This window comes from Kitasatospora purpeofusca, assembly GCF_036010405.1.
GTDB classification, from domain to species: Bacteria; Actinomycetota; Actinomycetes; order Streptomycetales; family Streptomycetaceae; genus Kitasatospora; species Kitasatospora purpeofusca.
This window is the reverse complement of the sequence record NZ_CP108561.1, coordinates 5428060-5485730: the sequence shown is the minus strand read 5'-3', so window position 1 is coordinate 5485730 and position 57671 is coordinate 5428060. Positions and strand designations below refer to the sequence as shown.

The 57671-nt window shown below is 74.1% G+C and carries 28 protein-coding genes (2 of these 28 only partly in view); 17 read left to right on the top strand and 11 right to left on the bottom strand.

What is annotated here, in order from left to right:
* Window positions 1-456 carry the 5' portion of a hypothetical protein gene (locus tag OG715_RS24175; protein ID WP_266270970.1) on the bottom strand. The gene continues 339 nt to the left of window position 1, outside the view, so the window shows 456 of its 795 coding nt (coding positions 1-456); its start codon is at window positions 454-456; the stop codon falls past the left edge of the window.
* Window positions 457-878: 422 nt separating this feature from the next.
* On the opposite strand from OG715_RS24175, the gene OG715_RS24170 reads away from it, so the two are divergent.
* From OG715_RS24170 to OG715_RS24115, 12 genes are all read left to right on the top strand, one after another.
* The gene (locus tag OG715_RS24170) at window positions 879-1670 is read left to right on the top strand and encodes a thioesterase II family protein (RefSeq protein WP_266270968.1); all 792 of its coding nucleotides are present in this window, start codon (window positions 879-881) and stop codon (window positions 1668-1670) included.
* A 66-nt stretch (window positions 1671-1736) separates the two neighbouring features.
* Window positions 1737-3500 carry a fatty acyl-AMP ligase gene (locus tag OG715_RS24165; RefSeq protein WP_266270967.1) on the top strand — a complete coding sequence of 588 codons (1764 nt, stop codon included), beginning with the start codon at window positions 1737-1739 and terminating at the stop codon, window positions 3498-3500.
* Window positions 3497-5266: an acyl-CoA dehydrogenase family protein gene (locus OG715_RS24160; protein ID WP_266270966.1), complete on the top strand. Its 1770-nt coding sequence runs from the start codon at window positions 3497-3499 to the stop codon at window positions 5264-5266. Before OG715_RS24165 ends, OG715_RS24160 begins: the two co-directional genes overlap by 4 nt.
* Window positions 5263-6984, top strand: a complete 1722-nt coding sequence (locus OG715_RS24155) for an acyl-CoA dehydrogenase (protein ID WP_266270964.1) — start codon at window positions 5263-5265, stop codon at window positions 6982-6984. The genes OG715_RS24160 and OG715_RS24155 overlap by 4 nt, the downstream gene beginning before the upstream one ends.
* Window positions 6985-7030: 46 nt before the next feature.
* Window positions 7031-7816, top strand: coding sequence for an enoyl-CoA hydratase/isomerase family protein (locus OG715_RS24150; protein WP_323182158.1), 786 nt, complete (start codon window positions 7031-7033; stop codon window positions 7814-7816).
* 88 nt (window positions 7817-7904) lie between these two features.
* Window positions 7905-9350 carry a condensation domain-containing protein gene (locus tag OG715_RS24145; protein ID WP_266270963.1) on the top strand — a complete coding sequence of 482 codons (1446 nt, stop codon included), beginning with the start codon at window positions 7905-7907 and terminating at the stop codon, window positions 9348-9350.
* Between the two features lie 73 nt (window positions 9351-9423).
* On the top strand, window positions 9424-10335 hold the full coding sequence (locus OG715_RS24140; RefSeq protein WP_266271807.1) for an alpha/beta fold hydrolase: 912 nt from the start codon (window positions 9424-9426) through the stop codon (window positions 10333-10335).
* Window positions 10336-10387: 52 nt separating this feature from the next.
* Complete coding sequence (locus tag OG715_RS24135) at window positions 10388-10657, top strand: acyl carrier protein (RefSeq protein WP_266270962.1); 270 nt, start codon at window positions 10388-10390, stop codon at window positions 10655-10657.
* Between the two features lie 32 nt (window positions 10658-10689).
* The gene (locus OG715_RS24130) at window positions 10690-11781 is read left to right on the top strand and encodes a zinc-binding dehydrogenase (protein WP_266270961.1); all 1092 of its coding nucleotides are present in this window, start codon (window positions 10690-10692) and stop codon (window positions 11779-11781) included.
* Window positions 11782-11808: 27 nt separating this feature from the next.
* On the top strand, window positions 11809-12297 hold the full coding sequence (locus OG715_RS24125) for a YbaK/EbsC family protein (RefSeq protein WP_266270960.1): 489 nt from the start codon (window positions 11809-11811) through the stop codon (window positions 12295-12297).
* A gap of 337 nt (window positions 12298-12634) precedes the next feature.
* Window positions 12635-13609, top strand: a complete 975-nt coding sequence (locus tag OG715_RS24120; RefSeq protein WP_266270959.1) for a LuxR C-terminal-related transcriptional regulator — start codon at window positions 12635-12637, stop codon at window positions 13607-13609.
* 163 nt (window positions 13610-13772) lie between these two features.
* Window positions 13773-15677, top strand: coding sequence for an AfsR/SARP family transcriptional regulator (locus OG715_RS24115; protein ID WP_266270958.1), 1905 nt, complete (start codon window positions 13773-13775; stop codon window positions 15675-15677).
* 98 nt (window positions 15678-15775) lie between these two features.
* Here the strand turns inward: OG715_RS24115 and OG715_RS24110 are convergent, their stop codons facing one another.
* Complete coding sequence (locus tag OG715_RS24110; protein ID WP_266270957.1) at window positions 15776-17035, bottom strand: MFS transporter; 1260 nt, start codon at window positions 17033-17035, stop codon at window positions 15776-15778.
* A gap of 203 nt (window positions 17036-17238) precedes the next feature.
* Between OG715_RS24110 and OG715_RS24105 the strand changes: the two genes are divergently transcribed.
* From OG715_RS24105 to OG715_RS24085, 5 genes are all read left to right on the top strand, one after another.
* Window positions 17239-18174 carry a TauD/TfdA family dioxygenase gene (locus tag OG715_RS24105; protein ID WP_266270956.1) on the top strand — a complete coding sequence of 312 codons (936 nt, stop codon included), beginning with the start codon at window positions 17239-17241 and terminating at the stop codon, window positions 18172-18174.
* A gap of 193 nt (window positions 18175-18367) precedes the next feature.
* Complete coding sequence (locus tag OG715_RS24100) at window positions 18368-18574, top strand: hypothetical protein (RefSeq protein WP_266270955.1); 207 nt, start codon at window positions 18368-18370, stop codon at window positions 18572-18574.
* Window positions 18575-18735: 161 nt separating this feature from the next.
* Window positions 18736-20046 (top strand): sensor histidine kinase, encoded by a 1311-nt coding sequence (locus OG715_RS24095; protein ID WP_266270954.1) that lies wholly within the window; start codon window positions 18736-18738, stop codon window positions 20044-20046.
* Window positions 20037-20681 carry a response regulator transcription factor gene (locus OG715_RS24090; protein ID WP_266270953.1) on the top strand — a complete coding sequence of 215 codons (645 nt, stop codon included), beginning with the start codon at window positions 20037-20039 and terminating at the stop codon, window positions 20679-20681. The genes OG715_RS24095 and OG715_RS24090 overlap by 10 nt, the downstream gene beginning before the upstream one ends.
* Before the next feature lie 238 nt (window positions 20682-20919).
* Window positions 20920-21465: a DUF4097 family beta strand repeat-containing protein gene (locus OG715_RS24085; RefSeq protein WP_327064157.1), complete on the top strand. Its 546-nt coding sequence runs from the start codon at window positions 20920-20922 to the stop codon at window positions 21463-21465.
* On the opposite strand, the gene OG715_RS24080 is transcribed toward OG715_RS24085, so the two are convergent.
* The 9 genes from OG715_RS24080 to OG715_RS24040 form a co-directional block, all read right to left on the bottom strand.
* Window positions 21466-21861, bottom strand: coding sequence for a carboxymuconolactone decarboxylase family protein (locus tag OG715_RS24080; protein ID WP_266270951.1), 396 nt, complete (start codon window positions 21859-21861; stop codon window positions 21466-21468). It lies immediately after the preceding gene.
* Window positions 21839-22486: a serine O-acetyltransferase EpsC gene (epsC, locus tag OG715_RS24075; RefSeq protein WP_266270950.1), complete on the bottom strand. Its 648-nt coding sequence runs from the start codon at window positions 22484-22486 to the stop codon at window positions 21839-21841. The genes OG715_RS24080 and epsC overlap by 23 nt, the downstream gene beginning before the upstream one ends.
* Window positions 22467-23519, bottom strand: a complete 1053-nt coding sequence (locus OG715_RS24070) for a pyridoxal-phosphate dependent enzyme (RefSeq protein WP_266270949.1) — start codon at window positions 23517-23519, stop codon at window positions 22467-22469. The genes epsC and OG715_RS24070 overlap by 20 nt, the downstream gene beginning before the upstream one ends.
* The gene (locus OG715_RS24065; protein ID WP_266270948.1) at window positions 23516-23977 is read right to left on the bottom strand and encodes a MaoC family dehydratase; all 462 of its coding nucleotides are present in this window, start codon (window positions 23975-23977) and stop codon (window positions 23516-23518) included. Before OG715_RS24065 ends, OG715_RS24070 begins: the two co-directional genes overlap by 4 nt.
* Window positions 23978-23988: 11 nt before the next feature.
* Window positions 23989-24717, bottom strand: coding sequence for a holo-ACP synthase (locus tag OG715_RS24060; protein ID WP_266270947.1), 729 nt, complete (start codon window positions 24715-24717; stop codon window positions 23989-23991).
* Window positions 24718-24736: 19 nt separating this feature from the next.
* The gene (locus OG715_RS24055; RefSeq protein WP_266270946.1) at window positions 24737-25600 is read right to left on the bottom strand and encodes a class-II aminoacyl-tRNA synthetase family protein; all 864 of its coding nucleotides are present in this window, start codon (window positions 25598-25600) and stop codon (window positions 24737-24739) included.
* 4 nt (window positions 25601-25604) lie between these two features.
* Window positions 25605-26501: a diiron oxygenase gene (locus tag OG715_RS24050; protein WP_266270945.1), complete on the bottom strand. Its 897-nt coding sequence runs from the start codon at window positions 26499-26501 to the stop codon at window positions 25605-25607.
* Between the two features lie 72 nt (window positions 26502-26573).
* On the bottom strand, window positions 26574-54266 hold the full coding sequence (locus OG715_RS24045; RefSeq protein WP_266270944.1) for a non-ribosomal peptide synthase/polyketide synthase: 27693 nt from the start codon (window positions 54264-54266) through the stop codon (window positions 26574-26576).
* Window positions 54267-54357: 91 nt separating this feature from the next.
* A protein-coding gene (locus OG715_RS24040) for a non-ribosomal peptide synthetase (RefSeq protein WP_266270943.1) crosses the window boundary here: on the bottom strand, window positions 54358-57671 show its 3' portion. 1342 nt of this gene lie beyond the right edge of the window; 3314 of the gene's 4656 nt are visible here — the last part of the coding sequence; the start codon falls outside the window, past its right edge; its stop codon occupies window positions 54358-54360.

Sequence of the window (57671 nt, the reverse complement as noted above, 5' to 3'; positions counted from 1 at the left end):
CTCCGGGAAGCCGACCGGCACCGTGCCGCAGAGCTCCCGCCCATCCCTGGCGGAGACCCGCACGCCGCCGGTACGGACCGACAGGAACCCTGCGTCCCGCCCGATCTGCTGGACCCTCAGCACCGCCGGGGGCCCGGAGCGGCGCAGGACCTCGTAGCCCCGCCCGTCGACCCGACCCACCAGTTCCCGCGCCGCCTCGAGCGGCAGCAGCGTCTGCCGCCACTCCGTGTGGCAGTCCTCGGTCCGCACCGTGACCGAGCCGAGCGAGGCATCCTGGCGTCCGCCCCAGAGCAGAACCCGCTGCCGACCATTGATCAGCCAGATCGTGTGGTCGCCGAATTCCTGGCCGTCGTGGTCGGCCAGACCGAGACGGAAACTCCCGGTCCTCGACCACTGGGCCGTGTTCCGCTTGGTCCGGCACACGGAGGACGGCGGCCGGGAGGTGCTGGCGACCAATGAGCGGAGCTTCGGCCTCGCCAGCAGGACCGACCACACGGTCCTGCTGGAAGGGCGTCAGCTTCTCCTGGTCGAGCAGGGTGGTGCGTGGTCCGTCCTCATGCGCCCGGCCGCGTCGCCACCGTCGACGACGAAGGTGAGGTACGGCCTCGGGGACAGTCGGGAAGGGTCAGCACCACCGTCCGGGCCGGGCCCGGGTAGTCGACCTGCACCGTCTTCCCGCCCCGGGCGGCCCACTCCGTCCGTTCCCCCATCGCGGCCTCCCCCTTCGACGGCAGTGTCGCCACCAGGTGGCGACGGGCACCACCCCGCGGACGTCACAACCCCGCGACACCGCCGCGGCCCGGACCGATATGGCGGGGATATAGGCGCGGGCGGAACCGTGGTCAGGACGCCCGCTCCCTCGGTCCCGAAGGACGCCCATGACCGACTCCCCAGCCCGGTGGTTCCGCTCCTACCGCGCGACCGCCGCACCGAGCTGCCGCCTGGTGTGCTTCCCGCACGCCGGTGGCGCCCCGACCGCCTACCGGGACTGGGCCCGCTCGCTGCCCGCCGACATCGAGGTGCTGGCGGCCTGCTACCCGGGCCGGCAGGACCGGATCGGCGAGCCCTTCGCGGACTCCGTGCACACGATGGCCGACGGGATCGCCGGCGCCCTGCGGCAGCTGGCGGACGTGCCGCTGGCGCTGTTCGGGCACAGCATGGGCTCGGTCGTCGCGCACGAGGTGGCGCTGCGGCTGGACGCCGAGTACGGGATCCAGCCGCTGCGGATCTTCGTCTCCGGCTCGGAGCCGCCGCACCTGCGGGTCCGGGAGACCCAGGCCGAGAGCGACGCCGACTTCCTCGACGAGCTGCGGCAGCTCGGCCACTCCTCGCTCACCGCGATCGAGGACCCGATGCTGCTGGAGCTGGTGCTGCCGAGCATCCGGGCCGACTACCGGCTCTCCGCCGACTACCGGGCGGTGCCGGACGCGCCCCGGCACCGCGCGCCGATGGTGGCGTACGCGGGCGCCGAGGACGAGGGCTGCCCCTCCGAGGTGCTGTCCGCGTGGGCGGAGTACACCGGCGGCGCCTTCGAGATGCGGATCCTGCCCGGCGACCACTTCTACCTCCAGGCCCAGGAGCAGCAGCTGCTCGCCCATGTGAACGGCCACCTCCAGTCGGACCTGCGGCTCCACCGCGTCCTGGGCGCGGCCCGCCGCCGCACCGCCTGACCCGCCCCAGCCCCTGCTCCGCACCCGCACCCGCACCCGCACCCGTTCGAGAGGACGCCCACCCCGATGCCCGATGACCTGGTGAGCCGGCTGGTCCGGCACGGCCGCGAGATCCCCGACCGGGAAGCGGTGGTCTTCGTCCGGACCGCCGCCGGCGGGCTCGTCGAGGAGCCGCTGACCTACGGCGAACTGGACCGCCGGGCCCGGGCCGTGGCCCGCTGGCTGCGCGAGCGCTGCGCCGTCGGGGACCGGGTGCTGCTGCTGTACGGCACCGGCCCGGAGTTCGTCACCGTGCTGGCCGGCTGCCTGTACGCGGGCGTGGTCGCCGTGCCCGCCCCGCAGCCCAGCACCCAGCGCGGCCACAGCTCGCGCTCGGACGGCATCGTCCGGGACGCGGACGTCCGGCTGGTGCTGACCGACGAGGCCAACCGGGAGACCGCCGCCGGGTTCCTGACCCGCGCGGGCGCCGAGGACGTCCCGTGCGTGGCGACCGACGGGCTGGACCTGCCGGACGCCCCGCACTGGCGGGCCGAGGATGTCCCCGCCGACGCCCTGGTGATCATCCAGTACACCTCCGGCTCGACCAGCGCGCCCAAGGGCGTGATGGTCACCCGCGGCGCGCTCGACCACAACCTCGGGCTGATGACCCGGGCCTTCGGCGTCGACCCGGACAGCCGCTCCTGCACCTGGCTGCCCCAGCACCACGACATGGGCCTGATCGGCATGCTGCTCACCCCGCTGTTCCACGGCGCGGTGTCCTACCAGCTCGCCCCGATGGACTTCCTGCGCCGCCCGCACCTGTGGCTGGAGCTGATCGGCGCCAAGCGGATCCGCACCGTCGTCGCCCCGAACTTCGCCTACGACCTCTGCGTCCGCCGGGTCACCGACGCCCAGCTGGCCGGGCTGGACTTCTCCACCCTGGTCAGCGCGGGCAGCGGCGCCGAACCCGTGCACGCCGACACCCTGCGCCGCTTCGCCGAGCGCTTCGCCCCGGCCGGCTTCCGCCAGGAGCACTTCAGCCCCTGCTACGGCATGGCCGAGACCACCCTGATCGTCTCCGGCACCCTGCCCGGCGAGCCGCCGGTGCTGACCGCCGTCGACGCCGACGCCCTGGCCGCCGGGGAGCTGCGCCCCGGCGCGGGCCCGGCCCTGGTGAGCAGCGGCCGGGTGCACGACCTGGACGTGCGGATCGTCGACCCGCGGACCCGGGCCACCCTGCCCGAGGGCGGCGTCGGCGAGATCTGGGTGCGCGGCGGCAGCGTCGCGGCCGGCTACTGGCGCAACGAGGAGGCCACCGAGGAGACCTTCCGCGCCGTCACCGCCGAGGGCGAGCGCGGCTTCCTGCGCACCGGCGACACCGGCGCCCTGCACGACGGGCACCTCTACGTCACCGGGCGGATCAAGGAGGTGCTGATCGTCAACGGCCGCAACCTGTACCCGCACGACATCGAGCGCGAGGTGCTCGGCCTGCACGAGGGCTTCCAGGGTCTGAGCGGCAGCGTCTGCTCGGTGCCGGCGCCCCGCGAGGAGATCGTCGTCCTCCAGGAGGTCCGGCGGCCCAGGGCGACGCCCGAGGAGCTGGCCGAGCTGGCCCGGCAGGTGCGCGGCGAGCTGTCGGCGCGGCTCGGGGTGCGGGTGCCCAACCTGGTGCTGCTGCGCCCCGGCCAGGTCCGCAAGACCACCAGCGGGAAGGTGCGGCGCACGCTGATGCGCGAACTGTTCGTCGCCGGGGAGCTGGAGCCGCTGTTCGAGGACCTCGACCCGGCCACCGTCGCCCGCTACCGCACCGCCGCCCCCGCGGCCGCCCCGGCCGGGGTGAGCGCGGAATGACCCACGCCGGAGCGGCCCACGCCGCCCACCACACCGCCGCCGCGATGGACCGCCGCCTGGGCGACCCGGAGGACGACGGCCGGCTGTTCTCCTACGCCCGCTGCGCGGCGCTGGACGAGCGCGAGGAGTTCCCGCTGGAGATCTGCCGCGAACTGGACGTGCTCGGCCTGCCCTCGCAGTACGTGCCCGCCGCGTACGGCGGCACCCTGGACAGCTACGAACAGGTGCTGCAGCTGATGCGCGCCGTCGCCCGGCGCGACCTGACGGTGGCGATCGCGCACGGAAAGACCTTCCTCGGCGCGGTCTCGGTCTGGGTCGGCGGCAGCCGCGAGCAGGCCGAGGAGCTGGCCGCGGCGGTGCTGGACGGCGCGGTCGTCTCCTGGGGGCTGACCGAGCGCGACCACGGCAGCGACCTGCTCGCGGGCGAGGTCCGGGCCGACCGCACCGGCGGCGGCTACCTGGTCAACGGCGAGAAGTGGCTGATCAACAACGCCAACCGGGGCCAACGGGTCTGCCTGCTGGCCCGCACCGCCGACGAGGGCGGGGCGCGCGACTTCAGCCTGCTGATGATCGACAAGCACCGGCTCGGGCGGCCCGGCTACCGGCCGCTGCCCGCGGTGCGGCTGCACGGCATCCGGGGCGCCGACATCAGCGGGGTGGCCTTCACCGACGCCGAGGTACCGGCCGACGCCCTGGTCGGCGCGGAGGGCTCGGGCACCGAGACCGTCCTCAAGAGCCTCCAGCTGACCCGGATCCTGTGCGCCTCGCTGTCGCTGGGCGCCGCCGACAACGCGCTCGACCTGGCCGCGGGCTTCGCCCTGGAGCGCGAGTCCTACGGCCGCCGACTGGCCGAACTGCCGCAGACCCGGCGGATGCTGGGCGAGTCCTACGCCGACGTCCTGCTCGCCGAGGCCGTCACCCTGGTCTCCGGCCGCAGCATCCACGCCCTCACCGGCGAGCTCGCGGTGGTCTCCGCCGTCACCAAGTACTTCGTCCCCACCCTGGTGGACGAGGCGATCACCAGGCTCGGCACAGTGCTCGGCGCCCGCTCGCTGCTCGCCGACGGCACCCACCGGCACGGCCGCTTCCAGAAGGTCCAGCGCGACCACCGGATCGTCGGCATCTTCGACGGCAACACGCTGGTCAACCTGCACGCGCTGATCAACCAGTTCCCGCTGCTGGCAAGCCGGTTGAAGCGACGCACGGTGGACGCGGCGGGCCTCGCCGGGGCCACCGACCTCGCCGCCCCGCTGCCCGGCTTCGACCGGGACCGGCTGTCCCTGCTGCCCCGGACCGGCTCCAGCCTGCTCCAGGCGCTGGCCGACGGCGTCGAGGAGCTCACCGCGCTCGCGGCCGACGGCACCGTCCCCGCCTCGCTGGCCCGCCGGGCGCAGGCCGTCCGGGCCGCCGTCGACGGCCTCGCCGTGGAACTCGCCGCCCACCGCCCGACCCCGGTCGAGGTGCCCGCCGCGGCCTTCGTCCTGGCCGAGCGGTACACCGCCTGCTACGCCGCCTCGGCCGCGATCCACCTGTGGCTGCGCAACCGCGCCGCCGCCGCGGCGGCCGCCGGACCGGCGGCCGGGCTGTGGGCCGACGGCCTGTGGCTGGAGGCCGCGCTGGCCCGGGTGCTGGGGCGGCTCGCCCCGGGCCGCCCCGACCCGCAGGACGACGTCCTGGACCGCCTGGTGCCCCTGCTGGCCGAGCAGTCGGGCGCCGGCACCCTCCCGTCCCTGCTCCACTACCCCCTGGTGAAGGGCGCCGCATGAGCACCGCCACGACCACCCCCGCGCTCTACGCCGCCCTGGACACCCCGGCCCCGCTGGAGGCCCTGCTCGGCGACCCGGACTACCGGGACAACCCGCTCGGCTTCGACGCCTTCCTCGCCGCCGACGAGCGCGGCGACCTGCTGCAGGCCGGCGAACGTGCCCTGGACGCCTACGGGCTGGGCGCCGAGTTCGTGCCGCGCCGGCTCGGCGGGCGGCTCGACCGGGCCGACCGGCTGGCCCGGGTGCTGCGCCCGCTGTTCCGCCGGGACGGCGCGCTCGCCCTCGGCCACGGCGCCAGCAACCTGGTCGGCTCGGTCAACGTCTGGTCCGAGGGCAGCGCCCAGCAGCAGGACTGGCTGGCCGGAGTGCTGCTCGGCAACGGCCGGATCGCCGCCGCCTACACCGACCTGAGCACCGGCAACGACGTGACCCGCACCGCCTTCCGGGCCGAGGTGCGCCGCGACGAACTCGTGCTGAACGGCCGCAAGGAGATCATCAACAACCTGGCCCGCGCCGAGGCGGTCACCGTGCTCGCCCGCACCAGCGAGGAGCCGGGCAGCCGCAGCCACTCGATGGTGCTGGTCGACATGGCCGCCGCGCCCCGCGACCGGCTGCGCTTCCTCCCCCGCTACCGCACCTCCGGCGTGCGCTCGATGTACCTGGGCGGCCTGGAGTTCCGGGACTGCCCGCTGCCGGTCACCTCGATCGCCGGCGGCACCGGCGAGGCGATGGAGACCATCCTGCGCGCCTTCCAGATCACCCGGGCCGTCCTGCCCGCCGCCGCCCTCGGCGCGGTGGACCAGCAGCTGCGCACCGTCACCGACTTCGCGCTCGGCCGCCGGCTCTACCACCGCGCGGTGGCCGACCTCCCGCACGCCCGCTCGGTCCTCACCGGGGCCTTCCTCGACCTGCTGGTCGCCGACTGCTTCACCACCACCGTCTGCCGGGCCCTGCACGTCCTGCCCGAGCGCACCAGCGTGTACGCGGCCTCGGTCAAGCACCTGGTGCCGACGCTGTACCGGGAGTCCGTCGACCGGCTCGCGGTGCTGCTCGGCGCCCGGTCGTTCCTGCGCGAGGGCCCGTACGGGATCTTCCAGAAGCACGCCCGGGACCTGCCGGTGGCCTCACTGGTGCACGCCGGCGGCACGGTCTGCCAGGCCACCGTCATCCCGCAGCTGCCCAGGCTCGCCCGGCAGAGCTGGCTGACCGACGGCCCCGCCCCGGCCGCCCTGTTCCACCTGGCCGGGGACCTGCCCGAGCTGGACCTCGGCCGGCTCGGGGTGACCGCGGGCCGGGAGGACCCGCTGATCGGCACCCTGGTCGACGCCGCCGCCCGGCTGGCCGCCGAACCCGTGCTCGGCCCGCTCTGCGCCCAGTTGCTGGACGAGCTGCGCGCCCTGCGGCAGTCCTGCCTGGAGCTGGCGCCGCGCGACCGGACGCCGCTGGCCGACCCGGTGAGCTTCCGGCTGGCCGAGCGGTACGGGGTGCTGCTGGCGGCCGCGAGCTGCCTGGGCGTCTGGCTGCACAACCCGGACCACCCGGGCTCGTTCCTGCGCGGCACCGGCTGGCTCGCCGCCGCGCTCGCCCGGCTGACCGCCCGGCTCGGCTGCCCGCCGGTGCCCGGGGCCGACGCCGCGCACCCCGAGGTGTTCGCCGAGCTGATCGAACGCCACCAGGACGGCCGGGGATTCGACCTGGTCGGCCGGCAGCTCGCCTGAGCCGCACTACCGGACCCGGACCCGGACCCGAGGAGGAGGACAGACAGTGGGCACATTTCTGCGGATCGAACCGGACGCCGCGACGGACGGGGCGGTGGCGACCGTCCGACTGCTGCGACCCCGGATCAGCGGCACCGACCCCCGGGTCCCGGACGAACTGACCGCTGCCGCCGCCCAGTTGGACGCCGACCCGGCCGTCCGCGCGGTGGTCCTGTACGGCGGACGGCGGGTCTTCGGCTCCGGCGCCGACGTCAAGGACCTCGCCGAGCGGAGCCCGGCCGAGGTGGACGCCTACACCGGCCGGCTGCACACCGCCCTGGACGCGCTGGCCCGGATCGGCAAGCCGGTGGTCGCCGCGATCACCGGGTACGCGCTCGGCGGCGGACTGGAGCTGGCCCTCTGCGCCGACCTGCGGGTGGCCGGCGAGGGCGCCGTGCTCGGGCTGCCGGAGATCGAGCTGGGCGTCATCCCCGGCACCGGCGGCACCCAGCGGCTGCCCCGGCTGATCGGCGCCGGACCGGCCAAGCGGCTGATCCTCACCGGCGCGCGGCTGACCGCCGCCGAGGCCCTGCGGATCGGCCTGGTCGACGAGACCGTGCCCGACCCAGAGGTGTACGAGGCCGCGCTGCGCACCGCCCGGCGGTTCGCGGCCGGTCCGACGGCGGCCCTGGCCGCCGCCAAACGGGCCGTGGACGGCGGCCTCGACCTGCCGCTGGGCGCCGGACTCGACCTCGAAAGACGGCAGTTCACCGCCCTGTTCGCCACCGAGGACCAGCGGATCGGCATGCGGGCCCAGCTCGACGGCACCCGGCCCGCCTTCCTCGGCCGCTGACGCCGGCCCCCGGACCCCCGGACACCGGAAACACCGACACCGGAAACACCGACACCGGAAACACCGACCCCCGGAACAGAAGACGACGATGACCGACCTCCAGCAACTCTCCCACGCACAACAGGCGTTGTGGTTCCTCTACCGGCTCGCCCCGGACGCCGCGGTGTACAACACCGGCTGCGCGCTGACCGTGCGCTCCGCCGTCGACCTGCCGGCCCTGCGCGCCTCCGTCGAGGCACTCGCCGAGCGGCACGACATGCTCCGCTCGGTGTTCCAGGAGGTCGACGGGCAGGCCGTGCGACTGGTCGGGGAGCGCCACCCGCCGGGCCTGGAGGTCCGCGATCTGCCCGGCACCGACCCCGAGGGTCTCGCCGCGGCGGCCCGGGCGGCGCTGCGCGAGCCGTTCCGGCTGGAGCGGGACGGCGCCTTCCGCTTCGTGCTGCTGCGCCGGGGCGAGGCGGACGCCGTCCTGCTGATGGCCGGGCACCACATCGGCACCGACGCCACCTCCAACTGGCTGATCGTGCGCGACCTGCTGCAGGGCTACCACCTCCTGACCGGCGGCGGGGACGGCCCGGCCGGGGACGGCCCCGCCACCGCGCCACCGCCGCCGAAGGGCAGCTACGCCGACCACGTGGCCAAGGAGCGCACGGTGCTGGACTCGCCGCGCGGGGCGCGGATGGAGCAGTACTGGCACCGGGCCTGCGCCGACGCCGCCCCCGCCGAGCTGCCCACCGACCGCCCCCGGCCGGCGAGTTCGAGCCGGACCGGCGCCACCCACCACCTCGACCTGGCGGACGGACGGGTCGAGGCGCTGCGCGAACTCGCCCGCAGCAGCGGCGTCTCGCTGTTCTCGGTGCTGCTGGGGACGTTCCAGAGCCTGCTGCACCGCCGCACCCGGCAGAACGGCTTCCTGATCGGCTGCCCGACCACCACCCGGATGAGCCCGGTGGTCCGCGAGGTGGTCGGCAACTTCGTCAACACCCTGGTCTTCCGGGGGGACTTCGACCCCGGTACGACCTTCCGCCAGGCGGCCGAGGCCGCCGACCGGCAGGTGAAGGCCGGACTGGGCAGCGCCGGCTACCCCTTCGAGCTGCTGACCCGGACGGTCAACCGGCCGCGCACCGGCGCCGGCTCCTCGCTCTGCCGGATCACCTTCAACCTGGTCGGCACCGCCACCCCCGAACCGCTGCTGCGGCTGCTGCTGGACGCCGACGGCGGCCGACCGGCCGAGTTCGCCGGACTCACCATCGCGCCGTTCGAACTCCCCCAGGCCGAGGGACAGTTGGACCTGGCGGTGAGTGTGCGGCAGAGCGCCTCATCGCTCGCGGTGGACTTCCGCTACGACGTGGACCTGTTCGACCCCGCCACCGTCGAGCGCTTCGCCGGCCACTTCCTGCGGGCAATCGACGCCGCGCTGGCCGACCCCGACGCCCCGGTGGCCCGGCTGCGCCTGGTCGACGACACCGAACTGGCCGGGCTGATGGGCTTCGGCACGGAGCCCGCCCCGCGACGGAGGGCCCGCCGTGGCTGAGCCCGCGGAGCTTCTTCCGCTCCCCGAGCTGCCCGGCGTCACCCACCGGACGCTGCGGGTGGCCGGGCGCGCCATGCACGTCGCGGAGGCCGGCGAAGGACCGCTGGTCCTGCTGCTGCACGGCTTCCCCGAGCTCTGGTACTCCTGGCGCCACCAGCTGACCGGGCTGGCCGGGGCCGGGTTCCGGGCCGTCGCCCCCGATCTGCGCGGCTACGGCCGGACGGACTCCCCCGCCGGGGCCGACCAGTACACGATCCACCACCTGGTCGGCGACGTCGTCGCCCTGATCGGGGCGCTCGGCGAGCGCCGGGCGGTGCTGGCCGGGCACGACTGGGGCTCGCAGCTCGCCTGGCACACCGCGCTGATGCGCCCGGACCTGGTCCGCGGCGTGGCGGGGATGAGCATCCCCTACCGGCCCCGGCCCGGCCTGCCGCCGCTGCCGGCGATGCGGCGCGCCATGGGCGAGCGCTTCTACATGCTGTACTTCCAGGAACCGGGCCGCGCCGAGGCCGAGTTGGGCCGGGACGTGCCCGCCGGACTGGTCCGGCTGCTGGCCGGCACCTCCGGGGAGGCGCCGGCCTTCGACCCCGCCGTGCCCGCCGACGGCGGCTTCCTGGACCTGTTCCCGGCGGACGGCCGGCGGCCCGACTGGCTGACCCCGGACGATCTCGCCGTGTACGCCGGGGAGTTCGCCCGCACCGGCTTCACCGGCGGCCTCAACTGGTACCGCAATCTGCACCGCAACTGGGACCTCACCGCCCCGCTCAACCGGGCCCGGATCGAACCGCCCGCGCTCTACCTGGCCGGGGACCACGACTTCGTCGTCCGGGGCCTCGACCACGCCCGGCTCGCCGACGACCTCCGGCTGTGGGCACCCGGGCTGCGGGAGGCCCGGATCCTCCCCGGCTGCGGGCACTGGACCCAGCAGGAGCGGCCGGACGAGGTCACGGCCGCGCTCGCCGGGTTCGCCTCCGCGCTCGACTGACCGACCCGATCACCACCTCCGACCACCACCCCTTCCGATGGAGATGTCCACCATGAGCACCACCGCGCCCGCCGCCGAACTGACCACCTGGCTGACCGAACGGGTCGCCTTCTACCTGGAGATCCCGGCCGAGCAGATCGCCCCGGACGTCAAGCTGGTCGAGTACGGCCTGGAGTCCGTCTACGCGCTGGCCCTGTGCGGCGACGTCGAGGACGAGTACGGGATCGAGGTCGAGCCGACCCTCGCCTGGGACTACCCGACCGTCGAGGCGCTGGTCGGCCTGCTCCAGGAGCGCCTGACCACCTCGGCGACCCCGGCCTGACCCGGACGCGACGGAAACAGGAGGCCGGTCACATGCGCGCAGCCGTCACCCGTGCGGGGAAGCTCGTCGTCGAGGAGGTCCCCGACCCGGTGCCCCGGGCCGGGCAGGTGCTGGTGCGCACCCTGGCCTGCGGGATCTGCGGTTCCGACCTGCACGCGCTCGACGACCCCGAGGCGTTCAACGACGTCGTCCGGCGTTCCGGCGGGACGGCGCACGACATCCGCGACGGGCTCGTGCTCGGGCACGAGTTCGCCGCGGAGATCGTCGACTACGGCCCCGGCACGGTCGGGGCGCTGCCGGTCGGCACCGTGGTCTGCGGCCCGCCGATCGGCGCCGGTCCTCAGGGCACCGGCATCGTCGGCTACACGCCGGCCTACCCGGGCGGCTTCGGCGAGTACATGATCCTCTCCGAGGCCTTCACCCTGCCGGTGCCGAACGGGCTGGACCCGCACACCGCCGCGCTCACCGAGCCGTTCTCGGTGGCGGCGCGCGCCGTGCGCCGGGCCGAACTCGCACCGGGCACCGTCACCATGGTGATCGGCCTGGGCCCGGTCGGCCTGGCCGTGGTCGCGGTGCTCAAGGCCCGGGGCCACGCCCCGGTGGTCGCCGTCGACTTCTCCCCCCGGCGCCGGGCGCTGGCCGCGCAACTCGGCGCGGACCTGCTGATCGACCCCGCCGTGGAGTCCCCGTACGACCGGTGGACCTCGCTCGGGGTGATCCCCGGAATGATGGACCGGATGGCCGCCGAGTACCGGGGCCTGCGCCCCACCGAGGCCGCCGTCTTCGAGTGTGTCGGCGCCCCCGGCATGCTCGCCCGGGTCGTGGAGGGCGCCCCGGCCGCCGCCAGGATCGTCCTGGTCGGCGTCTGCCTGCGCCCCGACCCCATCGACCCCGGGCTGCTCGCCAACAAGGAGCTGGACATCAGGGGCTCCTTCGGCAGCAGTCCGGCCGAGTACCGGCAGACCCTGCGAGAAATCGCGGAAGGCCGGATCGACGCCGGTGCCGTCATCACCGGCACCACCGGCCTGAACGGGCTGACCGGAGCCATCGCCGAACTCGGCGAGCCGGACCGCCACGCGAAGATCGTCGTGGATCCTTCGCTGGACCGTGCAGCCATTCGGTGAACGCGATCCGACACCTCTGGAGGACCAGTGATCACTGAACCCACATACCGGCGACTGCTCGACCTGTTCGACCGCGACCGGGTCCCCTACCGGCTGATGGACCATCCGCCGGAGGGCCGAACCGTCCACGCCAGCGAGCTGCGGGGCCACAAGCTCTCCGCCGCCGCGAAATGCATGGTCGTCACCGTGACCAGGAACGGTGCGACACCCTCGCACCGGCACGTGCTCGCCGTCGTCCCCGGTGACCGCCGGGTGAAGCTCAAGCAGGTGGCCCGGGCCTGCGGCGGCGGCCGGGCCCAGTTCGCCGACCAGGACACCGCCGAGCAACTCGGCGGCACGGTGAGCGGAACGATCACCCCCTTCTCGTTCCACACCGAGCTCGCGGTGCTCGCCGACCCGGCCCTCTTCGAGGAGCCGGAGCTGTACTTCAACGCGGCCAGGCTGGACCGGTCGGTCGCCATCCCGGCCGCGGACTACCTGCGCGTCGCCGCCCCGCAGGTGGTCACCATCACCTGATCCGGCGGCGGATCCGGCCGGTCGGCGCCCCTTCACCCCGGGGGCTCCGACCGGCCAATTCCCATTAACCATTGCGACGCCGCGGCCCCGCCCGCTTTGCCGGGTCAGCGGATTCCCAAGAAATAACCAAGAGATCGCACTCCGCTTGACTACCCAGCGCCCGGTACCAGAGACTCAGAGCGAGGTCGGCAAGGATTCAACCGGGGGATTGATTCGCCGTGCGCACTCTTCGCGCAAGGCCATTTCATGCTGCCCGCGCATTCCCTGGCGATCCGCCCGTTTCTCCACTTCGCGGACTTTGGACGAGGGAATGCTCAGATCGCTCGGCCTTGATGCGTTGACCGAAGCCGTGTACAAGGAAATGCTCAAGGCGCCGACGAGCGGCACCGCCGCCATCGCGCAACGGCTCGGCCGGCCCGAGGCCGAGGTCCGCTCCGCCATGGACGAACTGGCCCGGCTGCTGCTGGTCCGGCCGTCCTGGCAGGAGCCCGGGGAGCTGCGGCCGGTGGAGCCCGAGGCCGGACTGCGCTCCCTCCTCGACCGCCGCGAGGCCGAGCTCCAGCGCCGGCTGGAGGAGGTCGAGTACGGCCGGCGCGAGCTGGCCCAGGTGGTCGCCGACTACGCCGACCTCACCAACACCCGGCAGCATCCGGACAGCGAGGTCCTCACCGGGATCGACGCCGTCCGGCTGCGGATCGAGTCGCTGGCCTCCGGCTGCACCGAGGAGGTCATGGGCTTCGTCCCCTCCGGGGCGATGTCCCCCGCCAACATCGAGGCGAGCCGCCCGCTGGACACCTCGGTGCTGAGCCGCGGCGTCCGGATGCGCTCGATCTACCTGGAGAGCATCAAGAACGACAACGACACCATGGCCTACGCCCGGCGGCTCACCGAGCAGGGCGCCCAGGTCAGGGTCGCGCCGACACTGCCGCCGCGGATGGTGATCTACGACCGCGCCACCGCGATCGTCCCGGTCGACCCGGAGGAGAGCCGCAAGGGCGCCCTGGTGCTGCGCGGCCACGGCGTGGTCAGCGCGCTCTGCGAACTCTTCGAACGGGTCTGGCAGAGCTCCCAGTCGGCCGTCGACACGCCCGCCACCTCGGGACCGGGGCTGTCGCCGCGCTCCCAGGCGATCGTGGTCCTGCTCGCCAAGGGCTACACGGACGAGATGATCGCCCGCCGACTGGATGTCTCGGTGCGCACCGTGCGCCGGGAAACCGCCGACCTGGCAGCCCAGTTGGGCGCCCGGACGAAGTTCCAGGCCGGAATGATGGCCCTGCTCCAGGGCTGGGTCGACCCGGGCCTCGTGGGCTGAGTTCCCCCCCGTGGCCACACCCTGCCACGTCAAGATCCTGACGGTCGCCACACCTGCCCCCCGCCGAAATGTGCGCACAGAATCGCTGCTGGGCGGAAAGCCGGCACACCGGTGCCGGCTCCCCCGCCCGACGGCTCATCGTCCACAAACAGCAGGGGGAGACATGCACCTCGGTGTCCTGGGTCCGGTGGAGGTCCACGACGACGACGGCAGGATGGTCGAACTGCCCGGCACGAAGGTGCACACCGTGCTGGCCACGCTGATCCTCGCCGACGGGCAGACCGTCTCCGACGACCGGCTGAGCAGCATGCTGTGGGCGTGGGACCCGCCGACCACGATGAGCGCGCAGATCTACACCTACGTCTCACGGCTGCGCAAGCGGCTCGGCCCGGACGTCGAGCTGATCCGCCGCCCGCGCGGCTACCTGCTGCGGGCCGACCGGGCCGGGCTCGACCTCACCGAGTTCGAGCGCTCCGCCGGGGCCGGCCGCACGGCACTGGCCGGGCGGCGCTGGGCCGAGGCCGCCCGCGAACTGCGCAGCGCGCTGGACCTGGTGCGCGGCCCGGCCCTCACCAATGTCACCGAGCACCTCGCCGACGTCGAACGGCCGCGGCTGGAGGAGCTGCACCTCGCGGCCCTGGAGGACTGGTACGAGGCCGAGCTGGCCCTCGGCCGGCACCACCGGCTGGTGCCCGACCTGACCAGCCTGACCGCCGAGCACCCGATGCGGGAGCGGCTGCGGGCCCAGCTGATGACCGCCCTCTACCGCTGCGGCCGGCAGTCCGACGCGCTCGCCGTCTTCCACTCCGGGCGCCGGATCCTCCTGGAGGAGCTCGGCGTCGACCCCGGGGAGGCGCTGACCGGCGTCCACATGGGCGTCCTGGACGGCAGCCTCGCGCAGAACGCGCCCGAGCCGGCGCCCGAACCGGTCGCGCTGCGGCCCGCCGCCCCCGCCATGCTGCCGCCGGACCTGCCCGACTTCACCGGCCGGCAGGACCAACTCGACCAGCTGATGCGCCTGGTGGAGCCGCACCCGATCGCCCGCACCCGGCGCGCCTTCCTCACCGGACCGGCCGGCATCGGCAAGTCCGCGCTCGCCGTGCACGCCGCGCACCTGCTGCGCGAGCGGTTCCCGGACGGCCAGCTGTACGCCGACCTCGGCGACGGCGAGGGCGCGGCCAAGGACCCGGCCGAGGTGCTGAGCTGCTTCCTGCGCGCGCTCGGCGTCGAACCGGCCAACCGCGACCTCGGCCTGGACGAGCTCACCCGGCTCTACCGCACCCACAGCGCCGGCCGCCGACTGCTCGTCCTGATCGACAACGCGCCCGGCACCGGCCGGATCACCGCGCTGATGCCCACCGGGCCCGACGCGGCCTTCATCGTCACCAGCCGCCGGCACCTCACCGGCGCCTCGGCCCGCGACACCACCGTGCTCGCGCCGTTCACCGAGGAGGAGTCGACGGACCTGCTCGCCGCCGTCGCCGGGGAGCGGATCGGGGCGGACCCCCGGGCCGCCCGGGAGATCACCGCCGCCTGCGCCGGACTGCCGCTGGCCGTGCGGATCGCCGGGGTCCGGCTGGCCGCCCGGCCGCAGTGGTCCGCCGCCCGGCTGGCCGACCGGCTGGCCGACCCCGGCACCCGGCTCGACGAGCTGAGCTTCGGCGAACTCCGGGTCCGCGACAGCCTGCTGCGCTCGCTGGACGGCGTCGACGAGCGGACCCGGCGGATCCTGCCCGCGCTCGCGGCGTTCGGCACCGGCGCCTTCCCCGCCGAGGCCGCCGCCCGGCTGCTCCGGCTGCCCGAGGCCGCCGCCGAAGGCGCCCTGGAGGAGCTGGTCGACGCCCGGCTGCTGGAGCCCGTCGCCGCCCCCGGGCGGCCCGGGGGGTCCGGGGGGTCCGGGGGGTCCGGGGGGTCCGGGCGGCCCGGGGGGTCCGGGGGGTCCGCCTACCGGCTGCCCGAGCTGGTGCTGCTGCTCACCACCGGCCTCGGCGACGACGCCCGGCACGACTACCCGGACCCCTGGCGCGGCCTCGCCCGCGCGGTGGTCAACCTCCGCCCGACGGGCTGAGCCGGTCCGGCGCGCCCGGGCCCGGCCGCGGGGGATCCCACGACCGGGCCCGGGCGCGTCCGCGTTTCCCCGCCCGGCCTTCCCGGACGCCCCGGGCCTCAGCCGCGGGTCTCCGCCCGGACCGTCGGGCTCAGCGCGACCGTCAGGGTCAGCACCAGCAGCAGCACGCCGATCCCCAACCCGGTCCGGGCGGCCCCGAGATGGGTCAGCGCGTAGCCGCCCAGCAGCGAGCCGAGCGCGTTCGCGCCCGAGGTCAGGAAGGCCGAGGTGCCCGTCACCCGCCCCTGGAGCTCCTCCGGCGTGGTCCGCGCCATGTAGACACCGGCGGAGACGTTGAACACGCTGGCGACGAACATCACCACCGTCGCCACCGCCGCGATCACCACCACGTCGTGCTGGACGGCCAGCAGCGGGATCAGCACCAGCCAGACCGCATGGCCGAGCACCGCCGTGGTGTAGAGCCGGAACCGCGCCGACCACCAGCCCGCGGCCAGCGCGCCCAGCAGGGCGCCGGTCCCGCCGACCGCCGACACCACGCCGAGCGTCGTCGGGGTGCCGCCGTTCTCCTTGATCACCACCATCATGGTCAGGCCCAGCACCTGGAACACCAGGTTGCTGCCGGCGAAGACGCCCGTCATGATCCGCAGGAAGCGCCGCCGCCAGAGCCAGACCAGGCCGTCCTTGATGTCCACGTGCAGCCGCTTGGGCGGCTCCGTCCTGACCGGGCGCAGATCCCGGCGGATCAGCAGCAGGCAGACCAGGGCGACCGCGTTGAGGGCCGCCGTCAGGGCGAACGGCAGCCAGCGGACCAGGGTGAACACCAGACCGCTGAGCGGCTGCCCGAGCAGGCCGATCGCCGCGCCCCGGGCCTGGTTCTGCGACAGCGCCGCGGGCAGCTGGCCGACCGGGACCACACTGCGCACGGCCGCCTGCTCGGCGGTCCCGTACAGGATGCCCAGGGTGCCCTCGACGAAGGCGGCGGCCAGCACCAGCGGCAGCCACACCGCCCCGTGCCAGGCCGCCACCGCCACGGCGGCGAAGGCGAGCATCCGGACCAGGTCGCACCAGAGCATCACCCGGCGGCGGTCCCAGCGGTCCACCAGCGCCCCGGCCGGCAGCTGGACCAGCAGATTGGGCAGGGTCGCGGCGAAGCCCACCGCACCGGTGGCGGTCGCCGAGCCGGTCTCCCAGAGCACCAGCATCGGGTAGGCCACCATGCTGACGGTGGATCCGAAGCGGGAGACGCCCGCGCCGATCCACAGTCGGAGGAAGTCCTTGTTCGCGCGCAGCGGTTGATCGGGTCGCGGATCGTTTCGGCCGTCGGCGTCGGTCGCCCCGGGGGCGATCAGGTCGGTCATGTCCGGAGTGTGGCCGTGGTGCCTATCCCGTCCCTATACGGCCGGTCGGCGGGGCAGGCCGGGGCCGGACGGCGGGGCGGGGCGCGCCGGGTCCGCCGGCCGGGGCAGCGACGCGAATATCGGTCGCGTATAGGGTCCCCGGCGATCCTGTCCGGCGGCCACCGGTCCGGGTGGCACCGAGCGAAACGAAGGGGCCCCCGACGATGGGTACGGGCACTGGCTGGAAGCCGTACGAGATCTACCCGGAGACCGGTGCGGCGGACGTCGAGGGGCTGCTGTCCCGGCTCGACGCCGAGGGCGACCCGGAGGCGCTGCTCGACCGGGAGAAGGCGCTGGTGTTCCGCGGCTTCGGCGTGACCGAGGAGCGGGTCGACGAGGTACTGGACCGGCTGCTGCCCAACCGGCTCGCCTACGTGCACGGCAACTCCCCGCGCACCAAGGTCGGCAAGAACGTCTACACCTCCACCGAGTACCCGGCCGAGTTCACCATCTCGATGCACAACGAGCTCTCCTACGCGCACAGTTGGCCGACCCGGCTGGCCTTCTGCTGCGTCACCGCGGCGGAGTCCGGCGGCGCCACCCCGGTCGTCGACGCGGCGCTGTGGCTGGAGTCGCTGGACGACGCGGTGCGCGAGCGCTTCGCCGGCGGCGTCCGCTACACCCAGAACCTGCACGGCGGCCTCGGCCTCGGCAAGAGCTGGCAGGACACCTTCGAGACCGACGAGCGCGACCGGGTGGACTCCTTCCTCGCCGCCGCGGGCGCCGAGGCCGAGTGGCGCCGGGACGGCGGCCTCCGGGTCACCCAGCACCGGCCGGCCACCGTCCGCCACCCGCGCACCGGCACCGAGGTGTGGTTCAACCAGTCCGACCAGTGGCACCCCGCCGCCCTCGGCGACGAGACCGCCGCCGCCCTCGCCCGGCTGCTGCCGGCGGACCAGCTGCCGCAGTCGGTGGCCTTCGCCGACGGCTCGCCGATCCCGGCCGAGGACGTGGTCCAGGTCCGCGACCGGGGCCTCGCCGCAGCGGTCGACGTCGACTGGCGCCGGGGCGACGTCCTGCTGATCGACAATGTGCTGGTCGCACACGGACGGCGCCCGTTCACCGGGGCCCGCCGGGTCCTGGTGGCCATGTCGGACTGACCCCCGGAAATCCCCCCTGGCAACACCCTGCCATGGCAGCACCATGGCTCCGGGATCTGCTGACACCCCGTTCCACCCCGTGTGAGGATCAATTCCAGACGGCAGGAAACGCGCCGAACCGCGCGAAACCGCCGCAAACACATTGGATCTGGTGCATCGAGGACATCGACGCACCGACACTGGGGGTTCCATCGTGACCAGCACCGCCTTCGTCGCCCGCCGCCTCTTCCCGGCCGCCGGCCTCCTGCTCGCCGCCGCCGTGTTCGCCGGGCCCGCCGCCGTCACCTCGGCCACCCACTCCTCGACCACCACCGTCGCCGACGGCCCGGGCGTCACCGCCGCCGTCGACGCCGCCCCGGGCGGCACCCTCGTCCTCGCCATGAACAACGGCTGGGACTGACCTGCGGAAAGGCCGTAGAGTCCGGTGTGCCGGGGCAATCGCGCCCGGCCCCGGAACACCGCCCGGACCACCGCCCGGGGAACGCCCGGGCACCCGTCCGGCAGGCGGTCGGAGAACCACCCGGGCACCCGCCCGGCCGGCGGTCGGGGAGGGGATTCCGGGTGACGACGGCGAGCGGGACCGCGCAACCGGCCCGGCGGCCGCACCGGGGGCTGTACCGGGAGCTGTACCGGGGACCGGTGGCACCGGACCTGTGGCGCGCCGGCGCCCACCTCGCCACCGACGGCCTCGCCGCACTCGCCGGACTCGCCGTCCTGCTCACCCTGGTGCTCGGGATCTGCCTGCTGCCCGTCGCCCTGACCGGCCTGCCGGTCGTACTCCTGGCCGGCCGGGCCCTGCACCTCCTCGCCGCCGCCGAGCGCGCCCGGCACGCCGCCACCGGCGGCCCCGACCTCCCCGCCCCACCGCTCCCCGCGCTCTCCGCCTCGGCCCCGCTGCGCTCCGCCCGGGCCCTCGCCACCGACCGGGGCACCCGACGGCAGGCCGGCTACTTCCTCGCCCTGCTGCCGCTGTCCGTCCTCACCAACGGCGGTGCGGTCCTCGCCTGGGCCCTCCCGCTCACCCTGACCGCCCTCCCCGCCTACTGGTCCCGACTGCCCGACGGGCACGCCGTGCTCGGCCCGCTCACCGTGGACAGCACCGGGACCGCCCTGCTCGTGGCCCTCGCCGCGGCACTCACCGGGTTCTTCCTCGCCCCGCCCGCGGTCCGCTCCCTGCGCGCCCTGGACACCTCCCTCGCCCGGACCCTGCTCGCCCCACCCAGGGACCAGCAACTCACCCGCCGGGTCGAGGAACTGACCGAGAGCCGGGCCCAACTGGTGCGCGCCGTCGAGGAGGAGCGCCGCCGGATCGAACGCGATCTGCACGACGGCGCCCAACAGCGCCTGGTCGCCCTCTCGATGACCCTCGGCCGCGCCGTCTCCCGGCTGCGGAAGAGCGGCGACGACGACACCCGGCAGATCGTCGAACAGGCCCGCGCCGACGCCCGCGCCGCCATCGCCGAACTGCGCGACCTGGCCCGCGGCCTGCACCCGCCGGTGCTCACCGACCGGGGCCTGGAGGCCGCGCTCTCCGCCGTCGCCGCCCGCTCCCCCGTCCCCGTCCGGCTGGACGTCCGGGCCGAGCCGCGCCCGCCGGCCGCCGTCGAGTCCGTCGCCTACTTCGTGGTCAGCGAGGCTCTGACCAACGTCGCCAAGCACGCCCGGGCCCGCAACGCCTGGGTGGAGATCCGCCGGGCCGGCGACCGGCTCACCGTTACCATCGGCGACGACGGCCGCGGGGGCGCCGACCCCGCCGGGGGCAGCGGGCTCTCCGGACTGGCCGGACGGGTCGCCGCCGTGGACGGCCGGCTGCGGGTGACCAGCCCCGCGGGCGGACCGACCCTGATCGAAGTGGATGTGCAATGCGGGTAGTGATCGCCGAGGACTCCACCCTGCTGCGGCAGGGCATCGCGCTGCTGCTCACCGAAGCCGGCCTGGAGGTGGTCGCCGCCGTCGCCGACGGCGAGGCCCTGCTGCGCGCCGTCGCCGAGCACCGCCCCGACGTCGTCGTCACCGACGTCCGGATGCCGCCGACCTTCGTCGACGAGGGCCTGCGCGCCGCGCTCGCGATCCGCGCCGAACGGCCCGGGACCGGGGTGCTGGTGCTCTCCCAGTACGTCGAGGAGCGGTACGCCGTCGAACTCGTCGGCAGCGGCGGCAGCGGCATCGGCTACCTGCTGAAGGACCGGGTCGACGACGTCGACGACTTCGTCGCGGCCCTGGAGCGGATCGGCGCCGGCGAGACCGTGCTCGACCCCGAGGTGGTCAAGCAGCTGCTGGCCCGCGGCGGCCGCCGCGACCCGCTGGCCGCACTGAGCGCCCGCGAGCTGGACGTGCTCAAGCTGATGGCCGAGGGCGCGTCCAACACCGACATCGCCGAGGGCCTGACGATCAGCATGAGCGCCGTCGGCAAGCACATCAACAGCATCTTCACCAAGCTCGACCTGCCGAAGGTGGACGGCGGGCACCGCCGGGTGCTGGCCGTCCTGCGCTACCTGGGAGCCTGAGATCACCACCCCGCCCGGCCCGAACGGGACGACGCCCGGCCGCAACCGCTGGATCGTCACCGCCGGGCTCGCCGTCCTGGCCGTCTCCGTCGCCGCCGCCTCCTGGGGGATCGTCGCGCTGCTCTCCTCCGATCGCCACTACGCCGGCACGCTGCGCGCCGACGCCGCCGCCAGCACCCGGCTGCGGATCGAGACCGACGGCGCCGGGGTCGCCCTGACCCCGGGCGACGACTCGGTGGTGCGGGTCTCGGCCACCGGCAGCTACCAGGGGACGGCGCCCGAGGTCACGGTCACCACCGTCGGCGGCGAGGTGCTCGTCCGTACCCGGTGCGGGACGGTGTGCTCCCTGCAGCTGCGGGTCACCGTGCCGGCCGGGCTGGCCGCCTCGGTCGAGTCCGCCGCCGGCGAGATCGCCGCGAGCGGACTCGGCGGAGCACTGGACCTGACCAGCCGCAGCGGGACGATCAGCGTCGTCGGCTCGGCCGGTCCGCTGGCGCTGCGCAGCGACTCGGGCAGCGTGACGGTGACCGGGAGCCGCTCGTCCGCCGTCCGGATCACCACCGGGCAGGGCACCGTCCGGGCCGCCTTCGCGGCTCCGCCCACCGGTGTGGAGATCACCACCGGCGACGGCGGCGCCGACCTCTCGGTGCCCGGCGGGGCCGAGTACTCGATCGACGCCCGCAGCACCGCCGGCACCGCGCCGCAGATCAACCTGCCGGTCGTCCGCGACGCCACCCGCACCATCACCGTCCGCACCGCCGCCGGGGCGATCACGATCAGGTAGTCACCCTGTGGCAGCTCGCTCGGCGACGACGCGCTCGACCACCGTCATGGCGTTCAGGGCGCGCGGGAAGCCGGCGAACGGCACGATGTGCATCACCGCCTCGACCACCTGCTCGACCGTCAGGCCCACCGTGAACGCGGCCCGGACGTGGGCGGCCAGCTGGGGTTCGGCGTCGCCGAGGGCGGCGAGCACGCCGAGGGTGATCAGCTGGCGCTCCGGGGTGCTCAGCCCGCCCCGGGCGTAGATGTCCCCGAACGCGAACTCCACCGCGTAGCGGGCGAGGTCCGGCGCGATGCCGTCCACCGCGTCGAGGTGCGGGGTGTGCCCGCCGGTGATCCTGGCCATTTCGGCCAGGCCCCGGGCCAGCCGGTCGTCAGTGCTCGGCGGCGTACTCAATGCTCTCCTCCAGGGTGAGGTCCGGTCCCGTGCTCTGTCCCGTGCTCTGTCCCGGGCGGCGGACGGTGACCAGGCCGGGCGGCGCGGTCACCCGGGCGCCCGCCGGGACGTCCTCGGTGACGAGGGCCCCGGCGCCGATCAGCGCGTCGTCGCCGACCAGGACCGGTCCGAGCACCGTGGCTCCGGCGCCCAGCACCACCCGGTCGCCGACGACGGGGTGCCGCCGGGCGCCGGGGGCCCGGCCGTTGTCGCGCCACCAGCCCACGGCGCCGAGGGTGACCTGGTGGTAGATGGTGACGTCGTCGCCGACCACCGCCATCTCGCCGATCACCACCCCGGACCCGTGGTCGACGAAGACCCGCCGGCCGAGCGTCGCCCCGGGGTGGATCTCCACCCCGCCGGACGCCAGCCGGCCCAGGTTGCCGACCAGCCGGGCGGCCAGCCGGTGCCCGCGCAGGTGCAGCCCGTGCGCGAGCCGGTACGTCCACAGCGCGGGCAGCGCCGGGTGCAGCAGCGCCTCCCGGCGCCGCCGCACCGACGGGTCCCGGGCCACGATCACGCCCAGGTCCTCGCGGGCGGTCGCGACCGCCCGTGCGAGCAGCCGCTCAGGAAGCCGCCCGGGCATACGCCCGCTCCCACTCCTCGGCGGCGCCGGCGTCCGGGAACACCGTCACCACCAGGTCGTCGGGACCGAGCGCCGCCGCCGTCTCCCAGGCCACCTGCCAGTTGGCGGCGGCCGAGGTGCCGATCCGCAGCCCGGTGCGGGCCTCGAACCGGACCATCGCGTCCAGGGCCGCGCCGTACTCGACGCTGCGGTGGTCCGCGTCGGCGGCCAGTCCGGCCACGAAGGGCTGGCGCACCCCGTGGCCGAGGCCGCCGGAGCCCGCGAACTTGGTGAGCCCGTTGGGCGGGCCCTCGGTGCCGTAGGGCATCTCGCCGGGGGTGTTGCCGAGGACGACCAGGTCCGGGAACTCCCGGCGCAGCGCCCGGGCGACCCCGGTGAGGGTGCCGCCGGTGCCGATCGCCGCCACCCAGTGGGTGGGCCGGCGGCCGTCCAGCTGGGCCAGGACCTCCTGGCCGGTGGTCCACTCGTGGACGGCCACATTGGCCTCGTTGCGCATCTGGTGCAGCAGGGTCCAGGACGGGTCCTCGGCCTTGACGGCGAAGGCCCGGTCGATGATCCCGGCGATGCCGAGCTCCACCGGGACGGGGTCGACCCGCACCCCGCTGGCGGTGATCTGCCGCAGCCAGCTGTCCGGGATCGTGCTCGGCACGGCGAACCGCATCGGGATCCCGGTGATCCGGCCGAGCTGCCCGAAGGAGCGGACCAGGCTGCCGCCGGAGTAGTCCAGCAGCTTCAGCGGCCCGGGGCCCTCGTGCTCCAGCACGGCGCGGCAGAGCAGCGCGTACGCCACCCGGTCCTTGACCGAGCCGGTGGGGTTCTCGAACTCGCACTTGGCCACGATCCGGGCGCCGCCGGCGGGCGCCGGGACGTCCAGCAGGGTGGTGCCGCCGAGCCGGGCCCGGAAGTACCGCAGCTCCGGGTGGCGCTCCAGGACGGGGGTGTCGTCCGGGAGGCCGGCGGCGCCGGAGGTGACCGGTTCGGCCATCCTCGGACCCCCGGACACCTCGGCCGGTGCCTCGTCGAGCCGCGTCATGCGTTCGCCTCCTCGCGGGGCCGTTTGCGGAACAGCACGTGCAGGGTCATCCGGAACACCGGGCGGCCCGAGGCGTCGGTGAGTTCGCACCGGTGCCGGAGCACCGAGCAGTCCGGGCGGCTGAGCGAGGGACCGGGGTCGCCGACCACGGTCGCGGTGCCGCGCAGCACGTCGCCGGGCCGCACCGGGCTGAACCAGCGCAGTTCGTCGACGCCGGGCGAGGCCGCGACCGCGGCCCCGCTGAGCAGGCCGTCGACGTAGAGCCGCTGGAACATGGCCGCGGTGTGCCAGCCGCTGGCGATCAGTCCGCCGAAGCCGTGCCGCTCGCCGAGCTCCTCGCCGAGGTGGAACGGCTGCGGGTCGAACTCGGCCGCGAACGCCAGCAGTTCGTCCGCGGTGACCTCGACGCTGCCGAGGTCGAAGGTGTCGCCGGGGGCGAAGTCCTCCGCGTAGCGCATCCCGGCCCCCATCAGTCGACGCCGGCGAGGAGGTACTTGTCGGCCACGCGGCGCAGCGTGCGGAAGTCCTCGATGTCCAGGTTCTGGACGTCGACCGGGACCTCGGTGAGCCGGCCGAGCAGGTAGACGAACTCGGCGAAGGCCAGCGAGTCGACCAGCCGGTTCTCGATCAGGTCGAGGTCCGGGTCGATCTCGGTGTACTGCGGATTCTTGTCCAGGATCCACTGTTCCAGCCGCTGCATGGGCGTCGGCACGGTGTCCTCCTCGCTCTCGGTGCCGTCCGGGGCCGGACGGTCCTGTCTGGTGGGTCGGGTCGGGCTGGAGACCGCCATCGCGACCGCGTAGTCCCCGTCGTGGCTGATGCTGATGTCGATGGCGTGCACGCCCGCCTCCTCGGCGAGCGCGGCGATCCGGCCGCTGAGCGTCGCCCGGGGGGCGCCGCCGGGCTGCCGGCTGACCTCGACCTCCAGCCACGGGAGCACGATGTCGCGGGCGCGCAGCAGCTTGAAGACCGCCTCCTTGGCGGCGATCCGCCCGCTCGCGGTGAGCAGGTCGAGGCCCACCGCGGTGGCGCTGTCCGCGAGTTCGCGGGCGGTCAGCATGGTGGTCAGAATGCCGGGACCGTGGTCGCGCAGGAGGTCCCGGACCCGGTCGGTGCGGACGATGTCCACGCCGACGCGGACGGCCCCCTCCGCGGGGATCCCGTCGGTGCCCCGGGCCGGCCTCGGCCCAGCCGACATCGGCCCAGCCGACATCGGCCTAGCCGACATCGGCCCGCGCACGGGCGACGGCGGTGAGGGCCGCGTCCCAGTCCCCGGCGAAGTGGTCGGCCAGCGCGTGCACCCAGCGTTCGAAGCCGAAGCCGACGCAGCTGGTGAAGGCCGGTCCCTCCTGCCCCTCGACGCCGATGTCGCAGCGCTCGCCGAAGAAGTTGCGGTGGGTGTTGACCGAGGCGATGGCCGTGCCGCCGTACAGGAACTCGTACTTGACCGGGATCAGCCGCTGCATCAGGGCGCGCGGGCCCTCCCGGTCGAAGAACGGGTCGGTCGCGGCCTCCTTGACCACCGGCAGGCCGATCGCGCGGGCGAACCGCTCGGTGAGGTCCGCGTAGTGGTCGACGTGCCGCTGGGCGAACCCGGCGCTGCCGAGGGCCACCACCTCCCGCATCCGGAAGGACATCAGTCGGCGCAGCCCGTCGTAGTGCTCCTCGTTGCGGAAGCACTGGCCGACCAGGGTGACCGAGGTGTCCTCCGCGAGCACGGTGCCGGCGTGGCCCAGGTAGACGCCGTAGCAGACGGTGGAGGGCAGGGCGAGCGCCGCCGGGTCCAGGTCCGCTCCCGGGACGGCCCCGGCGGCGGCTGCGGCGGCGGGTGCCGGGCGGCCGTCGGCGAGGTCGAACCGGCTGGCTACCAGGGCGAGTTGGGGGAAGTTCTGGTAGAAGTCGAGCTTGGCGAGCCCGGCCACCGGCAGCAGCGCCGGGGCGGTCATCGGGCGGGCGCCGTCACGCAGGGCCCACTCGCGGAAGGTCTCGTCCAGCAGCCGGACCAGCTCGGTCGGCTCGGGGCCGAGGGTCGCGAATCCGCCCTCCGTGCTGTACGGCGGGTGCAGGGTTTCGGTCCGCATGGCCTCAGACCGCCGCCGGGGCGAGCAGCTCGGCGTCCTTGAAGATGCCGGACTTGACCATGAAGGAGACCGGCTTGCGCACCATCCTGCGCTCGAAGGCGCGGCGGTTCGGGTCGCGCATGACGGCCGCGCGCACGGCCAGCGGGTCCTCCAGACCGGCGTCCTCGTAGGCGTTGAGGCTGTAGAAGGAGTGCAGGCAGAACTGGATGTACTCCTTGAGGTAGCGCTCGACCCCGGCCAGCTCCTCCTCGTTCTTGGTCCGCTTGAGCTCCGCGTACAGCAGCGAGACCAGCTCGCGCCCGAAGGCGATGTGCCGGGACTCGTCGCGGTGGTGGATCCGGTTGACCTGGCGGACCGTCTCCGGCAGCGTCGCGTCGTCGGCCATGTAGGCGTTGTAGTAGTCGACGATCTCCTCGAACAGCAGGATCCGCGCGAAGACCAGGAAGTTCTCGGTCGCCTCGTCGCCGGGGACGGTCGTCTTGACCCGCGGGAACGGGTAGATCTTCTTCCCGTAGCGGCGGCAGAACTCGGCGAAGAACCACATGTGCTCGTTCTCCTCACCGATGAAGTGGTGGAAGAACTCCGAGGGCGCCTCGAATCCGGGCATGTGCACCCGGTTGACGACCTCGATCAGCAGCTCACGGATTCCGTGCACATTGAGGCTGTAGAAATTGACGCTCTCCCAGCGGGCGAGCCGCAGCAGCTGCTCCCGGTCGAGCTCGTCGAACGCCGGGGTGCCGTGGAGGCTGATCAGCTCCTTGCTCATCCACAGCTGGTCGGAGGGGAGTTCCTCCGGCCACTCGAACATCCGGTACGGGTTGTAGTAGTCGTCGATGGACATCCGGCCCAGACGATCCAGAATCTCGCGGAACCGGTCGGATCCTTCGATGGCAGTCTTCATGACCGCGAAGCTCCATATTCGTTGGGGGAGAATCCATGCACGGGTATCTTCGGGAGCGGCACTATAGGGGTCCTATATCTCCTCGACGACCGTGCCGCGCACGGAGATCAGCCGCTGGGCGCGGTCGAGCAGCTCCTCCGCGAGATCCTCCGAGGGCTCGCCGTCGACCAGCGCGGTGACCGCGTAGTGGTCGAAGCCCGCCGCCAGCAGCCCGGCCCAGCCGGCCGGGGCGGCCAGCAGGTGGGTGATCCGCTGCCGGTCGACCAGGTCGACCAGCGCGGCCGCGTCCGCCGTCGGGGCGAGCACCGCGCGGGCGCCGGTGGTGAGCGCCAGGTGCGCGTCCACCCCGGTGATCCCGGCCACCAGCCAGGCCGCCCGGCCGCCGGAGCCGACGGTCCCGCGACCGGCCTCCAGCAGCGCGTGCAGCTCCCGGTGGCTCACCGTGACCCGGGCGCCGTCCCGTTCGACGGTCCAGGCGGCGCGGTCCGGCGCGGTGGGCGGCAGCGGGGCGCCCCCGTCCACGGCGCTGTCCGGGATGTCGTCCGTCACCGCGGGACGGCCGGGGGCGGGCGCGTCGGTGTACACGGCCCCGGCCTGCCAGATGCCGTACAGGGCGGACAGCGGCTCGGCGCTGCGGATGCCGACCTCGTCCCCGGGCCGGACGCCCGAGGCGAGCAGCTGCCGGGCGATCCGCCCGGCCCGGTCGGCGAGTTCGCGGTAGCTGACGGCGGCGCCGTCCACGACCACCGCGGTCGCCTCCGGGGCGGCCCCGGCCCGGGCCGCGAACAGCTCCGGGGTGAGCGGCTCCGCGACCGGCCCGGCTCCCGCCCCGGCCGGCTCCTCCGGCAGGTAGGAGGCGGCGGCGTCCCCGTCCGGGTCGGCGGCCATCGCCTCCAGCACCAGCCGGTACATCCGGCCCAGCCGGTCCAGCTGCTCGGCGCCGATGACGGCGGTCGAGGTGCTCAGGTTGAACCTGCCCCGGTTCGGCACGACGTTCAGGGTGAACTCGTTGACGCCGTCGTTCAGGCCCTCGGCGACGTCCACGGTGTCGGTGTCGACGTGGTGGAAGTCCAGGTACTCGAACAGGATCGACAGCAGTTCGCGGCTGTTCCCGGCGGCCCGCTGGATCGCGGGCAGCGGGTAGCGGCGGTGCGACCAGATCTCGGTCTCCCGGGCGTACACCCGCTCCACCAGCTCGCGCCAGGTCGCCGCGCCGCCCCGGGTGGCCGGGAACGGCAGGGTGTTGAGGTGCATGCCCAGCACCCGGTCCGCGCCCGGCGCCTCGAGCCGGCCGTGGTAGACGACGCCGGTGTGGAAGGACTCCTCTGCCGACAGCATGCCCAGCACCTTGAGGTGGACGGCGAGCAGCACGCTCTTCATCGAGGTGCGGGCCTCGCCGGCCAGCCGGCGCAGCCCCTCCTCCAGGTCCTCGAACGGCACCTGCACGGCGTGGCCGCGCGGCGCGTCCCCGGGCCGCGCCCAGCCCTCCGGGATCGCCACCGGGGTGTGGGTGTCCACCAGCTCCTGCCAGAACTCCTGGTCACCCGGGTCGGCCAGGGAGGCCAGCTCGGCGGCGACGAAGTCCGCGTAGCGCACCGCGGGCGCCTCGTACGGCGCCGGCTCGGCACCGTCGCGCAGGCTCCGGTAGCACTCCAGCACCTCCATCAGCAGCGAGTTGTAGCTCCAGCCCTCCGAAATGGCGTGGTTGTAGGTGAAGTTGAGCCGCCAGGCGGCGTCCGACTCGACCACGGCCGAGATCCGCATCAGCGGCGCGGTGGCCAGGTCGAAGCGGAGCTCCTGCTCCTGGCGCAGGTATCCGCGCTTGGTCGCGAGCTGCTCCGCCTCCGGCAGGCCGCGCAGGTCGACCGTCCGCACCGGGTAGGGCGCGGTGGCGTGCACCAGCTGCATCGGGCGGGCGTAGCCGTCCAGGTGCATCGAGGTGCGCAGGATGTCGTGCCGGGCGACCACGGTGTCCACGGCCCGCTGGAGCGCCGCCGCGTCGAACGGCCGCTCGTCGCGGATCATGAACGAGTTGAGGTTGTGGTACAGGCTCCGGCCGTACGGCGATCCGGCGGCCAGCATCTCCACCAGCATGCCGGTCTGCACCTGCGACATCGGGTACGCGTCGACCACGTCGGCCGGCAGCTTCGCCCGGTCCCGCCCGTCGATCAGCGCGAACGGTGCCACCGCCCGCACCAGCGACTCCCCGCCCGCGAGGCCGGCCGCCTTCCCGGCCAGCGCGGCGATCGTGCGCAGCTGGAACACGTCCGGGATCGACACGTCGAACCCGGCCGCCCGCAGCGCGCCGACCAGGCGCACCGCCCGCATCGAGTCGCCGCCGAGGTCGAAGAAGCTGTCCTCGACCCCGACCCGGGCCAGGCCCAGCACCTCGGCCCAGATCGCGGCGAGCCGCTCCTCGGCCGGCGTGCGCGGGGCCACGAAGGAGGCGGACCCGAAGGCCGCCAGGTCGGGCTGCGGCAGCGCACTGAAGTTGATCTTCCCGCTGGCGTTCAGCGGCAGCGCGTCCAGCACCACGAAGGCCGACGGCACCATGTACTCCGGCAGGCTCTCCGCCAGGTGCTTGCGCAGCAGCACCGGGTCGGCCTCCCGGCCGTCGCCGACCACGTAGGCGATCAGCGACTTCTCGCCCTGCGGGTTGGCCCGCACCAAGACCACCGCGTCCAGCAGCTCGGGCCGCTCGCGCAGCGCCGCCTCGATCTCGCCCAGCTCGACCCGGTAGCCGCGGATCTTGATCTGGTTGTCCGCCCGGCTGAGGAACTCGATGCTGCCGTCCGCCAGCCGCCGGCCCAGGTCGCCGGTGCGGTACATCCGCGCACCGGCCGGGCCGAACGGGTCCGGCACGAAGCGCTCGGCGGTCAGGCCGGGCCGGTCCAGGTAGCCCCGGGCCACGCCCGGGCCGCCGACGAACAGCTCGCCCGGCACGCCGACCGGCACCAGGTGCCCGTCCGCGTCCAGCAGGTGGATCGACAGGTCGTCCAGGTTCGCGCCGAGCAGGCTGCGCGAGGGGTGGTCGAAGTCCTCCGGGCGCAGCACGTGGTACGTGCAGTGCACGGTGATCTCGGTCGGACCGTACTGGTTCACCAGCATGGTCCGCTCCAGGCCGACCCGGTCCACCCACGGCCGCAGCTCCGCGACCTCCAGCCGCTCGCCGCCGAACACCACGGCGCGCAGCGCGAGCTCGTCGATCCGCGGATCGCCCGCGCCCGCCAGTCCGGCCAGGCCGCGGAAGGCCGACGGGATCTGGCAGAGCACCGTGACCCGCTCCCGGACCAGCAGCTCCAGCAGGTCCTCCGGCGAGCGGCCCACCAGCGGCGGCACCATCACCAGGCGGCCGCCGTGCAGCAGGGCGCTCCACATCTCCTGGACGCAGAAGTCGAAGGCGTAGGAGTGCGACTGCGCGCTGACGTCCTCGGCGGTGAAGCCCATCCGCTCCTGGATCGCGGTGAACAGCCGCAGCACGTTGCCGTGCGTCAGCGTCACGCCCTTGGGCAGACCGGTCGAACCGGAGGTGTAGATCACGCAGCTCAGGTGGTCCGGCGCGGTCGCGGTGACCGGGTCGGTGACCGGCTGCGCCGCCAGGACGGCCGCCTCCTCGTCGAGGTCCAGCAGCGCGCCCCCGAAGGAGCCCGCCAGCCGGGCCGCCGGCTCGCCCCGGCTCACCAGGATCGGCGAGCGGGCGTCGGCCAGCATGTAGCCGAGCCGCTCCACCGGGTTCGCCGGGTCCAGCGGCAGGTACGCCGCACCGGACTTCAGCACGCCCAGCAGCGTCGGAACGAGGTCCTCGTCGCGCTCCAGCGAGACACCGACCACCGCGTCCGGGCCCGCGCCCAGCGCGACCAGGCGGTGGGCGAGCCGGTTGGCCCGCTCGTTCAGCTCCCGGTAGGTCAGCTCCGTGCCGCCACCGGTCAGCGCGACCGCGTCGGGCGTCCGGGCCGCCTGCGCGGCGAACGCCTCGTGCAGGGTGCCGAGCACCGGGCGGTGCGCGGTGGCCGTGCCGAGCGCGAGCAGCCGCTCCCGCTCGCCGGCCGGCAGGTGGACCGCCACGGCGTCGCCGAACGGGTCGGCGGCCATCGCCTCCAGCACCGAGCGGTACATCGCGGCCAGCCGGGCCAGCTCCGCCCGGCCGAGCACCTCGGTGGTGGTGTTGAGGGTGAGCCAACCGCCGCCGGCCACCGCGGTGAGCGGGAACTCGGTGGCGCCGTCGCCGAGACCGGCGTCGACGTCGACCGTCCCGGTGTCGACCTGGTGGAAGTTCTGGTGGTCGAAGAGCACCGTGATCAGCCGGCCCGGACCGCCGGACCCGGCCGCGCCGCCCGTCGCCCGCTGGATCGCGGGCAGCGGGTAGCGGCGGTGCGACCAGACCTCGGCCTCCTGCCGGTACACCCGCTCCACCAGCTCGTGCCAGGTCCGGGCGCCCCGGTCGGACGGGAACGGCAGGGTGTTGAGGTGCATGCCCAGCACCCGGTCCGCGCCCGGCGCCTCAAGCCGGCCGTGGTGGACCACACCGGTGTGGAACGCCTCCTCGGTGGTGAGCGCGCCCAGCACCTTGAGGTGTGCGGCCAGCAGCACGCTCTTCAGCGAGGTCCTGGCCCCGGCGGCCAGCCGCCGCAGGCCCTCCTCCAGGTCGCCGTACGGCACCCGGGTGCCGTGCCGCTCCGCGACGTCAGCGGACTCCCCGGCCCAGGCGGCGGGCAGCGTCAGCGGGCTGTGCCCGTCCACCACCCGCTGCCAGAACGCCTGGTCGGCGGGGTCGGCCAGGGAGGCCAGCTCGGCCGCCACGTAGTCGGCGTAGCGGACGGCCGGCGGCTCGTGGGCAGCCGGCTCCCGGCCGTCCCGGACGGCCCGGTAGACCTCCAGCAGCTCCATCAGCAGCGAGTTCAGCGTCCAGCCGTCGGTGACAGCGTGCAGGTGGCTGGCGGTCAGCCGCCACGCGTCCCCGCCCTCGACGTGAACGGCGATCCGCAGCAGCGGCGCGGCCGTGAGCTCGAAGCCCGCCGCCCGCTCGGCCGCCACGTACGCCCCGGCGCGCTCCGCCCGCTCCGCGTCGGCCAGGCCGCGCAGGTCGTGCACCGCGAGCGGCACCTCGGCGGCGGAGTGCACCAGCTGCATCGGCTGCGAGAAGCCGTCCAGGTGGACGGAGGTCCGCAGCACCTCGTGCCGGGCCGTCACCAGGTCCAGCGCGGAGCGCAGGGCGTCCGGCGAGAACGGGCTGCCGTCGGGGATCCGGAACGAGTTGATGCTGTGGTAGAGCCCCGCGTCCTCGGCCGTCAGCAGCTCGATCAGCATGCCGGTCTGCACCTGGGTGAGCGGGTAGGCGTCCACGACGTCCGCGGGGAGGGCGGCCCGGTCCGGGGCGCCGACCAGGGCGAACGGCTCCACCGTCTCCACCAGGGAGCCGGTCGCCTCCTGCCCGGCCGCCTCGGCCGCGAGCGCGGCCACCGTACGCAGCCGGAACACGTCCGGGACGGTCAGGTCGTACCCGGCGGCGCGCAGCGCGCCGACCAGGCCGACCACCCGCATCGAGTCGCCGCCGAGGTCGAAGAAGCTGTCCTCGACACCGACCCGGGCCAGGCCCAGCACCTCGCACCAGATCGCGGCGAGCCGCTCCTCGGCCGGCGTGCGCGGGGCCACGAACCGGTCCGCGGCGTACGCCTCCTGCTCCGGCGCGGGCAGGGCCCGCAGGTCGGTCTTGCCGTTGACGGTGAGCGGCACCCGCTCGATCGCCGTGAACGAGGCCGGGACCATGTACTCGGGCAGCCTGCTGCCGAGGTGGCGGCGCAGCTCCTCCGCCGCGACCGGCCCGCCGACCAGGTACGCGGCGAGCCGCTCGCCCCCGTCGGTGCCGTGCACGGTCACCACGGCGTCGCGCACCGAGGCGTGCTCGCGCAGCGCCGCCTCGATCTCGCCCAGCTCGATCCGGTAGCCGCGCAGCTTGACCTGGCTGTCGACGCGGCCGAGGAACTCGATGCCGCCGTCGGCCAGCCGTCGACCGAGGTCGCCGGTGCGGTACAGCCGCGCGCCGGCCGGGCCGAACGGGTCCGGGACGAAGCGCTCGGCGGTCAGACCGGGCCGGTTCAGGTAGCCGCGGGCCAGCGCCGGGCCGCCGACGTACAGCTCGCCGGGGACGCCGACCGGCACGAGGTTGCCGTCCGCGTCGAGCAGGTGGACGGTCAGGTCGCCGAGCGGGCCGCCGATGACGCTGCGGCCGGTGTGCGCCAGGTCGGCGGCGCCGAGGCGGTGGTAGGCGCAGTGCATGGTGGTCTCGGTCGGGCCGTAGAGGTTGACCGGGACGGTGCGCTCCAGGTCGACCGCCTCCGCCCACGGCCGCAGCTCCGAGGGCTCCAGCCGCTCGCCGCCGAAGCCGGTGAGGCGCAGCGCCAGCCGGGCCGTCCGCGGGTCGCCGTCCGCCGCGCGAGCGGAGAGCGCGCGGAACGCCGTCGGGGTCTGCAGCAGCACGGTGACCCGCTCGCGGACCAGCAGGTCCAGCAGGTCCTCCGGGGAGCGGCTCACCGCCGGCGGGACGACCACGAGGCGGCCGCCGTGCAGCAGGGCGCTCCACATCTCCCAGACGGAGACGTCGAAGGCGTAGGAGTGCGACTGGGTGACCACGTCGGCCGCCGAGAAGCCGAACTGCCCGGCGGTGGACGCGAAGTGGCGGGCCACGTTGGCGTGGGTGAGGCAGACGCCCTTGGGCAGGCCGGTGGAGCCGGAGGTGTAGATGACGTAGATCAGGTTGTCAGGCTCGGTCGCCGTGACGGGGGCGGTGGCGGGACGGGCCTCGATCGCCTGCGCGTCGAGGTCGACCAGGACCCGGGTGCCGTCGAAGTCCAGCTCCGGCAGGGCGGAGTGGGTGACCAGGATCGGGGCCTGGGCGTCGGCCAGCATGTAGGCGAGGCGCTCGGCCGGGTTCACCGGGTCCAGCGGCAGATAGGCCGCACCGGACTTCAGTACACCCAGCAGCGTCGGAATCAGGTCGGGGCCGCGCTCCAGCGAGACACCGACGATCACGTCCGGACCGGCACCGGCCGCCACCAGGTGGTGGGCGATCCGGTTGGCCCGCTCGTCCAGCTCCCGGTAGCTCAGGTGCACCTCCCCGCTGGTCAGCGCCACCGCCTCGGGGGTCGCGGCGGCCACAGCCGCGAACAGCTCGTGCACGGTCTCCGTCACCGGCCGCTCGACCGGCGCGTTCCACGCACCCAGCAGCAGCGCACGGTCCGCCTCCGGCAGAACGGGCCCGGTAGCGTCGCCGAACGGGTCCGCCGCCATCGCCTCCAGCACCGAGCGGTACATCGCCCCGAGGCGGGTCAGCTCGGCCCGGCCCATCACGGCGCCGGACGTCCCGAGGTTGATCCGCCCGCCGGCCGCGATCGCCGCGAGGGCGAACTCGTTGGCACCGTCGCCGAGCGTCGCGCCGACGTCCACGGAGCCGGCGTCCACCTGGTGGAAGTCGTGGCACTCGAAGACGGTCGACAGCAGTTCCTGCGCCCCAGCGGTCCCGGCGGCGCTCTGGATGGCGGGCAGCGGGTAGCGGCGGTGCGACCAGATCTCGGTCTCCCGGGCGTACACGCCCTCGACCAGCTCGTGCCAGGTCCGGGCGCCGCGGGTGGCGGGGAACGGCAGGGTGTTGAGGTGCATGCCGAGCACCCGGTCGGAGCCGGGGGCCTCCAGCCGGCCGTGGTACACCACGCCGGTGTGGAACGCCTCCTCGGCCGTGAGCGCACCGAGCACCTTCAGGTGCGCGGCCAGCAGCACGCTCTTGAGAGCCGTCCCGGTCGCGGTCGCCAGCCTGCGCAGGCCGTCCTCCAGGTCGGCGAACGGCACCCGCTCGTTGAGCTGACCGGCGCTTCCCGCGCTGTCGGCCCAGGCGGTGGGGAGCACCATCGGGGCGTGGGTGTCCAGGATCCCCTGCCAGAAGGACTGGTCGTCCGCGCTGCTCAGCGAGACCTGCTCGGCGGCGACGAAGTCCGCGAACCGCACCGACGGCGCCTCGTAGGCGGCCGGCTCCCGGCCGTCGCGCAGCTCGCGGTAGAGCGCGACCAGCTCCATCAGCAGCGAATTGACCGTCCAGCCGTCCGTGGTCGCGTGGATGTGGCTGAAGGTGAGCCGCCACGCGTCGTCCGCCTCGATGTGCACGGCGGTCCGCAGCAGCGGACCGGCGGCCAGGTCGAAGCCCGCCGCGTGCTCGTCGGCGACGAAGGCGAGGCTGCGGTCGGTCTGCTGCTCGGCCGACAGACCGCGCAGGTCGTGGACGGCCAGCGGGACCGCGGTGCTCCCGTGGACCAGCTGGAGCGGCTGCGAGAACCCGTCCAGGTGCATGGTGGTCCGCAGGATGTCGTGGCGGGCCACGACGGTGTCCAGGGCCGCGCGCATCGCGGCCGCGTCGAAGACCTCGGCGTCCGGGATCCGGAAGGAGTTGATGTTGCGGTAGACGTTGCCGTCCCCGGCGGCCAGCATCTCGATCAGCATGCCGGTCTGCACCTGCGACAGCGGGTACGCGTCCACGACACCCGCCGGGAGGGCGGCCCGGTCGCGGTCGCCGATCAGGACGAAGGGCTCGACGGTCTCGACGAGGGAGGCGCCCGCCTCCTGGCCCGCCACGCGGCCCGCGAGAGCGGCGACGGTCTTCAGCTGGAAGACGTCGGGGATCGAGACGTCGTACCCGGCGGCGCGCAGGGCACCGACGAGCCGCACGGCGCGGATGGAGTCGCCGCCGAGGTCGAAGAAGCTGTCCTCGACGCCCACCTCGGCCAGGCCCAGCACCTCGCACCAGACGGCGGCAAGGCGCTCCTCCAGCGGCGTGCGCGGGGCGACGAACGCCGCACCGGCGAAGGCGGCCAGGTCCGGGGACGGCAGGGCGCGGTGGTCCACCTTGCCGTTGGCGGTCAGCGGGATGCTTCCGATGGCCATGACGGCGGCCGGGACCATGTAGTCGGGGAGCGACTCGGCGAGGAAGGCGCGGACGTCGGGGGTGGTGGCTTCGGCGGTGTCGTCCGCGAGGACGAGGTAGGCGACGAGGGACTTCTCGCCGGAGCCGAGGGTGCGGACGGCCACGACGGCGTCGCGGACGTGGGGGTGTTCGCGCAGGCGGGCCTCGATCTCGCCGAGTTCGATGCGGTAACCGCGGATCTTGACCTGGTTGTCGATGCGGCCGAGGGTCTCCAGGGTGCCGTCCGGCAGGAAGCGGGCCACGTCGCCGGTGCGGTAGAGGCGGGAGCCGGCGGGGCCGTGCGGGTTGGGCAGGAACTTCTCGGCGGTGAGGTCGGGGCGGCCGAGGTAGCCGCGCGCCAGGCCGGCGCCGTCGATGTAGACCTCTCCGGCGACGCCGATCGGGGTCGGCCGCAGTTCCTCGGTGAGGACGTACATGCCGGTGTTGGGGATCGGGGCACCGAGCGGGATCGCTTCGGTCACGGGCAGGGTGTCGATGATCAGACCGGAGTTGCCGATGGTGATCTCGGTGGGCCCGTACTCCGTGGCGACCTTCGTACCGTCCGCACCCGCCAGCTGCCGCCAGCGCTCGGCGAGGGAGACGGGGAAGTTGTCTCCGGCGGCGATGACGACGCCCGCGAGGGTGTGGGCCTGCTCGGCGGACAGCTGGTGGGTGAGGAGGTCGAGGTGGCCGGGGGTGAGCTTCACGAAGCTGAACGGACCCGCCTCGGCGAGCGCCGAACCGAGCGACGCCGTGTCGATGCCGTCGGGGAGAAGCGTGACCGCCTGGCCGCAGATGAGCGGCGTGAACAGGTCGGGGATGCCGAGGTCGAAGGAGATGGAGGAGAACAGCGGTGCGCCGCCGGTGCCGTGGGAGGCGTAGGTGTCCACCGTCCAGGCCAGGTAGTTGGCCAGACCGGCGTGCTGGATCATCACACCCTTGGGGCGGCCCGTGGAGCCCGACGTGTAGATCACGTACGCCAGCTGCGCCGGGTCGGTCTCACGGGCGGGGGCGATTGTTGGTCCCTCGACCAACTCGTTGACCAACAAGGTGGTCCCGTCGAACGCACTCGCGGCGTCCGTGACGAGGATCTGCGCCCGGGTGTCCTCCAGGATGAACGCACGCCGCTCGGCGGGAAGCGTCGGGTCCAGCGGCAGGTACGCCGCCCCCGCCTTCCAGATACCCAGCAGCACCGGCACCAGCTCCGGCCCGCGCTCCAGGCACACACCCACCAGCGAGTCCGCGACCGCACCGGCCGAAAGCAGGTGGCGCGCCACCTGGTTCGCCCGCTCGTCCACCTCACGGTAGGAGAGGCGAGCGCCCCCGGCGACCACCGCGACAGCGTCCGGCGTCGAGGCGACCTGCGCCTCGAACAGCTCCAGCACCGTCCCCGCCGGCCGCTCCACGCGACCGCCCGAAGCCCAACCGTCGAGCAGCGAACGCTCCGCCTCGCCGAGGAACACCGCACCGGCGTCCCCGTCCGGGTCCCCGGCCATGGCCTCCAGCACCGAGCGGTACATCCCGCCCAACCGCTCCAGATTCGCCCGACCGACCACGTCGGTCGCGCTGGTGAGTCCGAAGCTGCCACGCGAGATGACCACGTTGAGCGCGAACTCGTTGGTGCCGTCGACCATCGTCGCGTCGACGTCCACGGCCGCCGTGTCGACCAGGTGGAAGTCCAGGTACTCGAACAGGATCGTCAGCAGCTCACGCGAGTTCCCGGCCGCACGCTGGATCGCGGGCAGCGGGTAACGGCGGTGCGACCAGATCTCGGTCTCCTGCCGGTACACCCCCTCCACCAGCTCACGCCACGTACGCGCCGCACCCCGACTCACCGGGAACGGCAGCGTGTTGAGGTGCATGCCCAGCACCCGGTCCGCACCCGGAGCCTCCAGACGGCCGTGGTACACCACACCCGTGTGGAAGGACTCCTCTCCCGACACCATGCCCAGCACCTTCAGATGCGCCGCCAGCAGCACACTCTTCAGCGAGGTCTTCGCGTCGACGGCGAGCCGGCGGAGGTCGTCCTCCAGGTCCAGGTACGGGACGCGGAGGTGCAGCAGCTCACGCGGAGCGTCCGACTCGGCCCAGGCTGCGGGGAGTTGGGCCGGGCTGTGGGTGTCCACCACGTCCAGCCAGAACGACTGGTCGGACTCGCTGCTCAGCGAGACCTGCTCGGCGGCGACGAAGTCGGCGAAGCGAACCGCCGGCACCTCGTACGCGGGGACGCCGCGGCCCTCGACCAGGCTGCGGTAGCAGGTCAGGACCTCCATCAGCAGGGTGTGGTAGCTCCACCCCTCGGTGATGGCGTGAATGTGACTGAACGTCATCCTCCAGGCCGCGTCCGACTCGATGTGGACCGAGAGCCGCAGCAGCGGTCCGGCCTCGATGTCGAACCCGGCGGCGCGCTCCTGGTCCACGAAGGAGAAGGCGAGCTCGGTCTGCTGCTCGGCCGACAGGCCGCGGACGTCGTGAACGCCGACCGGGATCCGGACCTCGCCGTGGACCAGCTGGAGCGGCTGCGCGTAGCCGGTCAGGTGCATGGTGGTCCGCAGGATGTCGTGGCGGGCCACGACGGTGTCCACGGCCTCGCGCATCGCCTCGGCGGAGAACGGCTGCGCGTCCGGGATCCGGAAGGAGTTGATGTTCTGGTAGACGTGCTCGTCCGCCGAGGCCAGCATCTCGACCAGCATGCCGGTCTGCACCTGCGACAGCGGGTACGCGTCCACGACACCCGCCGGCAGCTGCGCCCGGTCGCGCTGGCCGATCAGGGCGAACGGCTCGACCGTCTCCACCAGGGACCCGGTCACTTCCTGACCCGCCACCCGGCCTGCGAGAGCGGCGATCGTCTTCAGCTGGAAGACGTCGGGGATCGAGACATCGAAACCGGCGGCACGCAGGGCACCGACCAGGCGCACGGCCCGGATCGAGTCGCCGCCGAGGTCGAAGAAGCTGTCCTCGACACCCACCTCCGACAGACCCAGTACCTCGCACCAGACGGCGGCGAGCCGCTCCTCCAGCGGCGTGCGCGGAGCGACGAACGCCGCACCGGCGAACGCGGCCAGGTCCGGCGCCGGCAGCGCGCGGTGGTCCACCTTGCCGTTGGCGGTCAGCGGGATCTCGGTCAGCTCGACGAAGGCTGCGGGGACCATGTACTCAGGCAGCGCGGCACCGAGGTGCTCGCGCACGGCGGCCGTGTCCAGCACGACGCCGTCCGCGAGGACCAGGTAACCGACGAGGGACTTCTCGCCCGAACCGATGGCACGGACGGCCACGACGGCGTCGCGGACCTGCGCGTGCTCGCGCAGACGGGCCTCGATCTCGCCCAGCTCGATGCGATAGCCGCGCACCTTCACCTGGTTGTCGATACGACCCAGGGTCTCCAGCGTCCCGTCCGGCAGGAACCGGGCCAGGTCACCCGTGCGGTAGAGACGCGAGCTGGCCGGACCGTGCGGGTTGGGCAGGAACTTCTCGGCGGTCAGGTCCGGGCGGCCGAGGTAGCCGCGAGCCAGGCCCGCGCCGTCGATGTAGACCTCACCCGCGACACCGATCGGGGTGGGCCGCAGGTCGTTGGTGAGGACGTACATGCCGGTGTTCGGGATCGGGGCACCGAGCGGGATCGCCTCGGTCACCGGCAGGGCGTCGATGATCAGACCGGAGTTGCCGATCGTGATCTCCGTCGGGCCGTACTCCGTGGCGACCTTGGTGCCGTCCGCGCCGGCCAGCTGCTGCCAGCGCTCGGCCAAGCTCACCGGGAAGTTGTCACCGGCGGCGATGACCACACCCGCCAAGTCGCGGGCCTGCTCGGCCGACAGCTGGTGGGTCAGCAGGTCCAGGTGGCCGGGGGTGAGCTTCACGAAGCTGAACGGACCCGCCTCGGCCAGCGCCGAACCCAGCGACGCCGTGTCGATGCCGTCCGGCAGCAGCGTGACCGCCTGGCCGCAGATCAGCGGCGTGAACAGGTCCGGAATACCCAGGTCGAACGAGATCGACGAGAACAGCGGGGCACCACCGGTGCCGTGCGAGGCATAGGTGTCCACCGTCCAGGCCAGGTAGTTCACCAGACCCGAGTGCTGGATCATGACGCCCTTGGGGCGGCCGGTGGAGCCGGAGGTGTAGATGACGTAGGCGAGCTGCGCCGGGTCCGTCGAACGCGCCGGAGCCGTGACCTCGCCACCGGCCAGGTCGCCGACGAGCAGAGTCGTCCCGTCGAACGAACCAACAGTGTCCGTGACAAGGATCTGCGCCCTGGTGTCCTCCAGGATGAACGCGCGGCGCTCGGCGGGAAGCGTCGGGTCCAGCGGCAGGTACGCCGCCCCCGCCTTCCAGATGCCCAGCAGCACCGGCACCAGCTCCGGCCCGCGCTCCAGGCACACACCCACGAGCGAGTCCGCGACCGCACCGGCCGAAAGCAGGTGGTGCGCCACCTGGTTCGCCCGCTCGTCCACCTCACGGTAGGAGAGCTCGACGCCACCCGCGACAACAGCGACAGCATCCGGCGTCGCGGCGGCCTGCGCCTCGAAGAGGTCCAGCACCGTGCCCGCCGGCCGCTCCACGCGACCGCCCGAAGCCCAACCGCCCAGCAGCGAAAGCTCCGCGTCCGACAGGAACACCGCACCGGCGTCCCCGTCCGGGTCCGCCGCCATGGCCTCCAGCACCGAGCGGTACATCCCCCCCAACCGCTCCAGGTTCTCGCCGCTCACGACGGCACCCGTGCTGTACAGGTTGATCCGGCCGCTGCGGGCGATGACGTTGAGCCCGAACTCGTTGGCGTCACTGCCCATGTTGGCCGACGTGTCGACGGTGTCGGTGTCGACCTGGTGGAAGTCCAGGTACTCGAACAGGATGGTCAGCAGCTCGCGCGAGTTCCCGGCCGCACGCTGGATCGCGGGCAGCGGGTAACGGCGGTGGGCCCAGATCTCGGTCTCCTGCCGGTACACCCCCTCCACCAGCTCACGCCAGGTACGGGCACCCCGACTGACCGGGAACGGCAGCGTGTTGAGGTGCATGCCCAGCACCCGGTCCGCCCCCGGCGCCTCCAGACGGCCGTGGTAGACGACACCCGTGTGGAAGGACTCCTCCACCGTCAGCATGCCCAGCACCTTCAGGTGCGCGGCGAGGAAGACGCTCTTGAGCGACGTCTTCGCCGAGGCGGCGAGCCGCTGCAGGCCCTCCTCCAGGTCCGCGAAGGGCGCCCGGGTGTGGAAGGTCTCGCGCGCCGCGGCCTCGTCCGTCGCCGCCCAGCTCGCCGGGATCCGGGCCGGGCTGTGGGTGTCGACGACCTGCTGCCAGAACGCCTGCACACCCGTGTCGGTCAGGGCGGCCTGCTCGGCGGCGATGAAGTCGGCGTACCGGACGACGGGCGCCTCGTAGGCGGCCGGCTCCTGGCCGTCGCGCAGGCTGCGGTAGGCGGCGACGAGCTCCATCAGCAGGGTGTGATAGCTCCAGCCCTCGGTGATGGCGTGGATCTGGCTGAACGTCATCCGCCAGGCGTCGGCGCCCTCGATGTGGACGGCGATCCGCAGCAGCGGGGCGGTCGTGAGGTCGAAGCCGGCGGCGTACTCCTCGTCGACGTAGGCGAAGGCGAGTTCCTGCTGCTGCTCCGCCGAGAGCGCGCTCACGTCGTGCACGGTGAGCGGGATCTCGACCTGCGCGTGCACGAGCTGGAGCGGCTGGCTGAAGCCGTCCAGGTGCATCGAGGTGCGCAGGATGTCGTGGCGGGCCGCGACGGTGGCGAGGGCCGCGCGCATCGCGGTCTCGTCGAAGGGCTCGGCGTCGGGGATCCGGAAGGAGTTGATGTTCTGGTAGACGTGCTCGTCCGCCGAGGCCAGCATCTCGACCAGCATGCCGGTCTGCACCTGTGACAGCGGGTACGCGTCGACCACGTCGGCCGGGAGGGCGGCCCGGTCCCGCTCGCCGATCTGCGCGAACGGCTCGACCGTCTCCACCAGGGACCCGGTCACCTCCTGACCGGCCACCCGCACCGCCAGGGCGGCAATGGTCTTCAGCTGGAAGACATCGGGGATCGAGACATCGAAACCGGCGGCGCGCAGCGCACCGACCAGGCGCACGGCCCGGATCGAGTCGCCACCGAGGTCGAAGAAGCTGTCCTCGACACCCACCTGCGGCAGACCGAGCACCTCGGCCCACACCGCGGCGAGCCGCTCCTCCGCCGGGGTGCGCGGGGCGACGAACGCCGCACCCGCGAACGCGGCCAGGTCCGGCGCCGGCAGCGCGCGGTGGTCCACCTTGCCGCTGCCGTTCAGCGGGACGGCGGCCAGCTCGACGAAGGCCGCCGGGACCATGTACTCCGGCAGGGCCTTCGCCAGGTGGGTCCGCAGCGCGGCGGTGTCGAGCACCGCCCCGTCCGCCGGGACGACGTACGCGACCAGGGACTTCTCGCCCACCTCGCTCTCGCGCACCACCACGACGACGTCGCGGACGAGCGGGTGCTCGCGCAGTCGGGCCTCGATCTCGCCCAGCTCGATGCGGTAGCCGCGGACCTTGACCTGCTTGTCGATCCGGCCGAGGAAGTCGATCGAACCGTCGGGGAGGAAGCGGGCCAGGTCGCCGGTCCGGTAGAGGCGGGTGCCCGCCGCGCCGAAGGGGTTCGGGACGAACTTCTCCGCCGTCAGCTCGGCCCGGCGCAGGTAGCCCTGGGCGAGTCCGGGGCCGCCGATGTGCATCTCGCCGGGGACGCCGACCGGCACCAACTGCCCGTCCGCGTCGAGGAGGTGGATGGTGAGGTCGGACAGGCGGTGGCCGATGACGCTGCGGCCGGGGTGGGCCAGGTCGTGGTCGCCGATCCGGTGGTGGGTCGCGTAGACGGTGATCTCGGTCGGGCCGTACATGTTGACCAGGGCCGGGCGGTGCACGCCGAACCGGGCGGTCCACGGCTCCAGTTCGGACATGTCGAGCCGCTCGCCGGCGAAGATCACGGCGCGCAGGGCGAGCCCGTCCACCGCCGCCCCTGCGTCGCCGGCCAGGGCGGCCAGCGAGCGGAAGGCGGACGGGGTCTGGCACAGCACGCTGACCCGCTCGCGGACCAGCAGGTCCAGCATGTCCTGCGGGGAGCGGCCGACCGTCGGCGGGACGACCACGAGCCGGGCGCCGTGCAGCAGGGCGCCCCACATCTCCCAGACGGAGACGTCGAAGGCGTAGGAGTGGAACAGCGCCCACACGTCGTCGGCCGAGAACTCGATCTGCTCGCGCGTCGCGGTGAACAGTCGGGCCACGTTGGCGTGGGTGAGGCAGACGCCCTTGGGCAGACCGGTGGAGCCGGAGGTGTAGATGACGTAGATCAGGTTGTCCGGGCGCACATCGGTCACGGGCGCGGTGGCCGGACGGGCCGCGATCGCCTCGGCGTCGCGGTCCAGCACGACCCGGGTGCCGTCGAAGTCCAGCTCCGGCAGGGCGGAGTGGGTGACCAGGATCGGGGCCTGGGCGTCGGCCAGCATGTAGGCGAGGCGCTCGGCCGGGTTCACCGGGTCCAGCGGCAGATAGGCCGCACCGGACTTCAGCACACCCAGCAGCGTCGGAATCAGGTCGGGGCCGCGCTCCAGCGAGACACCGACGATCACGTCCGGACCGGCACCGGCCGCCACCAGGTGGTGGGCGATGCGGTTGGCCCGCTCGTCCAGCTCCCGGTAGCTCAGGTGCAGCCCGTCGCTGGTCAGCGCCACCGCCTCCGGAGAGACAGCGGCGACGGCCGCGAACAGCTCGTGCACGGTCTCCGTCACCGGCCGCTCGACCGGCGCGTTCCAGGTGCCCAGCAGCAGCGCGCGGTCCGCCTCCGGCAGAACAGCGCCGGTGGCGTCACCGAACGGGTCCGCCGCCATCGCCTCCAGCACCGAGCGGTACATCGCCCCGAGCCGGGCCAGGTTCTCCGCCGCGAAGACGGTGGCCGCGCAGCTGAGGCTGAACGCGCCGCCGCTCGCGATGGCCACGAGCTCGAACTCGTTCGCGCCCTCGCCCATGGTCGCCTCGACGTCCACGGAATCGGCGTCGACCTGGTGGAAGTTCTGGTGGTCGAACAGCACCGAGAGCAGGGTGCCGCCGACACCGGCGGCGCGCTGGATCGCGGGCAGCGGGTAACGCCGGTGCGACCAGATCTCGGTCTCCTGCCGGTACACCCCCTCCACCAGCTCGTGCCAGGTCCGGGCGCCGCGGGTGGCGGGGAACGGCAGGGTGTTGAGGTGCATGCCGAGCACCCGGTCGGCGCCGGGGGCCTCCAGCCGGCCGTGGTAGACCACGCCCGTGTGGAAGGACTCCTCGGCCGTGAGCGCGCCCAGCACCTTCAGGTGCGCGGCGAGCAGCACGCTCTTCATCGAGGTCTTCGCCTCGACGGCCAGCTTGCGCAGGCCGTCCTCCAGGTCCGCGAACGGGACCCGCAGGCCGTGCCGCTCGGTGGCCCCGGCGGACTCGTCCGCCCAGCCGGTCGGCAGCACGAGCGGGCTGTGGGTGTCCACGACGCCCTGCCAGAACGCCTGTTCGGCGGGGTCGGCGAGAGCGGCCAGCTCGGCCGCCACGAAGTCGGCGTACCGGACGGCGGGCGCCACGAACGCGGCCGGCTCGCGGCCGTCGCACAGCTCGCGGTAGACGCCGACCAGCTCCATCAGCAGCGAGTTGACCGTCCAGCCGTCGGTGATCGCGTGCAGGTGGCTGAAGGTGAGCCGCCACGCGTCGTCGGCCTCGATGTGCACGGCCAGCCGCAGCAGCGGCCCCTCGGCGAGGTCGACCCCGGTCGCGCGGTCCTCCTCGACCCAGGCCAGGGTCTGCCGCGTCTGCTCCGCCGCCTCCAGCCCCCGCAGGTCGGCGACCTGCACGGGGACGGCGACGGCGGCGCGGACCAGCTGGAGCGGCTGCGAGAAACCGTCCAGGTGCATGGTCGTCCGCAGCACCTCGTGCCGGGCGACGACCGTGTCCACGGCCGTGCGCATGGCCTCGGCGTCGAAGGGCCGCGGGTCCGGGATCCGGAAGGAGGTGATGTTCCGGTAGGTGTTCCGGCCGTCGCCGGCCAGCATCTCGACCAGCATGCCGGTCTGCACCTGCGACAGCGGGTACGCGTCCACGGCGTCGGCCGGGAGGGAAGCGCGGTCCTGCTCGGTGACGAGCGCGAACGGCTCCACGGCCGCGACCAGCGAGTGGCCGAGGTCGCGGGTGCCCAGCAGCTCGGCGAGGGCGGCGACGGTGCGGTTCTGGAACACGTCGGGGATCGAGACGTCGAAGCCGGTGGCGCGCAGGGCGCCGACCAGGCGGACGGCGCGGATGGAGTCGCCGCCGAGGTCGAAGAAGCTGTCCTCGACACCCACCTGCGGCAGGTCCAGGACCTCGCACCAGACGGCGGCGAGGCGCTCCTCCAGCGGCGTGCGCGGGGCGAGGTACTCCTCGGTGGCGAAGGCGGCCAGGTCGGGCGCGGGCAGGGCCCGGTGGTCGACCTTGCCGTTGCCGGTGAGGGGGATGCGGTCGATCAGCTGGTAGGCCGCGGGGACCATGTAGTCGGGCAGGGCGGCCCCGAGGTACGCGCGCAGGGCGGCGGTGTCGGGGGTCGCGGCCTCGGCCGGGACGAGGTAGGCGGTGAGGCGCTTGTTGCCCGGCTGCGGCTCGCGGACGCTGACCACGGCGTCGCGGACGTGGGGGTGTTCGCGCAGGCGGGCCTCGATCTCGCCGAGCTCGATGCGGTAGCCGCGAATCTTGACCTGGTTGTCGATGCGGCCGAGGGTCTCCAGGGTCCCGTCCGGCAGGAACCGCGCCAGGTCACCCGTGCGGTAGAGGCGGGATCCGGCGGGGCCGTGCGGGTTGGGCAGGAACTTCTCGGCGGTGAGGTCGGGGCGGCCGAGGTAGCCGCGCGCCAGGCCGGCGCCGTCGATGTAGACCTCTCCGGGGACGCCGATCGGGGTCGGCCGCAGGTCCTCGGTGAGGACGTACATGCCGGTGTTGGGGATCGGGGCACCGAGCGGGATCGCCTCGGTCACGGGCAGGGTGTCGATGATCAGACCGGAGTTGCCGATGGTGATCTCGGTGGGCCCGTACTCGGTGGCGACCTTGGTGCCGTCGACGCCGGCGAGCTGCTGCCAGCGCTCGGCCAAGCTCACCGGGAAGTTGTCTCCGGCGGCGATGACGACGCCCGCGAGGGTGCGGGCCTGCTCGGCGGACAGCTGGTGGGTGAGGAGGTCGAGGTGGCCGGGGGTGAGCTTCACGAAGCTGAACGGACCCGCCTCGGCGAGCGCCGAACCGAGCGACGCCGTGTCGATGCCGTCGGGGAGCAGGGTGACCGCCTGGCCGCAGATCAGCGGCGTGAACAGGTCGGGGATGCCGAGGTCGAAGGAGATGGAGGAGAACAGCGGTGCGCCGCCGGTGCCGTGGGAGGCGTAGGTGTCCACCGTCCAGACCAGGTAGTTGGCGAGACCGGCGTGGTGGATCATCACACCCTTGGGGCGGCCGGTGGAGCCCGACGTGTAGATCACGTAGGCGAGCTGCGCCGGGTCCGTAGAACGCGCCGGAGCCGTGGTGGGGCGGCGGTTGAGGCGGCGGTCGGTGTCCAGGACGACAAGGGTGCCCTGGTGCACGGCCGAGAGCGTGGCGGTGTGGGCGGTACTGGTGACCAGGACCGGGGCCGCCGTGTCGGCGAGGATGTAGGCGAGACGCTCGGCGGGCAGGGTCGGGTCCAGCGGCAGGTACGCCGCACCGGCCTTCCAGATACCGAGCAGGACGGGCACCAGCTCGGGGCCGCGCTCCAGGCAGACCCCCACCAGCGAGTCCGCGACCGCACCGGCCGAAAGCAGGTGGTGCGCCACCTGGTTCGCCCGCTCCTCCACCGCACGGTAGGAGAGCTCGACGTCACCCACGACGACTGCGACAGCGTCCGGCGTCGCGACGGCCTGCGCCTCGAAGAGGTCCAGCACCGTGCCCGCCGGCCGCTCCGCAGCGCCACCCGAAGCCCAACCAGCCAGCAGCGAAAGCTCCGCGTCCGACAGGAACACCGCACCGGCATCCCCGTCCGGGTCCGCCGCCATGGCCTCCAGCACCGAGCGGTACATCCCGCCCAGCCGCTCCAGGTTCGCCTGCCCGACCACGTCGGTCGAGCTGCTCAGCCCCAGGTTCCCGCCCCGGGCAATGGCGTTGAGACCGAACTCGTTGCCGCCGGTGCCCATGGTGGCGGTGGCGTCGATCGCGTCGGTGTCGACCTGGTGGAAGTCCAGGTACTCGAACAGGATGCCGAGCAGGTCGCCCGAGGCGCCGGCGGCACGCTGGATGGCGGGCAGCGGGTAGCGGCGGTGGGCCCAGATCTCGGTCTCCTGCCGGTACACCCCCTCCACCAGCTCACGCCACGTACGGGCCGAGCCCCGACTCGTCGGGAACGGCAGGGTGTTGAGGTGCATGCCGAGCACCCGGTCGGCGCCCGGCGCCTCCAGACGGCCGTGGTAGACGACACCCGTGTGGAAGGACTCCTCCACCGTCAGCGTGCCCAGCACCTTCAGGTGCGCCGCCAGCAGCACACTCTTCAGCGAGGTCCTCGCCGAGGCCGCCAGCGCCCGCAGGCCCTCCTCCAGGTCGCCGTACGGCACCCGGACGTGCACCTTCTCGCGGGTGGCGCCCTGCTCCGCCCAGGAGGCGGGGAGTGCGGTCGGGGCGTGGGTGGTCACCACGTCCTGCCAGAACGCCTGGTCGTCGGCGTCGGCCAGCGAGGCGAGCTCGGCGGCGATGAAGTCGGCGTACCGGACGGCGGGGGCCTCGTAGGCGGGCAGGCCGCGGCCCTCGACCAGGCCGCGGTAGCAGGCCAGGACCTCCATCAGCAGGGTGTGGTAGCTCCACCCCTCGGTGATGGCATGGATGTGACTGAACGTCATCCGCCAGGCGTCGTCGGCCTCGACGTGCACGGCGACGCGCAGCAGCGGCGCGGAAGCCAGCTCGAAGCCCGCCGCCCGCTCGGCGGCGACGTACGCCGTCGCGCGCCCGGTCTGCTCCTCGGCGGACAGGCCGCGCAGGTCGTGCACGGCGAGCGGCACGTCGACCCGGGCGTGGACGAGCTGGAGCGGCTGGCTGAAGCCGTCCAGGTGCATCGAGGTGCGCAGGATGTCGTGGCGCGCGACGACGGTGGCGAGCGCCTCGCGCAGGGCCTCGACCGAGAACGGCTGCGCGTCCGGGATCCGGAAGGAGTTGATGTTCTGGTAGACGTGCTCGTCGCCGGAGGCCAGCATCTCGACCAGCATGCCGGTCTGCACCTGCGACAGCGGGTACGCGTCCACGACACCCGCCGGGAGGGCGGCCCGGTCCCGCTCGCCGATCAGCGCGAACGGCTCGACGGTGCGGATCAGCGATTCACCCGTCTCCTGACCGGCCACCCGGGCCGCCAGGGCGGCGACGGTCTTCAGCTGGAAGACGTCCGGGATCGAGAGGTCGAAGCCGGCGGCGCGCAGGGCGCCGACGAGCCGCACGGCGCGGATGGAGTCGCCGCCGAGGTCGAAGAAGCTGTCCTCGACACCGACCTCGGCCAGGCCCAGCACCTCGGCCCACACCGCGGCGAGCCGCTCCTCCGCCGGGGTACGCGGGGCGACGAACGCCGCACTCGCGAACGCGGCCAGGTCCGGCGCCGGCAGGGCGCGCAGGTCGACCTTGCCGTTGGCGGTCAGCGGGACGGCGGCCAGCTCGACGAAGGCCGCAGGGACCATGTACTCCGGCAGCGCGGCACCCAGGTGGGTGCGCAGCTCCGCCGCGTCCAGGGCGGCCCCGGGGGCGACGACCAGGTAGGCGGCGAGGGTCTTCTCCCCCGCCTCGCCCTCGCGCACCGCCACCACGGCGTCGCGGACCTGCGCGTGCTCGCGCAGGCAGGCCTCGATCTCGCCCAGCTCGATCCGGTAGCCGCGGATCTTGACCTGCTTGTCGATCCGGCCGAGGGACTCCATGGTGCCGTCGGCCAGGCGGACGGCGAGGTCGCCGCTGCGGTAGAGGCGGGAGCCGGCCGGGCCGTACGGGTCGGGGACGAAACGCTCGGCGGTCAGCTCGGGGCGGTCGAGGTAGCCGCGGGCGGCGGCCGGGCCGCCGACGTGGATCTCGCCGGGGACGCCGACCGGCACCAACTGCCCGTCCGCGTCGAGCAGGTGGACGGTGAGGTCGGCGAGCGGGACGCCGATGGGGCTGTGCGCGGGGCGGGCGAGGTCGTCCTCGGTCACCCGGTGGTAGGTGGAGTGGACGGTGGTCTCGGTGATCCCGTACATGTTGATCAGCGCGGGGCGGCGGGCGCCGAGGCGGTCCGTCCAGGGCCGGAGTTCGGACATGTCGAGCCGCTCGCCGCCGAAGATGACGGTGTGCAGGGCGAGTTCGTCGGTCCGGGGGTCGCCGTCGGCGGCGAGGGCGGCGAGCGCGCGGAAGGCGGACGGGGTCTGGCCGAGCACGGTGACCCGCTCGCGGACCAGCAGGTCGAGCAGGTCCTGCGGGGAGCGGCCGACCGAGGGCGGGACGACAACCAGGCGGCCGCCGTGCAGCAGGGCGCCCCACATCTCCCAGACGGACCAGTCGAAGGCGTAGGAGTGGAAGAGGGTCCAGACGTCGTCGGCCGCGAAGGCGAACCGGTCGCGGGCGGAGCTGAAGAGGCGGACGACGTTGGCGTGGGTGAGGCAGACGCCCTTGGGCAGACCGGTGGAGCCGGAGGTGTAAATGACGTAGATCAGGTTGTCCGGCCCGGTCTCCGTCACGGGGGCGGTGGCCGGACGGGCCGCGATCGCCTCGGCGTCGCGGTCCAGGACGATCCGGGTGCCCGTGAACTCCGCCGCGGCGACGGCGGAGTGGGTGACCAGGATCGGCGCCTGGGCGTCGGCCAGCATGTAGGCGAGGCGCTCGGCCGGGTTCACCGGGTCCAGCGGCAGGTACGCCGCACCGGACTTCAGCACACCCAGCAGGGTCGGCAGCAGGTCCGCGCCGCGCTCCAGGCAGATGCCGACGATCACGTCCGGACCGGCACCGGCGGCGACCAGGTGGTGGGCGATCCGGTTGGCCCGCTCGTCCAGCTCCCGGTAGGTGACGGCCCGCCCGTCCGCGGTGAGGGCCACGGCCTCGGGGGTGGCGGCGGCGACGGCCGCGAACAGCTCGTGCACGGTCTCCGTCACCGGCTGCTCGACCGGCGCGTTCCAGGCGCCCAGCAGCAGTTCGCGCTCGCCCTCGGGCAGGACGGCGCCCCGGGCGTTCCCCTCCCCGCCGGCGGCCATCGCGGCCAGCACGGCGCGGTACATCGAGCCGAGGCGCGCCAGGTTCTCCCGGCTCACCACGGCGGTCGTGGTGCTGAGGTCGATGCCGCCGCCGCGGGAGATCGCGGTGAGCTCGAACTCGTTGCCGCCGTCGCGCAGTCCGCCGTCGACCTCGGTGGTGTCGCGGTCGACCTGGTGGAAGTCCTGGTGGTCGAACAGCACCGGCAGCAGCTCCCCGCCGGCACCGGCGGCGCGCTGGATCGCGGGCAGCGGGTAGTGGCGGTGCGACCAGGTCTCGGTCTCCTGGGCGAACACGCCCTCGACCAGCTCGCGCCAGGTGCGGGCGGCGCCCGGACGGGCGGGGAACGGCAGGGTGTTGAGGTGCATGCCGAGCACCCGGTCGGCGCCGACCGCCTCCAGGCGGCCGTGGTGGACGACGCCGGTGTGGACGGCCTCCTCGGTGGACAGCGTGGCCAGCACCTTGAGGTGGGCGGCCAGCAGCACGGTCTTCAGCGAGGCGCCGGACTCGGCCGCGAGGGTGCGCAGCCCGTCCGCCAGGTCGCCGTACGGGACGCGGACGTGCAGCGGCTCGGCGTCCTCCGGACCACCGGCCGCCGCCCAGGAGGCGGGGACGGAGACCGGCGCGTGGGTGCCCACGACCCCGGCCCAGTACGCCTGCTCGGCCGGGTCGGCCAGCGCGTCCAGCTCGGCGGCGACGAAGTCGGCGTAGCGGACGGCGGGCGTCTCGGCCGCCGCCGGCTCCCGGCCGTCGCGCAGCGCGCGGTAGCAGTCCAGCAGCTCCGCCAGCAGCGAGTTGACGGTCCAGCCGTCGGTCACGGCGTGCGAGTGGCTGAAGGTGAGCCGCCAGGCGTCGTCGGACTCGACGTGCACGGCGATCCGCAGCAGCGGCGCGGCGGTCAGCTCGAACCAGGCGCCGCGCTCCTCGCGGCCGAAGTCCTCGGCGAGCCGCTCCTGCTGCTCGGCCGACAGGGCGCGCACGTCGCTCACCGCGACCGGCACCTCGGCCCGCGCGCGCACCAGCTGCAGCGGGCGGCCGAAGCCCTCCAGGTGGACGGAGGTGCGCAGGATCTCGTGGCGGCCGGTGAGCAGCGCGACGGCCGCACGCAGCGCCTCCTCGGAGAACGGCCGCGGGTCGGGGATCCGGTAGGAGCTGATGTTGCGGTAGGCGTTGCCGCCCTCGCCGGTCAGCATCTCGACCAGCATGCCGGTCTGCACCTGCGACAGCGGGTAGGCGTCCACGGCGTCGGCCGGCAGCAGCGCCCGGTCCGCGGCGTCGATCAGCGCGAACGGCGCGACCGCGGCGGCGACGGGAGCGGGGGTGCCCCGGTCGGCGACGGCGGCGGCCAGCGCGGCGACCGTGCGGTACTCGAACAGGTCGCGGACGGCGACCTCGTACCCAGCCTCGCGCAGCGCGCCGGCCAGGCGGACGGCGCGGATGGAGTCGCCGCCGAGGTCGAAGAAGCCGTCCTCGGCGCCGACCTGCGGCAGGCCGAGCACCTCGGCCCACACCCGGGCGATCCGCTGCTCGGTCTCCGTGCGCGGGTCGACGTAGCGGCGGGCCGCGAGGTCCTCGGCGCCCGGCGCGGGCAGGGCCCGCCGGTCGAGCTTGCCGTTGGGGGTCAGCGGCAGCGCGTCCAGCGCGACGACCGCCGACGGGACCATGTACTCGGGCAGCCGGGCGGCGACCAGCTCACGCACCTCGCGGGCGTCGATCCGGGCGCCGGGCTCGGCCACCGCGTAGGCGACGATCGTGCGGTCCCCGGGGCGGTCCTCGCGGACGAGGACGGCGGCCTGGCGGACGCCGGGGCAGCCGGTGACGGCGGCCTCGATCTCACCGGGCTCGATCCGGTAGCCGCGCACCTTGACCTGCTCGTCGGTGCGGCCGACGTACTCCAGCCGGCCGTCCCGGCGGCGGCGCACCAGGTCGCCGGTGCGGTAGAGCCGCTCGCCGGCGGCGCCGAACGGGTTCGGCAGGAAGCGCTCGGCGGTCAGCTCCGGGCGGCGCAGGTAGCCGCGGGCGAGCTGGTGGCCGGCGACGTACAGCTCGCCGGTCGCGCCGGCCGGGACCGGGCGCAGGGCGGCGTCGAGCACGTGCAGCCGGGTGTTGCGGACCGGGCTGCCGAGCGGCACGGTCGCGGTGTCGGCGGCCGGGTCGAAGGCGTGGGTGGTGATCTGGACGGTGGTCTCGGTCGGGCCGTACAGGTTGTGGATCCGCACGCCCCAGGCGGCGGCGACCTCGGCGGCGAGCGCGGGGGCGATCGGCTCGCCGCCCACGAACACCCGGCGCAGCGGCAGCGGCGCGCCCGGGCGGTGGGCGCGGGCGGCGACGGCGACGGCGAGCAGCGAGGGCACGAACTGGGCGACGGTCACGCCGTGGTCGGCGATGTGGGCGAGCAGCAGCTCGGGGTCGCGCAGCACCTCGGCGGGGGCGACGCGGACGGCGGCGCCGGTCAGCAGGGGCAGCCACAGCTCCCACACCGAGGCGTCGAAGGTCAGCGCGGTGCGGGACAGCACCCGGTCGTCGGCGGTGAGCGGGAACTCGGCGGCCATCCAGGTCATCTGGTTGGCGAGGGCGCCGTGGCCGACCAGGACGCCCTTGGGGCGGCCGGTGGAGCCGGAGGTGTAGATGGCGTAGGCGGGGTGGGCGGGCAGCAGCGGCGCGGTGCGCTCCGCGTCGGCGGGGGCGGTGGCGGGCTGCGCGGCGAGCGCCCCGGCGGTGGCGTCGGTGCCGAGGACGATCCGGGCGAGGGCCGGGTCGGTGAGCAGGCCGTCGGTGTCGGCGGCGGTCAGGGCGAGGGCCGGGCGGGCGTCGGCGAGCTGGAAGGCGATCCGGTCGGCCGGGTGGGCCGGGTCGATCGGCAGGTAGGCGGCGCCGGACTTGAGCACGGCGAGCACGGCGACGACCAGCTCGGCGGAGCGCGGCAGGGCGAGGGCGACCAGCTGCTCGGGGCCGACGCCGCGGCCGATCAGCAGCCGGGCGAGGCGGTTGGAGCGCTCGTCGAGCTCCCGGTAGTCGAGCGCGGTGTCCCGGAACAGGACGGCGGGCGCGTCGGGGGTGCGGCGGGCCTGCTCGGCGAAGAGCGCGGGCACGGTGGCGGCGGCGCTCTCGTCGAACGGCTCCTCGGGGCCGGTCAGCGCCTGCGCCTGTGCCTGCTCCTGTGCCTGCTCGGCCTCGTCGAGCATCGGCAGGGCGGACAGCCGGGCGGCCGGGTCGGCGGTGGCGGCGTCCAGCAGCCGGACGTAGTGGGCGGCCATCCGCTCGACGGTCTCCCGGTCGAACAGGGCGGTGGCGTAGCGCAGCCGGGCGTGCAGCGCGCCGTCCCGGGAGTCCTCGATGTCGAGGGTCAGGTCGGTCTTGGCGATGCGGTCGGCGGTCTCGGCGCGGACGCTCAGTCCGGGCAGCTCGAAGGCGGGTGCCTGGTGCTCACGGAGGATGAAGTCTGCCTGGTAGAGCGGGGTGCGGGAGGCGTCGCGCTCCGGCTGCAGCTCGTCGACGAGGCGGGCGAAGGGCACCGACTGGTGGGCGAAGGCGTCCAGCACGGTGGCGCGGCCGGCGTCCAGGAGGTCCCCGAAGGCCGGGTCGCCGGTCCAGCCGAGGCGGGCGACGACGACGTTGATGCCGTAGCCGATCAGCGGCTGCAGCTCGGGCCGGGCGCGGCCGGAGACGGTGACGCCGACCGGGATGTCGCTGCCGCCGGTCCAGCGGGCCAGCAGGCCCTGGAAGGCGGTGAGCAGCACGGTGAAGCGGGTGGTGTCGTGGGCGGTGGCGAGCGCGAGGGCGCGGCGGGCGGTGTCGGCGGGGACGGCGAAGGAGACGGCGTCACCGGCCGGGTCGCGGCGGGCCGGGCGCGGCCGGTCGGTGGGCAGGTCGAGCACGGGCACGCCGGCCAGCCGCTCGCGCCAGTGGCCGAGCTGGCGGTCCAGGGCCTCGCCGGTGACCTCGCGGCGCTGCCAGGCGGCGAAGTCGGCGTACTGGACCGGCAGCGGCGCCAACGGGTCGGCCTGCCCGGCCGCGAACGCGGCGTAGAGGGTGCCGAGCTCCTCGGCGAACAGGCCGACCGACCAGGCGTCGCAGGCGATGTGGTGGAAGGTGACCACCAGCAGGTGCTCGTCCTCGGCGAGGGCGATCAGCCGGGCCCGGGCGGAGAGCTCCCGCTCCAGGTCGAACGGGGTGGCGATCTCGGTCTCGGCCGCCGCGCGGGCGCTCTGCTCGCGCTCGGCGGCCGGGACGGCGGTCAGGTCGGTGACCGGCAGCGGCGCCGGGCGGGGCTCCTCGACCACCTGGACCGGCTCCTCGCCCACCAGCGTGTAGCGGGTGCGCAGGATCTCGTGCCGGGCGACGATCCCGGTCCAGGCGGCGCCGAGCGCCTCGCGGTCGAGGGCGCCGGTCAGGCGCAGCACCAGCGGCACCAGGTACTCGGCGCTGTCCGGCTCCAGGCGGTTGAGGAACCACATCTGCTGCTGGCCGAAGGACAGCGGCAGCGCCTGCTCCCGGTCGGCCCGGGTGATGACGGACCGGCGACCCCCTCGCTTGCCGGCCAGCCGGCGCCGCAGCAGCTCCTCGCGCCGCTGTGCCACGTCCTGCTCGGTCGACCGCTTGTCGCCGGTGCTCATTGCTACTGCTCCCTCGTGTACTTGCCGGTTGTCGGTCGGCGCTTGCCGCGTGTCGTTCGCTGTCGGTGCGAGGTGGGGGGTGCCGTGGGGACTACTGGACGAGTTCGGGGTCGCCCAGTTCGGAGTCGTCCAGCTGCTCGATCTCGGCCCTGATGAGGTCCTCGACCGCCTCCGCCAGCCGGCTCACCGTCGGGTGGCCGAAGACGGTGGCGATCGAGAGGTCGACGTCGAACTCGTCCTGGAGCCGGGAGGTCATCCGGATCGCGAGGATCGAGTGCCCGCCCAGCTCGAAGAAGCTGTCGTGGACGCCGACCGAGGGCAGGCCCAGCAGCTCGGCCCAGACCTCGGCGATCCGCTCCTCGGTGGGCGTGCCCGGCGCGTCCCGGTCGCCTGCGGCCTGCTCGATCGCGGGCAGGGCCCGGCGGTCGACCTTGCCGTTCGCGGTGAGCGGGATCCGGTCCACCGCGGCGACGGCCGAGGGCACCATGTACTCGGGCAGCACCTCGGCGAGGTCGGCGCGCAGCGCGTCGGCGGCGAACTCCCCGCCCTCCGGGACCACGTAGGCGGCCAGCGACTTCTCGCCGGTCGCGCTCTCCCGGACCAGGACGACGGCGTCGCGCACGGCCGGGTTCGCGGTCAGCACGGCCTCGATCTCGCCGAGTTCGATCCGGTAGCCGCGCAGCTTGACCTGGGTGTCGATGCGGCCGAGGAACTCGATCGCGCCGCCGTCGAGCACCCGGGCCAGGTCGCCGGTGCGGTAGAGGCGGGAGCCGGCCGGTCCGTACGGGTCCGGGACGAAGCGCTCGGCGGTGAGGTCCGGGCGGCCGTGGTAGCCGCGGGCCAGCCCCGCGCCGCCGACGTGCAGTTCCCCGGCGACGCCGACCGGGGCGGGCCGGCCGGCCCCGTCCAGGACGTACGCGGTGGTGTTGGGCAGCGGGCCGCCGAGCGGGACGGTGCCCTCCTGCGGCCGGTCGACCGGGTGGACCGTGGAGCCGATCGAGGCCTCGGTGGGCCCGTACTCGTTGATCAGCCGGCCGGGGCCGAGCGCCGCCAGCCAGTGGTTGGCGGTCCGCGCGGGCAGCGCCTCGCCGGCCACCAGCACGAGGTCCGCCAGCCCGGCCGCCCGCTCGCCGGTCAACTGGTCGGTGAGCAGCTCCAGATGGCCGGGGGTGAGCTTGACGAAGCTGTACGGCGCACCGGCGGCCAGCGTCTCGCCGAGGCGGCCGAGGTCGAGGTCGGCGGGCAGCACGTGCACCGGGCGGCCGGTGATCAGCGGCACGTAGAGGTTGGTGGCGGGCAGGTCGAAGGCCAGCGAGGAGAACAGCGGCGCGCCGCCGGGGCCGCGGACCAGGTCGCGGGCCGCCCAGCGCAGGTGGTTGGCGAGGCCGCGGTGGTGCACCGTGACGCCCTTGGGGCGGCCGGTGGAGCCCGAGGTGTAGATCAGGTACGCCGGGTGTTCGGGGTCGGTGGCGCGGGCGGGCGCGGTGGCCGGGCGGGCCGCGACGGCCTCCCGGTCGGCGTCCAGCAGGATCCGGGTGCCCGGGAAGCCGCCGGTGGTGGCGGTCAGCGCGGTCTCGGTGACCAGCAGCGGCGCGTGGCAGTCGGCGAGCACGTGCCGCAGCCGTTCGGCGGGCAGCGCCGGGTCGAGCGGCAGGTAGGCGGCGCCGGCCTTCCAGATCGCGAGCAGGGCGGGCACCAGGTCGGGTCCGCGCTCCAGGCAGACGCCGACGACGGTCTCCGGTCCGGCACCGGCGGCGGCCAGGTGGTGGGCGAGGCGGTTGGCCCGCTCGTCCAGCTCCCGGTAGCTCAGGGTGGCGCCGTCGGTGACCACGGCCGGGGCGTCCGGCGTGGCGGCGGCCTGCGCCTCGATCAGGTCGAGGGTGGTGCCGGCCGGCCAGTCGGCCCGCTCGCCGGTGCCCCAGTCTCCGAGCAGCCGCGCCCGCTCGGGGGCGGAGAGCAGTTCGGCGGCGCCGAGGGCGGTCGCCGGGTCGGCGGTGAAGGTCTCCAGCAGGCGGAGGAACTGCTCGGCCAGCCGCTCGACGGTGCCGTGCTCGAACAGCGCGGCGGCGTACTCGAAGGCGCCGCTCCAGGTGCCGTCGGCCTCGCTGCGCACGTACAGGGTGAGGTCGGTCTTGGCGACCCGGCGGGCCGGGTGCAGGTAGTCGAGGTCGGCCCGGTCGGGCATGCCGCCGATCAGCCGGCCGTCGTGGAGGTTGAAGGCGACCTGGTAGAGCGGGGTGCGGGAAAGGTCGCGCTTCGGGTTCAGCTCGTCGACGATGTGCTCGAACGACAGCTCCTGGTGCGCGAAGGCGTCCAGGCAGGTGGCCCGCAGCCGGTCCAGCGCCTCGGTGAACGGCAGGCCGCCGTCGAGGCGGCAGCGCAGCACCAGCGAGTTGAGGAAGAAGCCGACGGTCCGCTCGACCTCGGGCCGGGTGCGGCCGGCGACGGGCGTGCCGACGACCACGTCCCACTGGCCGCTGTGGCGGGCGAGCAGGGTGCCGAAGGCGGTGAGCAGGGTCATGAACGGGGTGGCCTCGCGGCTCTGCCCCAGGCGGGTGATCGCGTCCATGAGCCGCGGCGGGATGCCGAAGCCCACCACGCCGCCGCGCGGGTCGCGCCGGGCCGGACGGGGGTGGTCGGTGGGCAGCTCCAGCGGGACCAGGCCGTCCAGGACGCCGCGCCAGTGGTCGAGTTCACCGGCCAGCCGGTCCTTGGCGTGCCACTGCCGCTCCCAGGACGCGTAGTCCGCGTACTGGACCGGCGGCTCGGGCAGGCGGGGGGCGGTACCGGCCCGGTAGGCGGCGCACAGGGTGCGGAACTCGTCCTCCAGGACGGCGACCGACCAGCCGTCGCAGGCGATGTGGTGGATGGTCACCAGCAGCAGCCGCTCGTCCCCGGCCTCCGGGGTGGCGGCCAGGGTGGCCCGCCAGATCCGGCCGGCGGCCAGGTCGAAGGGGGTCTCGAACTGCTCGCGGAACAGCTCCACGATCTGCTCGCGGCTGCCCTCGACGGTGCGCAGCTCGATCGGCAGGGTCTCGCCGACCTCCTGGACCGGCTCGCCGTCGACGGTGCGGTAGCGGGTGCGCAGGACCTCGTGGCGGTCGGCGAGGGTGTCGAGCACCAGGCGGACGGTCTCGGCGTCCAGGTCGGCGGGCACCCGGAGGAAGAACGGGGCGGCCCACTCGGGGCCGGGCTCCATGGTGTCGAGCAGCCAGATCCGGCGCTGGCCGGAGGAGAGCGGGAGCGGGCGGTCGCGGGGCACCGCGACGACGCCGGGGACGGCCGTGCCGGTGGTGGGGGCGGCGTCCGTGCTCTCCTCGACCGCCAGCAGGGCGGCCTGCTCGCGGACGGTGACGGCGGTGAACAGGTCGGCGAGGACGACGGTCGTGCCGGTGGCGGTGTGCA

What these genes read in the sequence shown, in the direction of transcription:
- OG715_RS24170 (WP_266270968.1), top strand. Translation starts at nt 879, where the DNA reads ATGACCGACTCCCCAGCCCGGTGGTTCCGCTCCTACCGCGCGACCGCC.
- OG715_RS24165 (WP_266270967.1), top strand. Translation starts at nt 1,737, where the DNA reads ATGCCCGATGACCTGGTGAGCCGGCTGGTCCGGCACGGCCGCGAGATC.
- OG715_RS24160 (WP_266270966.1), top strand. Translation starts at nt 3,497, where the DNA reads ATGACCCACGCCGGAGCGGCCCACGCCGCCCACCACACCGCCGCCGCG.
- OG715_RS24155 (WP_266270964.1), top strand. Translation starts at nt 5,263, where the DNA reads ATGAGCACCGCCACGACCACCCCCGCGCTCTACGCCGCCCTGGACACC.
- OG715_RS24145 (WP_266270963.1), top strand. Translation starts at nt 7,905, where the DNA reads ATGACCGACCTCCAGCAACTCTCCCACGCACAACAGGCGTTGTGGTTC.
- OG715_RS24140 (WP_266271807.1), top strand. Translation starts at nt 9,424, where the DNA reads ATGCACGTCGCGGAGGCCGGCGAAGGACCGCTGGTCCTGCTGCTGCAC.
- OG715_RS24135 (WP_266270962.1), top strand. Translation starts at nt 10,388, where the DNA reads ATGAGCACCACCGCGCCCGCCGCCGAACTGACCACCTGGCTGACCGAA.
- OG715_RS24130 (WP_266270961.1), top strand. Translation starts at nt 10,690, where the DNA reads ATGCGCGCAGCCGTCACCCGTGCGGGGAAGCTCGTCGTCGAGGAGGTC.
- OG715_RS24115 (WP_266270958.1), top strand. Translation starts at nt 13,773, where the DNA reads ATGCACCTCGGTGTCCTGGGTCCGGTGGAGGTCCACGACGACGACGGC.
- OG715_RS24110 (WP_266270957.1), bottom strand. Translation starts at nt 17,035, where the DNA reads ATGACCGACCTGATCGCCCCCGGGGCGACCGACGCCGACGGCCGAAAC.
- OG715_RS24105 (WP_266270956.1), top strand. Translation starts at nt 17,239, where the DNA reads ATGGGTACGGGCACTGGCTGGAAGCCGTACGAGATCTACCCGGAGACC.
- OG715_RS24090 (WP_266270953.1), top strand. Translation starts at nt 20,037, where the DNA reads ATGCGGGTAGTGATCGCCGAGGACTCCACCCTGCTGCGGCAGGGCATC.
- epsC (WP_266270950.1), bottom strand. Translation starts at nt 22,486, where the DNA reads ATGCCCGGGCGGCTTCCTGAGCGGCTGCTCGCACGGGCGGTCGCGACC.
- OG715_RS24070 (WP_266270949.1), bottom strand. Translation starts at nt 23,519, where the DNA reads ATGACGCGGCTCGACGAGGCACCGGCCGAGGTGTCCGGGGGTCCGAGG.
- OG715_RS24065 (WP_266270948.1), bottom strand. Translation starts at nt 23,977, where the DNA reads ATGCGCTACGCGGAGGACTTCGCCCCCGGCGACACCTTCGACCTCGGC.
- OG715_RS24060 (WP_266270947.1), bottom strand. Translation starts at nt 24,717, where the DNA reads ATGTCGGCTGGGCCGAGGCCGGCCCGGGGCACCGACGGGATCCCCGCG.
- OG715_RS24055 (WP_266270946.1), bottom strand. Translation starts at nt 25,600, where the DNA reads ATGCGGACCGAAACCCTGCACCCGCCGTACAGCACGGAGGGCGGATTC.
- OG715_RS24050 (WP_266270945.1), bottom strand. Translation starts at nt 26,501, where the DNA reads ATGAAGACTGCCATCGAAGGATCCGACCGGTTCCGCGAGATTCTGGAT.
- OG715_RS24045 (WP_266270944.1), bottom strand. Translation starts at nt 54,266, where the DNA reads ATGAGCACCGGCGACAAGCGGTCGACCGAGCAGGACGTGGCACAGCGG.